This window comes from Blastococcus sp. CT_GayMR20, assembly GCF_004570345.1.
The window spans coordinates 1-41,925 of sequence record NZ_SPQM01000028.1; the positions used below are offsets into that span (position 1 = coordinate 1).

A 41,925-nucleotide genomic window follows, 5' to 3' on the forward strand; every position below is an offset into this window, starting at 1 on the left:
CGCCACGGGCCGTTGGGCAGCTGGAGCGCGGTGTCGCCCCAGCCGTCCTCGGCCAGCCCGACCGGCAGCCGCGTGGCGACGGCGACGACGCCGCCGCGGTCGAACGCGACCACGTGGTCGGCCGCCGTGCCCCTGACCTCCACCGGCTCGTAGCCGGCGAACCACTCCGGGTGGTCCCGCCGCGCCCGCAACGTGCGGGAGACGACGAGGAGCTTGGCCGCACCGGTCTCGTCGACGGCCGGGACCGCGCCGCCGTCGAGGTCGGCGAGGAGCTTCCGGCGCAGCGCGTAGTCGACCGGCCGGCGGTTGTCCGGGTCGACCAGCGAGAAGTCCCACAGCTCGGTGCCCTGATAGACGTCGGGGACGCCGGGCATGGTCAGCTGCAGCAGCTTCTGCGCCAGCGAGTTCGACCAGCCGAAGGGCGTGATCCGGGAGACGAAGGCCTCGATCGCGGCGTGCGTCGCCCCGTCGTCGAACGCGGCGTCGACCAGTGCGTGCAGCTGCCTCTCGAACTCCTCGTCCGGCGCCGTCCAGGTGGTGGAGGTGCCTGCCTCGCGGGCGGCCTTCTCGACGTAGGCGTGCGCCCGCTCGCGCGACAGCGGCCACGCCCCGACCAGGTTCTGCCACACCAGGTGGGCCAGCGGCCGGTCGGCGAGCGGGTGCGCGTCGAGGAGCCGGCGCACCAGCTGCGCCCACTCGTCGGGCATCTCGGCCAGCACGGCCAGGCGGGCCCGCACGTCCTCGCTGCGCTTGGTGTCGTGCGTCGACAGCGTCGTCATCGACTCGGGGTAGCGCTCCACGCGGCGCTGCTGGGCCTCGTGGAACTCGGCGATCGAGCTGCCGAAGCGCGACGGGTCGCCGCCGACCTCGTTCAGCGCGACGAACCGCGCCCACCGGTAGTAGGCGCTGTCCTCGACGCCCTTCGCCATGACCGGGCCGCTGGTCTGCTCGAAGCGGGTCGCGGCCTCGGTGCCGGCCTGAGCCAGCACGGGGTGCAGCGCGTCGACGGCGGCGACGAGGTCGGGACGGCGCTCGCGGACGGCGGCCACCGTGGCGTCGAGGTGCTCGCGCCCGTCGGGCAGGTAGCTGCGGTAGACCGGGAAGGTCGCGAGCAGCTCGGCCAGGGCGTCGGTCTGCTGCGCGGGCTCGATGCCCGGGAGCTCGCCGATCACCCGGACCAGCCGGGCGACCTCCGAGCCGAGCATGCCGTCGGTGACCTCGCGCTTGCTCATCCGCACGAGCGCCTCGTAGTCGACCGCCCGGCCGGACAGCTCGGTGTCCAGCGCCGTCAGCGCGGCCTCGCCGGCGGGGTCCACCAGCACCTCGTCGACCTCGCTCAGCGCGTCGTAGCCCGTCGTCCCCGCCGTCTTCCAGGACGCCGGGAGGTCCTCGCCGGGCTCCAGGATCTTCTCGACCACGGTCCAGCGGTTGCCGGAGGCCTCGGCGAGCCGGTCGAGGTAGCCCTTGGGGTCGGCGAGGCCGTCCGGGTGGTCGATCCGCAGACCGTCGACGGCACCCTCGCGCACGAGCTGCAGCACCAGCCCGTGGGTCGCGTCGAAGATCGCCGGGTCCTCCACCCGAAGGCCGGCGAGCGTGTTGATCGCGAAGAACCGGCGGTAGTTGAGGTCGGAGTCCGCGCGCCGCCAGTCGACGAGCTCGTAGTTCTGCCGGCTGTGGATCTCCTGCGGCGTCCCGCTCTCGGTGCCGGGCGCGATCGGGAACCGGTTCTCGTAGTAGTGCAGCTCCCCGGCTCTGCCGTCCCCACCCTCCCGACCGACGACCTTGAGCTCGGCGACGTCGTCCGCCGACCCGAGCACCGGGATGCGCACCTTGCCGCCGCCGAACTCCCAGTCGATGTCGAACGCGGCCGCGTGCGGACTGGCCTGGCCGTTCCGGAGGACGTCCCACCACCACGGGGCAGCCGCGGCGTCCGCGACGCCCATGTGGTTGGGCACCAGGTCGAGCACCAGGCCGAGGCCGTGCTGGTGCAGGGACGCGACGAACCGGTCGAAGCCCTCCCGGCCGCCGCGCGCCTCGTCGATGTGTGCGTGGTCGACCGTGTCGTACCCGTGGTTGCTGCCCTCCGCGGAACGCAGCAGGGGGGAGGAGTAGGCGTGGGACACCCCGAGGTCGGCCAGGTAGCCGGCCACCTCGGCGGCGTCCTCCAGGCGGAACCCCGCATGGACCTGCAGGCGGTAGGTGGCCGCCGGAACGCCGTGCGTCACTGCGCGCCCGCTTCGACCGCGGGACCCTGCAGCACGATGACGGCCCGGCCCTGGACGGTCACGGTGCCGCCGGGCTTGATCTCGACCGGCTCGACCTCGTCCATCTCCGCGGTGTCGAGCACCGTCGTCCAGGTCGGGGCGTAGTCGTCGCTGGGCACGGTGAACTCGATCGGCTGGTGCGAGGCGTTGAACGCCATGTAGAAGTGGTCGTCGACGACCTCCTCGCCGCGCTCGTCGGTGCTGCGGATGCCGTGCCCGTTGAGGTAGACGGCCAGCGACTTCGCAAAGCCGGCGTCCCAGTCCTCGTCGGCCATCTGGTCACCGGCAGGGGTGAGCCAGTCGATGTCCGGCACCGGGTCGCCCTGCCCCCGGCGGATGGGCCGGCCGTGGAAGAACCGGCGCCGGCGGAACGTCGGGTGGTCGGTCCGCAGCTTGGTGACCTTCTTGGTGAACTCGAGCAGGCCCTCGTCGATGTGGTCCCAGTCGATCCAGGTGAGCTCGGAGTCCTGGCAGTACCCGTTGTTGTTGCCGTTCTGGGTGCGGCCGAGCTCGTCCCCGTGCAGCAGCATCGGCACGCCCTGGCTGAGCATGAGCGTGGCGATGAAGTTCCGCTGCTGCCGGGCCCGGCAGGCGAGCACGTCGTGGTCGTCGCTCGGGCCCTCGACGCCGCAGTTCCAGCTGCGGTTGTGGCTCTCGCCGTCGTTGTTGCCCTCGCCGTTGGCCTCGTTGTGCTTCTCGTTGTAGGAGACGAGGTCCCTGAGCGTGAAGCCGTCGTGCGCGGTGACGAAGTTGATGCTGGCGAACGGGCGCCGTCCCGAGTGCTGGTAGAGGTCGGCCGAGCCGGTGATCCGGCTGGCGAACTCGCCCACGGTATCGCCCTCGCCCCGCCAGAAGTCGCGGACGGTGTCCCGGTACTTGCCGTTCCACTCGGTCCAGAGGGCGGGGAAGTTGCCGACCTGGTAGCCGCCCTCGCCGACGTCCCAGGGTTCGGCGATGAGCTTGACCTGGCTGACGATCGGGTCCTGGTGGACCAGGTCGAAGAAGGCAGCCAGGCGGTCGACGGCGTGCAGCTCGCGGGCCAGGGTCGAGGCGAGGTCGAAGCGGAAACCGTCGACGTGCATCTCGGTGACCCAGTAGCGCAGCGAGTCCATGATCAACTGCAGCGACTGCGGCGTCCGGACGTTCAGGGTGTTCCCGGTGCCGGTGTAGTCCATGTAGTACTGCTTGTCGTCCTCGACCAGGCGGTAGTACGTCCGGTTGTCGATCCCCTTGAACGACAGCGTCGGGCCGTTGTGGTTGCCCTCGGCGGTGTGGTTGTAGACCACGTCGAGGATGACCTCGATGCCGGCCTCGTGGAGCGCCCGCACCATGCCCTTGAACTCCTGGACGTGCTGACCGGCCGTCGTGTTGCTGGCGTACTCGTTGTGCGGCGCGAAGAAGCCGATCGTGTTGTAGCCCCAGTAGTTGCGCAGGCCCTTCTGCTGCAGGGTGTCGTCCTGCACGAACTGGTGCACCGGCATGAGCTCGATGGCGGTGATCCCGAGCTCGGTGAGGTACTCGATCGTCGCCGGGTGCGCGATCCCGGCGTAGGTGCCGCGGAGCTCCTCGGGCAGCCGCGGGTTGGTCATCGTCAGGCCCTTGACGTGGGCCTCGTAGATGACGGTCTTGTGGTACGGCGTCCGCGGCGGGCGGTCCACGCCCCAGTCGAAGTAGGGGTTGACGACGACGGACTTCGGCATGTGCGGCGCCGAGTCGTCGTCGTTGCGCTCCTTGGTCTTGAAGTCGTAGCCGAAGACCGACTGGTCCCAGTCGATCTGGCCGTCGACGGCCTTGGCGTACGGGTCGAGGAGGAGCTTGTTCGGGTTGCAGCGGTGGCCCCGCGCGGGGTCGTACGGGCCGTGCACGCGGAAGCCGTACTTCTGGCCGGGGTGGATGCCGGGCAGGAAGGCGTGCCAGACGTACCCGTCCATCTCGGGGAGCCGGATGCGCTCCTCGTTGCCGTCGTCGTCGAAGAGGCACAGCTCGACCGTCTCGGCCACCTCGCTGAAGATCGCGAAATTCGTGCCGGTGCCGTCGTACGTAGCCCCGAGGGGGTAGGCACTGCCGGGCCAGACCTGCGTCATCTGAGGGTTGTTCCTTCTGCTTGGCGCCCCCGGAGGACGGGGGCCGATGGCCCGCCGCGCAGGCTGCGCGGCGGGTCGATGGGCGTGCTGATTCTGGGGCTCGTGGGGGTGGCGGCTGTCGGGTGCCCCCCGGCAGCCCTCCGCACACCTGGGATCCGTGTGAGTCCCGCCGCTCCGGGGGCGATCACGGAACGACGACGCCCCCCGCGGCGGTGCCGTGGAGGGCGTCGTGCGCAGGACCGGCTGGGCGGCCGGTGGTCCGCTCACCGCGGACCGACCTCGCCCGGAGGTCCCGGGTGGCGCTGGTCCGTGGCTTGAACCGCCTGCGACCAGGCACGCTAGGGCGCCGCTCGACCCAGGACAAGTAGCAGGCCCCTCTCGGTTCCCGCAGGCACCAGATCTCGCTCGGAACCGTTCTGTCACACCTCCGACGTACCGTCTCTCCCGTGCGCACGACCACCGACCTCCGGCCCACGCAGGGGCGCTTCACCGTCGTCAGCGACTTCGAGCCGTCGGGTGACCAGCCCGCCGCGATCAAGGCGCTCGCCGAGCGGGTCAACAGCGGGGAGAAGGACGTCGTCCTGCTGGGGGCGACCGGTACGGGGAAGTCGGCCACCACCGCGTGGCTGATCGAGCAGGTGCAGCGCCCGACGCTGGTCATGGCGCCGAACAAGACCCTGGCCGCCCAGCTGGCCAACGAGTTCCGCGAGCTGCTGCCCAACAACGCCGTCGAGTACTTCGTCTCGTACTACGACTACTACCAGCCCGAGGCCTACGTCCCGCAGACGGACACCTACATCGAGAAGGACTCGTCGGTGAACGACGAGGTCGAGCGGCTGCGCCACTCGGCCACCCAGAGCCTGCTCACGCGGCGGGACGTCGTGGTCGTGGCGACCGTCTCGTGCATCTACGGCCTGGGGACGCCGCAGGAGTACGTCGAGCGCGCGCTGAAGATCAAGCTGGGGGAGTCCCGCGACCGCGACGACCTGCTCCGCACGCTGGTCACCGAGCAGTACACCCGCAACGACCTCTCCTTCACCCGCGGCACCTTCCGGGTGCGCGGCGACACGATCGAGGTCTTCCCGGTCTACGAGGAGCTCGCGGTCCGGATCGAGATGTTCGGCGACGAGGTCGAGCGGCTGTACTACCTGCACCCGCTCACCGGCGAGGTCGTCCGCGAGGTCGAGGAGCTGTTCGTCTTCCCGGCCACCCACTACGTGGCGGGGCCGGACCGCATGGAGCGGGCGATCCGCGGCATCGAGGCCGAGCTGGAGCAGCGGCTGGCGGAGCTGGAGCGGCAGGGCAAGCTGCTGGAGGCGCAGCGGCTGCGCATGCGCACGACCTACGACATCGAGATGATGCGCCAGGTCGGCTTCTGCTCCGGCATCGAGAACTACTCGCGGCACATCGACGGCCGTGCGCCCGGCAGCGCCGGCAGCTGTCTCATCGACTACTTCCCCGACGACTTCCTGCTGGTCATCGACGAGTCGCACGTGACCGTGCCGCAGATCGGCGGCATGTACGAGGGCGACATGAGCCGCAAGCGGACCCTGGTCGAGCACGGCTTCCGGCTGCCCTCGGCGATGGACAACCGGCCGCTGAAGTGGGAGGAGTTCACCGACCGGATCGGCCAGACGGTCTACCTGTCGGCCACCCCCGGCCACTACGAGCTCGGGCGCACCGGCGGGGAGTTCGTCGAGCAGGTCATCCGCCCGACCGGCCTCATCGACCCGGAGGTCGTGGTCAAGCCGACCAAGGGCCAGATCGACGACCTGGTGCACGAGATCCGCGTCCGCACCGAGAAGGACGAGCGGATCCTCGTCACCACCCTCACCAAGAAGATGGCCGAGGACCTCACCGACTACCTCCTCGAGCTGGGCATCAAGGTGCGGTACCTGCACTCCGAGGTAGACACCCTGCGCCGGGTGGAGCTGCTCCGCGAGCTCCGGCAGGGCGAGTACGACGTCCTCGTCGGGATCAACCTGCTGCGCGAGGGCCTCGACCTGCCGGAGGTCTCCCTCGTCGCGATCCTGGACGCCGACAAGGAGGGCTTCCTCCGCTCGGGCACGTCGCTCATCCAGACCATCGGCCGGGCGGCGCGCAACGTCTCCGGGCAGGTCCACATGTACGCGGACAAGATCACCCCGTCGATGGCGCAGGCGATCGAGGAGACCAACCGGCGACGCGAGAAGCAGATCGCCTACAACACCGAGCGCGGGGTGGACCCCCAGCCGCTGCGGAAGAAGATCGTCGACATCCTCGACGGCATCTACCGCGAGGCGGAGGACTCCGAGTCCGCCGAGCTCATCGGCGGCTCCGGGCGGCAGCAGTCCCGCGGCAAGGCGCCGGTGCCGGGCCTCTCGTCGAAGAAGAAGCCGGGGAAGGCCGGCGCCATCGACGTCCAGGGACTGCCGCGCAACGAGCTCGCCGACCTGATCACGCAGATGAACGAGCAGATGCTCGCTGCCGCTCGGGAGCTGCAGTTCGAGGTGGCCGCCCGGCTGCGCGACGAGCTCCAGGAGCTGAAGAAGGAGCTCCGCCAGTTCGACGCCGCGCACGCCTGAAAGTAGAAGGACCTCCTCCCGCCCACCCTTGGCGAGCTCAGGGCGGGACCCTGGACGAGGCCGCGACCACCCCTCGCAGGCTCGGGGCGGTGCCCTGAAGGGGGCCGGAAGGGAGATCTTTGGAGCGCGACGAGCTGATCGCCTACTGCCTGGGGAAGCCCGGGGCGGAGGAGACGTACCCCTGGGGCGACGGCGAGCTGGTGGCGAAGGTCGGCGGCAAGGGCTTCGCCTTCATCGGGCTCGAAGGCGGCACCGTCAGCGTGAAGTGCGGCCGGGACGCCGCCGAGGCGGCCGAGTGGCGGGAGCGGTATCCCGGCGCGGTGACGATGAGCCACTACGTCGGCCGCTACGGCTGGAACTCCGTCGACTGGACCGGCGCCCTCCCCGACGACGACGTCCGGGAGCTGGTGGACGCGTCGTACGACGCCGCCGTCGCCGCCCTGCCGAAGAGCCGCCGGCCCTCAGGCGGCTGATCGGGGGGCGATGTGCGCGCCCCGCGACGAGGATCACTCGTCGGCTCGATGCCCCAGATGGGGAATCCGTGCGTCGGCCGGTAGGTTGTGCGAGACGGATCCCATGACGCATCGCAGGCGATGACGCCTGTGCGGAGCGGGATCCGACGTGGAGGGGAGTATCCCGACACGGCAGCGTCGTCATCACGAGGTCCGATGACCTCCGGTGCTGCCGGTCGCCGGCTTCGGGTCGGCGGCGGGAGAGACCTCCGGTACTGACGACTGCCAGTTGCCGGAGGAACCTGCTCTATGGACGTCCCGTTCTGGGTCTGGGCTGTCACGATCGCCGCGATCGTCGGCATGCTCCTGTTCGACTTCGTCGGTCACGTGCGGACACCGCACGCTCCGACGCTGCGTGAGTCCTCGATCTGGTCAGCGGTCTACGTCGGCATCGCCGTCGTGTTCGGACTGCTGATCGTCGCCTTCTACGGCGCGGACTTCGGCGGCCAGTACTTCGCCGGCTACATCACCGAGAAGAGCCTGTCGGTCGACAACCTCTTCGTCTTCGTGCTGATCATGGCCAGCTTCGGGGTCCCCCGCGAGCTGCAGCAGAAGGTGCTGCTGTTCGGGATCACGTTCGCGCTCGTGCTGCGGACGGTCTTCATCATCGTCGGCGCGGCTGCCATCGAGAACTTCAGCTGGGTCTTCTACCTCTTCGGCGCGATCCTCATCTACACCGCCTACGTGCAGGCCCGCAGCGGCGGGCACGGCGGCGAGGAGGACTACAAGGAGAACGCCGTCCTCCGGGCCGCCCGCAAGGTCTTCCCGACGACGGAGGAGTACCACTCCGACAAGATGACGGTGCGGCTCGACGGCAAGCGGTTCATCACCCCGCTCGCGATCGCGCTCATCGCCATCGGCAGCGCCGACATCATCTTCGCCGTCGACTCGATCCCGGCGATCTTCGGCCTGACGCAGGAGACGTTCCTGGTCTTCACCGCCAACGCGTTCTCGCTGCTCGGCCTGCGCCAGCTGTTCTTCCTCATCGACGGCCTGCTCGACCGCCTGGTCTACCTCGCGTACGGCCTCGCGGTGATCCTCGGCTTCATCGGCGCCAAGCTCGTCATCCACGCCCTGCACACCAACGAGCTGCCCTTCATCAACGGCGGCGAGCACGTGACTGCCATCCCGGAGATCCCGACCTGGCTGTCGCTCGTCGTGATCCTTGCGACCCTGGTGGTCACCACCGTGGCCAGCCTCGCCCGGAACCGGCACGTCCGGGCCCAGCGGGTCGAGGCCGGGGAACGGGTGGCGGCCGATGGAGCCGCATCGCTCGAGGACGACGGCAGCCGCCCCGTCGGGGCCGGCGGTGCGGCGCAGCGCAGCGGCTGACCCCCGCCGTCAGAACCCCGTGGCGGGGGCCCGGGAGCGGGGCCCCGCCGTGATCCATCCGACCCGTCCGATACCTCTTCCGCCGTCGGCGGCGGCAGAGGCACCCCCGTAGAGTGAGGCCCCGTGGAGCTCCCCGTCTGGTTCGAGATCGCGACGTTCGTGGGGCTCACAGTCCTGCTGCTCGCCGACCTGGCCATCGTCGCCCGTCGCCCGCACGAACCCTCCTTCAAGGAGGCCGGGCTGTGGGTGAGCTTCTACGTGGCGCTGGCGCTGATCTTCGGCGTCCTGCTGCTGGCCTTCACGAACGGCCAGTTCGCGACGGAGTTCTACGCGGGCTGGTTGACCGAGTACAGCCTGTCGGTCGACAACCTGTTCGTCTTCGTGATCATCATGGCCCGGTTCCGGGTGCCTCGGCACCTGCAGCAGGAGGCCCTGATGGTGGGCATCATCATCGCGCTGGTCCTGCGCGGGATCTTCATCCTTCTGGGCGCCGCCCTCATCGCCCGCTTCACCTGGGTCTTCTACTTCTTCGGCGCCTTCCTCGTCTACACCGCGATCAACCTCGTCCGGCACCGGGGCGAGGACGAGGGGTACGAGGAGAACGCCTTCATCCGCCGGATGCGGAAGGTCCTGCCCATCACCCAGGACTTCCATGGCGCCAAGGTCCGCGTCACGGAGAACGGCAAGAAGTTCTGGACGCCGATGATCATCGTGTTCCTCGCGCTGGGGACGACGGACCTGGTCTTCGCGCTGGACAGCATCCCGGCGATCTTCGGCCTCACCCGTGAGCCGTTCATCGTCTTCACGGCCAACGTCTTCGCGCTGATGGGGCTGCGTCAGCTGTACTTCCTGCTGGGCGGCCTGCTCAAGCGGCTGGTGTACCTGTCACTGGGTCTGGCGGTGATCCTGGCCTTCATCGGCGTGAAGCTCGTCATGGAGGCGCTGCACGAGAACAGCCTGCCGTTCATCAACGGCGGCGAGCACATCGACGCGGTGCCGACCATCCCGATCTGGCTGTCGCTGACCATCATCCTGGGTGTACTCGTGGTCGCCACGGTGGCAAGCCTCGTGAAGACACGAGGTCAGATGATCGAGCCCGACGAGCCGGTGGTCACCCCCGAGACCGCCGAGTCGGTCCCCACCGGCGGCCCGGAAGCGGCGGCCGCGGCGGAGGCTCGGATCGCCGACGAGTCCGACGAGGAGCGCGCCCGCCGCTGAGGGGTGTCGGCGGGTCCCGCTAGCGTCGCCGGTCATGCGGCCGACCGACCTCGCACTCCTGCGCACCCCGGGCGTCCCGACCGTCTCGCCGGACGGACGGATGGCCGTCGTGGCAGTGACGCGGCCGGACCTCGACGCGGACGAGTACCGCAGCCAGCTGTGGGCGGTACCCACGGACGGTTCGGCGCCGGCCCGTCCGGTGACCTCCGGGCACCGGGACACCGCGCCGGCGTTCTCGCCGGACGGCCGGTGGCTGGCCTACCTCAGCGCCGAGCCGGGCGGAAAGCCGCAGATCCACCTGGTGCCGACGGCCGGTGGCACCGCGCGCCGGCTCACCGACCACCACCTGGGGGCCGGTGCGCCGGTGTGGGCGCCGGACTCCCGGCGCCTCGCCTACACCGCGCGGGTTCCGGAGCAGGGCCGCTACGGCACCACCGAGGGAGTCGGTCCCGAGGCGGAGCCGCCGCGGCTGATCACCACCCTGCAGTACCGGCTCGACGACGTGGGCTTCCTGGTCGACCGGCGCAGCCAGGTCTTCGTGCTCGACCTCCCGGAGGACTTCGCCGACGACACCCGGGCCGTGCCCGAGCCGGTCCAGGTCACCACCGGCGACGCCGACTGCGCCGACGTCACCTGGCGCCCGGACGGCGACGAGCTCGCCTTCGTGTCCGCCCGCCACCCGGGTGCCGACCGCGACCTGGTCCGTGACGTCCACGCCGTCCGGCCGGACGGGTCGGGTCTGCGCCGCGTCACCGAATCGAACGGCGAGTGCTCGCTGCCTGCCTACGACCCCGTCGGCCGCACGATCTACCTCACCGCCGTCCCCGACCTGGGTCCGGACGGGCTGGACTTCGTCGCCCGGCAGGCCGTGCCGTGCCGGGTGGCGGCGGACGGAGGGCCGCTGGAGCCGCTGCTCGACCCGGAGGAGCACCACCGCGGCGACGAGACCCCGGCGACCGTGCTGCACGGCGACGCCGTCCTCGTGGGGGTCGAGCGGCGGGGGGCGGTCGAGCTGCTGCGGGTCCCCGTGGACGGTGGTCCGCCCGAGGTGCTGGTCGAGGGGCCGTTCACCGTCCGCAGCGTGGCGGCCGCCGGCGGGGTGGTGGTCGCGGTCGTCGCCCACGACCGGTCGGTGGGCGAGCTCATCGCGCTCACGCCCGGTGGCCGTCGGCTGCTGACCGGCTTCGGCCGCCCGTTGGGCGAGACCGGCCGCCTGCACCGCATGACGGAGCGGACGGCGACCGCGCCCGACGGGTACCCGGTGCACGGCTGGGTCACCACGCCACCCGGGCCGGGACCGCACCCGGTGCTGCTCACGATCCACGGCGGCCCGTTCGCCCAGTACGGCTGGACGCTCTTCGACGAGACCCAGACCTACGTCACGGCCGGGTACGCGGTCGTGCAGTGCAATCCCCGGGGGTCGTCGGGCTACGGCTCCGCGCACGGCCGGGCCATCCGTGGCGGGTTCGGCGGGCTCGACGCCGCCGACGTCCTGGCGTTCCTCGACGCCGCGCTCGAGGACCCGCAGCTCGACGCCGACCGGGTCGGGATCATGGGCGGCTCCTACGGCGGCTACCTGACCACCCTGGTGATCGGGCGCACGAACCGGTTCGCCGCCGCGATCAGCGAGCGTGCGTTCCTGGACCCGGTGAGCTTCGTCGGATCGTCGGACATCGGCTGGGCCTTTCCCGACCAGTACCTCGGCACCGACCCCGAGCAGGTGGCGGCGCAGAGCGCGATGGCCGGCGCGCGCGGGATCACCACCCCGACGATGGTCATCCACTCCGAGGAGGACTGGCGCTGCCCCGTCGAGCAGGGGGCCCGGCTCTTCGTCGAGCTCAAGCGCCGCGGGGTGCCGGCGGAGCTGCTGCTGTTCCCGGGGGAGGGTCACGAGCTGTCCCGCACGGGGCGGCCCCGGCACCGGCTCGCCCGCCTGGAGCACGTGCTGCGCTGGTGGGCCCGCTGGCTGCCGGCGCCGGAGAACCGGGAGGAGCCGGCCGCGGTCGAGCCGGTCCGGGATGCCGCACCGCCCCTCGAGGAGCCGGCGGGCGCAGAGCCGCTGGCCGTGCGGGCCACCCGAGTGGACTGACCCCGCCCCACGCTCGACCCTCCTCGGCAGGGTGGCGGTCATCTGCCCATGGGAAGAGGGAGCGCCGGTTGTCGTGATGGTCCGACATGCGGCAGCTGTGCGGAGGACCTGCGCGAGGCCGCCCGGCGACGCGTGCCGTGTGCGGTCGTTGACCACACCGACGTTCACCTGGCTGATGCAGACCGAGAGGGACCGCGGTGGCATGCGTTGCCGGGCGGGCCCCATCCCGCACTCGCTGTCGGCCAGGGCACCACGTCGCTGGAGGCTCTGGGCCCTGACCGTCGACACCCCGGTCGCCGGACCGCCGCTGCGACGTGCGCAACGGCTTCACGATCGCGCCGGCACTGACCGTACGGACGTTGGCGAACGCGGCGCTGCTTCCACGGTCGTGGGTACATGCTGACGACGCCGCCCAACCGGTGGCCGCCGACGAGCCGCCGGCAGCTGAACCCGTCGCTACGCCAGTGGAGCAGCTGCCCGGGATCGCGGCCGCCGTCCCTTCGGCCCCCGCGTCTGCCTGGTCGGTCCGGGGGGGTACCTGTACGGGCTGATGGCCGGCGGTGACCGGGGCATGCAGCGTGTGCTCGACATCCTGGCCCGCGAGATCAGCCGCCCCAAGCAGGTTGTCGGGTCACCTCCGGCGGAACCAAGCGGAGAGGGTCCGGCTGCGCCGCTGAGCGGACCCGCGCCCAGGGCATCAGGCCTGCGGAACCGTTGACATCTGAACGTTCAGTCGTCCAAGCTGGCGCCCCCGCAGTCTCAACGAGGCACTAGGTGGTCAGTCGATATGAACCGGCGCTCGAAGTCGATTCTCCCGAGCATCATGTCGTTGGCATTGGTGGCACTTGCTGCCTGCGGTGGCGGTGGCGGTGGCGATGGCGATGCCGGTGACGCCGCAGCGACGGACGACGGGGAGTTCGAGAGCGGCACGTTGGTGGTGCTCGGGAGCTCCCCCGACATCAACGCCGCATGGCAGGCGAATGTCGACCAGCAGTTCACCGAACTCACCGGCGCGCAGATCGAATGGCTCCCCGGGGCAGCGCCCACCAACCTGACCAAGCTGCTGCAGTCGAAGGGCGGGGCCGCCCCGGCCGATGTCGTCTTCCTGGACACTCCGACCCAGACTCAGGCCATCGCGGCGGATGTGCTCCAGGAACTGGACCGCGACAAGCTGGCGGAGTCGGGCGAGTACCTGTCCGACGAGGTCTTCCCCAACGAGGGGTACGGGCCTGCCAACATCGTGATCCGCCTCGGCACCTGCGTGAACACAGCCGAACTCCAGAAGGCCGGCATCGAGTTGGAGGGCTCCATCGAGGACTGGTTCAACCCCGCGCTCCAGGGTCACTTCTCGATGCCCGACATCTCGACCTTCTACACCCAGGCCACGCTCCCGGCCCTCGCGGCGCACTTCGACGTCGAGCCCGACGATCCTTCCGGACTCCTCGACAGGATCGAGCAGGCGGCCCCCGTGTCCTTCTGGACCAGCACCGCCGACGTGCAGCAGAGCCTGCAGTCGGGTGAGGTCTGGGTGACGCCGATCCTGGACGGCCGCTGCCTCAACCTGGCACTCCAGGGGCAACCCATCGAGTTCCAGCCCCTGAACCTGGAGATCGAGGGCGAGGACTACCGCTACATCGGCCTCTATGACACGTGGGACCTCGTGAAGGGCACCGAGAAGCCCAACCTGGCGCACGCTTTCATCGACATCTCACTGAACGAGCAGTCCATGTCGAAGATCCAGGCGGACTACGGCTACCTTCCTGCGCGCTCCGACCTCCTCGAGAAGGCCAAGCAGGATCCCGAACTCGCCGACATGGTGGGCGACTACAACCCGGAGGACCTCTACGTTCCCGACTACCAGGAGTGGTTCTCGAACCATGCCTCGACGTGGGTGGACGCCTGGAATCAGCGCTTCAAGGACTGACTCCGTCCAGCGGTACCGCCCAGTCGAGGAGGATCGGTGACGTTCGCGGCCAACGCTCGCGTGGGTGTCAAGGATCTGACCGTCAAGTACGGACACGTCGTCGCCGTCGACGACGTCTCGCTCGAGATCGAACCGGGTGAGTTCGTCTCGCTGCTGGGCCCTTCGGGGTCCGGCAAGACGACGATCCTGAAGACGGTGGCGGGGTTCGAGTCGCCGACGCTCGGCCAGGTCACCGTCGACGGAGCGGTGATCAATGACCAGGCGCCGCGCTTCCGCAACTTCGGCATGGTGTTCCAGAACTACGCACTGTTCCCCCACATGAGCATCGAACGCAACGTCGCCTTCGGGCTCCGGGCGCGGAAGATGGACAAGCGGGAGGTGACCGAGGCGGTCGGCGAGATCCTGGACCTCGTGGGCCTGACCGAGTACGCGAGGCGATACCCCGCCCAGCTCAGCGGTGGTCAGCAGCAACGGGTGGCGCTGGCCCGCGCGATCGTGATCCGGCCGCGGCTCCTCCTGATGGACGAACCCCTGGCCGCCCTGGACCTCAAGCTGCGCCAGCAGCTGCAGCTCGACATCCGGAGAATCCAGCAGCAGCTGGGTATCAGCACGCTCTACGTCACTCACGACCAGGAGGAGGCGCTCACCCTCTCGGACAAGGTCGTGGTGATGAGCCAGGGGCGCATCTCGAGCCTCGGCCGGCCCCATGACATCTACCACGAGCCGTCCACGCACTTCGTCGCCAGTTTCGTCGGCAACAAGACGGTGATGGAGGTGGATGCCGATGCGGCGGCTTCGGGCCGGGTCTCCGGTCTGCCCGGTCAGCTCGGAGCCGTCGAGCTGGGGCAGGGCTTCCGCGGGGGCCGCACCTACGTCGTCCTCCAGCCCGAGGACATCGCCTGCTTCCGGCAGGAGGTTCCGGGATCGGTCACGGGGATCGTCACCGGACGCCGCTTCCTCGGGAAGATGGGCCTGATCACGGTGCAGGCGGCCGCCCAGGTGTTCCACGTCAACGACCGCGAGCTCGATGCCCAGCAGGGGGAGACGGTCCACCTCACCTGGAGGTCCGAACGCGCCCACGTGATCCACGAGGAGCGTTGAGTGTCCGGTGAGCAGAGTGGCACCGACGTTGCCGACCGGGTGGCCGACGTCAGCCCGAAACCGCGGCGGGGGAGTGCCGCGCTCCGCCGGGTGGGGTCCTGGCGTATCGGTGGGGTCAAGGTCGCGCCACTGCTCGTCCTGTACGTAGCGTTCTTCGTCATCCCGCAGATCTACTTCTTCCGGCTGGCCTTCTACCGGCCGGCCCTGTTCGGCGAGGTGACCGGTCCCCCCGGCTTCGGAACCTTCGCCGACGTGCTCGGGAGCGAGTTCTACCTGTCCGCGATCTGGCAGACGATCGTGCTGTGCTCCCTGGTGACGATCTTCGTGCTCCCTCTCGCCTATCCCATCGCCTATCTCATCGTCCGGTTCCGGCGCGTGGGTGGCTTCCTCTTCATGGCGACCGCCGCCACCATGTTCAGCAGCACGGTCGCCATGATCCTCGGATGGCGGGTTCTCCTCGCGAGGAACGGCCCCATCAACGATGTGCTGATCGGTTCGGGCCTCATCGACGAACCGCTCGACATCAGCAACAACTTCACCGCGGTCGTCATCGGTACGGTCCACGCGGTTCTTCCGATCGTGATCATCGGATTGATGCCCGTCATGCAGCAGGTGCCGCCGACCCAGGTGATGGCGGCGCGCAGTCTCGGCGCCAGTGAATGGTCCATCTTCTCCCGGATCTTCCTGCCGCAGACCATCACCGGGTGCGTGGCCGTGGGGATGCTCGCGTTCGCGACCACGGCCGGGGCCTTCACCACGCCCGTGCTGCTGGGTGGTGGCCGCGTCGGCGTGCTCTCGATCCTCATGTACTCGGATGCCACGACTGCGCTCAACTATCCGCGTGCCGCGGTGCTGGCCGTGATCCTGTTCGTGATCGTTCTCCTCACCGTCGCGATCTCGCTCGGCTACTCCCGGTTCAGGATCGGGAGAAGGGGGACCTCCTCGTGACGGTGACGGGCATGGGCGCGGACGTCCGCGACGCGCCGACGGGCGGATCGTCCGGGTTGGGCAGGAACGTCGGTGAACTCCGGCAGGGCCGGGTCCAGCGGGTCATGGACCGCCTGTCCCACGGCGCACTCTGGGTCGCCGGAACGGTCTCGATGGTGTTCCTGCTCGCGCCCGTGGTCGTGGTCGTGCTCGCGTCCTTCAACCGGGTGCCGGCTCTCGACGTGCCTCCGCGCCGCTGGAGTCTGTCCTCGTACGGAGCCATCTCGCCGGCCCTGTACGAGGCGTTCTTCCTGAGCCTCCAACTGGCGGCGATGGCGGCTGCCCTGAGTGTCGCACTCGCGGTGCCGGCAAGTTTCTGGCTGGCGCGGACCCGCGGTGTGCTGCCACGGACCGTGGACACCTTCTTCCGGAGTCCGCTGCAGGTGCCGCGGATCGTGCTCGGCATGAGCCTGTACCAGGCGTACGTCCTGTACCAGCTGATGAGTGGGGTCTCGCTCCGGGGAACGTTCACGGGTCTGCTGGCCGCCCACGTCGTTCTGGTGACGCCCTACGTCATCGCGACCTGTGTGGCGAGCATCGAAGGGCGCGGTCAGGATCTCGAGCTCGCCGCAGCCAGTCTGGGCGCTTCACCTCTCCGCGTCTTCGTCCAGGTGAGTCTGCCCGTGATCCGTCAGGCGCTGATCGCGTCGGCGGTGCTGGCTACGCTGATCAGTTTCGACGACGTGCCGTTGTCGCTGTTCCTGTCCGGCGCCGGCACGACGCCCCTCCCGGTGCAGTTGTTCGCACTGAGCGAGCAGAACCTGACGCCGTCGCTCTACGCCGCCGCCACGTTGACGCTGGCCTTCTCGATAGTCATCACCGTCCTCCTGGAGAAGTTCGTCGGGCTGCGTCAAGCCCTCCAGCGCTAGCCGTATCGGCTGATCCCGATCCGCGAGGAGTCGCTCGTGCGTCCGAACCTCACCATCGCCTCGTCGCCTGATCCACTCGGGGGACACCCCTCGGGCGGCGACTCGACGGGCGGGCTCCAGGAAGCGATCGCACGCGGCGAGGCGGATGCGGACACCATCGCTGCGCGCGCCGATGCGCTCCTGGGCGAGCAGCGCCGGCTGCTCATCGGTGGCGAGCTGGTGGAAGCGAGCGGGGGACGCACCTTCCCGAGCATCAGCCCCTGGACGGAGGAGGAGATCGCGCGCGTACCGGACGCCGATGCCGGCGATGCGCTCCGGGTCGTCGACGCCGCGTGCGCCGCCGCGCCGGCCTGGGCGGCCGTTCCGCTGCCGGACCGGGTACGGCTGGTCCAGCGGGCGGCCGACGTGCTGGAGGAGCGTCTGGACGACTTCGCGGTCCTCGACACCGCCGATGCCGGGTCGCCGATCAGGCTGACCCTGCAGGACGGGCGCGCGGCGGTGGAGGCCGTCCGGCGGCTGGCGGGCATAGCGCCGGAGCTACGTGGCTCGACCATTCCGGCGACGGACAACCTGCACCTCACGGTTCGCGAGCCCTACGGGGTGGCCCTCCGGATCGTGGCCTACAACCATCCCTTCATGTTCGCCGCCACCAAGATCGCGGCACCGCTCCTGACGGGCAACACCGTCATCATCAAGCCATCGGAACTGGCCCCGCTCTCCGCCCTCCTGATGGGCGAGGTGCTCCAGGACGTCTTTCCCCCCGGTGTGCTCTCCGTCGTCACGGGCCGCGATGCCGCACTGCCACGGGCGCTGGTCCGTGATCCGCGCGTGCGGCGGATCGGCTTCATCGGGAGCGCACCGACCGGGCGGTCCATCCAGCGGGACGCCGCCGAGGGTGCGGTCAAGCACGTCACGCTGGAACTGGGCGGCAAGAACGCCCTGATCGCCTATCCCGACGTGGACCCCGCCGAGGTCGCCCGCGCCGCGGTCGAGGGCATGAACTTCACGTGGTCCGGTCAATCCTGCATGTCCACTTCGAGGCTGCTCGTCCACGAGGCCATCGCCGACGAGGTGGTCGCCCATGCCGTGGAGATCATCGAGGCGCGGCGGTTGGGCTCGCCGTTCGATCCCCGCAGCGAGCAGGGGACGATCGTCTCCCGGGGTCAGCACGACAGGATCCTCGGCCTGATCGACCGCGCGGTCGCCGAGGGCGCCCGGATCCGCACGGGCGGCCGGCGCCCGGACGGTGGTGACCGGGGCCTGGTCATCCCGCCGACCGTGCTCGACATGGTTCGGCCCGGCCAGACCGTCGAGCAGACCGAGGTGTTCGGGCCCGTCCTGTCGGTCATCCGGTGGGGGGACCAGGACGATCCGGTGGCCATCGCCAACGGCGTCCAGTACGGCCTGACGGCGAACATCTGGACCAACGACGTCACTCGTGCACTCACCGTCGCGCGCCGGCTCGAGGTCGGGTACGTCTGGGTGAACGGTTGGCCGCGGCTCTACGCCGGCGTCCCGTTCGGTGGCGTGAAGAACTCCGGCGTCGGGGTGGAGGACGCACTGGAGGAGCTCGAGAGCTACACGACCTCGAAGTCCGTGAACGTCATCTTCAGGCGAGGATGAGCACTTGAGCGGACAGGTCGAGTGGGGCAGCGACGCCATCGCCGGGGCCCTGCGGCAGTCGGGCGTCCCCTACGTGGCGCTCAATCCGGGAGCGAGCTTCCGCGGCCTGCACGACAGCCTCGTGAACTTCCTGGGCAACGAGGACCCGGAGATGCTGGTCTGCCTCCACGAGGAGCATGCCGTGGCCATCGCGCACGGTTACGCGAAGGTCACCGGCGAGCCACTCGGGGTTCTGCTCCACAGCAACGTGGGACTGATGCACGCCTCGATGGCCATCTTCAACGGCTTCTGCGACCGGGTGCCGATGCTGGTGATCGGCGCAACCGGACCCCTCGCCGCCGACAGCCGGCGTCCCTGGATCGACTGGATCCATACCGCGTCCGACATGCCGGCCCTCGTCCGGGACTTCGTGAAGTGGGACGACCAGCCGACCACCGTCAGGGCGTCGGTCGACTCGATCCTGCGCGCCAACCAGCTGACCAGGGCCTATCCGCACGCTCCCACTTACGTCTGTGTCGACGCCGCCGTGCAGGAGCAGCGGGTCGTCTCCTGGAGGTCGCGCGAGGCCGGTCGGTATCGAGCGCCCTCGCGGTCGGCACCGGACGCCGACGCGGTGGTCCGGGCGGCGGAGCTCCTGGCCGCCGCCAGGAATCCCGTCGTCCTGGCCGGGCGGGTCAGCCGCGACCCCGAGGCGTGGCGGCGCCGGATCGAGCTCGCCGAGCGCGTCGGCGCCCGTGTCGTCACCGACCTGAAGACGGCTGCAGCGTTCCCGACGGACCACCCCCTGCACGGCGACGCCCCGGGCAACGTTCTCACCGCATCGGATCGGGCGATGCTCACCGCGGCGGACGTGCTCCTCGCCCTGGAATGGGAGGACCTCGGCGGGACGCTCGCTGCGGCGTTCGGTGACCGGGAGCCGGGAGCCACCGTGATCGCGGCCGGCAGCGAGCACGAACTGTTCAACGGGTGGACGAAGAACGACTACGCGCTCGCCCCGGTCGACATCTCGCTCAACTGCCATCCCGACGACGCGGTGCGCGCCCTGGTGGCCGCGTTGCCCGCCGGGGACTGCCCGCGGGAGACGGCTGCCGACGCGTCGGTCGCGGTGCTACCGGCGCCGGAGCCGCCACCGGCCGTGGACGGCGCACCCCGGGTCACGGTCGGCCTCCTGGGGCAGCGGCTCCGGGCCGCGGTGGGCCCCCGACCGACGGCACTGGCCCGCGTGCCGACGTCCTGGGAGGCGCAGCACTGGCCGCTGAGCGACCCCCTCTCCTACCTGGGCTCCGACGGTGGCGGCGGGGTCGGCTCCGGACCCGGGATCGCCGTCGGTGCGGCGCTGGCGCTGAAGGGCAGTGGCCGCATGCCGATCGCGGTGATGGGGGACGGCGACGCCCTCATGGGCATCACCGCGCTCTGGACCGCCGCGCGATACGAGATCCCGCTGCTGGTGGTGGTGGCCAACAACGGCTCCTACTTCAACGACGAGTTGCACCAGACGCGGATGGCCGATCTGCGGGGCCGGCCGCGGGAGAACGCGCACATCGGTATGCGCACCGAGGGGCCGCGACCCGACATCGCGCACATGGCCGAAGACATGGGGCTGGTGGGCATCGGCCCTGTCCACTCCCTCGAGCAGCTCGACCAGGCGCTGGCCCGTGCGGTGGAGCACGTGGAGGGTGGCCGACCCACCGTGGTGGACGTGATCGTGGAGCGCGGATATCCGCCGCGCGCCGAGGCCGGTGTGCTCAACGACCGTCGGGGAGTGACCGCGTGATACGGCGCCACACGACGAGCAAGAGGAGCGACGAACGAGCAGCCCTGGCCGGTGGTGGGCCTCGCAGACGTCTCGGGCGTCGTCGAGGGGACCGCCCGCGGGGCCGGAGCTGTCCGGGGCAGACGTCGCACGCATGGGCTGCGGGATCCGGTGGCTAAGCTGGATCGCTGTGCGAACATCGACGACCTCCGGTCGATAGCGAAAGCGCGCCTGCCACGGGGCATCTTCGAGTTCCTCGACCGCGGAGCCGAGGACGAGATCGCTCTCCGCGAGAACCGGCTCGCGTTCGAGCGGGTCCGCCTGACGCCGCGCTATCTCGTGGATCTGACCGACCGGGACCTGAGCACGCGGATCTTCGGTGCACCAGTGGCGGCCCCGTTCGGCGTCGGTCCCACGGGCGCCGCCGGACTGCTCTGGCCTCAGGGCGAGGTCGCCTTGGCGCAAGCCGCCGCTGCCGCTGGTATCCCGTTCACCCTGGCCACCCCCTCGATGACGCCGATGGAGACCATCGCTGCGGTGGGCGGGCGCCTGTGGTATCAGCTCTATCTCTGGGAAGAGGCGAGGCATTCATACGAACTCGTCGCCCGCGCGCGTGACCTCGGTTTCGAGGCGCTGGTGGTCACGATCGATCACGGCCTGGGTCATCTACGCGAACACAATGTCCGGAACGGCTACCAGTTTCCCTTTCGGCCGAACCTCGTGGCCCTGCGAGACATGGCCTGCCATCCCCGCTGGCTCTACAACGTCATCCTCCGTACCGGCCTGACGTCGGGGCTGCCGACGAATGTCAACTATCCCCGGGAGTATCGCCGCATCGTTGCGTTCGGTGCGGCGACGCCGCCGACCCCGCCGATGAAGACCTCGATGACCTGGGGCGATCTGGCGTACATACGGGAGTTGTGGCCGAGGAAGCTTGTGGTCAAGGGCGTCATGAGTCTGGCCGACGCCCGATGTGCTGTGGCGCACGGAGCCGACGCGATCGTCATCTCGAACCATGGCGGCCGGGCCTTGGACAGCTCGCGCGCCCCCATCGACGTCCTGCGTGACGTTGCGCCCGAACTGGACGGGTCGGTGACGATCATGCTGGATGGCGGTGTTCGTCGCGGGAGCGACGTGCTCAAGGCGCTGGCGCTCGGCGCCGACTTCGTGCTGCTCGGACGGGCGACGTTGTACGGGTTGGCGGCCGCCGGCCGGTCGGGCGTCGAGAAGGCGATCGAGCTGGTGCGCGATCAGTTCGAGAAGACCATGAGCTACGTGGGCTGTTGCCGGCCGGACGAGCTCGGCAGGCATGTCATCGCAGAGTCGAGCACGCAGCGGTGACGTGAACGCTCGTCGAGGCCGGCTCCGTGGATCAGTGGTTCGTGACCTGCTTGATCGGCGCAGGGGGGGACTGCGGCACGGTCCCGAGGCAGTCGAGTGCCTCGGCCAACGTGATGACATCGCCGTACTTCTGGTCGATCTCGAAGAGGCTCACGCGATGGCTCGTCGCGGCCCGATCGAAGACACACTCCTCGACGACGGCCACACCGAAGCCGTGCGAGAAGCCGTCGACGACGCTGGCGCGAACACAACCGCTCGTGCTCGTCCCTGCTATCAGCAGATCCCGCACACCAGCGGCCTTCAGCCGTTCGGCAAGGTCTCCCTCGAAGAAGACACTGGGCGCGGACTTCTCGACGACCTCGTCTCCGGGAAGGGGGGCGATGTCGTCGACGATTCGGCCGTCGTCGGGTAGCCGCCCATCCAGCCGGCCGTGCTTGTGCTGCCACACGCCGCCGGTGAGCGACTCGACAGAGCTGTCCCGCGAGTAGATCACCGGTCGACCGGCAGCGCGGGCCGCAGCCGTCAGGGTGCCAATCGCGTCGACGGCCGCCCAAGCAGTCTCGCCACAAGAGTTGGGATAGGCGGACCTTGACTCCTCAGGAGTGCTCTGCCGGTGCCCCGTGAAGCCATAGGTGACATCGATGACCAGCACAGCCACGTCGCGGCTGACCTTCTGTCGTTGACCGAAACCTGCACTGGCGTAGATGGCTCGCTCCGCCTCGGGCAGAGCCTCACGCCAGGGCACCGGTGAATCTCCCATGCCTGTGCCTCCAGTCCGAACGCCATCCCGTCCGTGGCCGAAACCGCGGCGGCCTTCGTCGTGCCCGGCGGAGTGGTAGACGCGGTCGCACGACCCAACCGAGGGTGGCGAATGAACGTTCAGATGTCAACGTGCCGCGGAAGGTGAAATTCGTCAACCGCAGACACCGGCTGCTGCCGATGTGCCCATGAGCCGTCTTGGCGGGCGGCCTCCGTCAGTGGCCTGAGGCGGGCCGACCCGCCTCCGGGACGTGGTGGACCCGTTCGGTCGCGAGTCCGGCGGTTCCTGCCGCCGGAGATCCGGAGCTGTTCGACGTCCTCGGCGGTCCTCTAGGTGTAGTGCCCACGGACCCTGTTGTGGCGTGGCTGGATGTACGAGTCGGAGGTCGTCGAGGAGGGAGGTCGACTGCTTAGCCGTCTGGACCGCCCGCGACCACGACGTCCGCCTCAGGGGGCCCGACGCCGCCATGCAATAGCGTCCTCGCATGGCGCTCATCTATCCCGTCCTGGCCGACGCCCCCGAGCCCGAGGAGGGGACCGCGCCCGACGTCGCCGAGCTCGCCTCCGACCTCTCCGACCAGTGGCTGGTCGAGGTGGCGGTGGGGGAGGACGGGGACGACGCGTGCTTCGGACCACTCGCGTCGGGCATGGCGTGGGACCTGGCGGTGGAGCTCAACGACAAGCGGCCCGACTGGACGGTCTCGGTCGTGCCCCTCTACGTGGCCGAGCCGGCCGACCAGATCATCGCGCTGTTCGAGGAGGACTAGGCACCGGGCGTCGCGACGTCGACCAGGGTCGCGATGCCCGGGGCGACCTCGCTGAACGGCACGGCCAGGGTGAACACCGCCACGGTGCCCGTCGGGAAACCGGCCTCGAGGTCGCGTAGCGCCGCCTGGCTGCCCCCGCCGCCGTCGAGGACGCTCGCCAGCAGCCCGATCGACGGGTTGTGGCCCACGACGGCCACCGTCTGCACGTCGTCCGGCGCCTCCCGGACGATCGCCAACAACGCCTCGACGGTGTTGTCGTAGATCCGGAGGTCGACGACCGGCGACGGATCCGGGCCGACCCGGGCGGCGGCCCGCTCCCAGGTCTGGACCGCGCGTCGGGCCGGGGAGACCACGACGTGGTCGGGCCCGAGGCCGGCGCGCGTCAGCCAGCCGCCGACGGCCGCGGCCTGCCGCGTCCCGCGCTCGGTGAGCGGCCGGTCGGCGTCGACGGCGCCGTGGGCCGCCTCGGCATGCCGGACCAGCAGGAGTCGGCGCGGCTGCATCGCGCAAGTCTGGCAGTCCGCCGGTCCCGCGATCGGCCGGGATCACCAGCCGCGGGCGCGCCATTCGGCGAGATGCGGGCGCTCGGCGCCGAGCGTCGTGTCCTTGCCGTGGCCGGGATAGACCCAGGTCTCGTCCGGCAGCGTCCCGAACAGCCGCTGCTCCACGTCGTCGATCAGGCTGGCGAACCGCGCCGCGTCCTTCTGCGTGTTGCCGACGCCGCCCGGGAAGAGGCTGTCGCCGGTGAAGACGTGGACTCCGCCGTCCCCCTCCGCCCGGTAGACCAGGGCGATGCTGCCCGGGGTGTGGCCGCGCAGGTGCACGACCTCGAGGGTGTGCCCGCCGACGGTCACCGTGTCGCCGTGGTCGACCGTTCGCTGCACGTCGACCGGCAGGTCGTCCGCGTCGGCGGCGTGGGCGACCGTCACCGCGCCGGTCTCCCGGACGACGTCCGCCAGCGCGCGGTGGTGGTCCCAGTGGCCGTGCGTGGTGACGACGGTGCGCAGGGCGGCGTCGCCGACCAGCTCGCGCAGCTTCGCCGGCTCGGCCGCGGCGTCGACGAGGAGGGCCTCGCCGGTCGCGGTGTCGCGCAGCAGGTAGGCGTTGTTGGCCATCTCGCTGACCGCCAGCTTGCTGATCGTCAGGCCGGGCAGTTCACGCACGTCGGCCGGCCCGCCCACCTCGACGTCGCCGGTGTAGGTCGGCTGCGGGGCGCTCATCCAGGACTCCGATCGGAAAGTGTCAGGGGCGGAAGTTACGGTCCAGTCATGGACGCTAGCGGAGCTGTCACGCGCCCTCATGGCGTTGCCCAGGTCGTCGGTCTGCCGGCGCTGGAGATCGCGGCACTCGTCAAGTCCGGCGAGATGACGGCCGTGGACGTCGTCCACGCGCACCTGGCGCACATCGACGAGGTGGACGCCCGCGTGGGTGCCTTCCGGGTGGTCCGGCGGGAGGCGGCGCTGGCCGAGGCGCACGCGATCGACACCGCGCTCGCCCGCTTCGCCCTGCCGCTGGCGGGCGTGCCGATCGCGGTCAAGGACAACGTGGCCGTCGCCGGCGAGGTCTGCACCGATGGCTCGCCCGCCTGCCCGGAGCGCGTGGAGACGAAGGACCACCCGGTCGTCGCCCGGCTGCGCAAGGCGGGCGCCGTCGTCGTCGGCATCACCCGGGCTCCGGAGCTGTGCCTCTACGGGGCCACGGACGGCCCGGGCACCGTGACCCGCAACCCCTGGGACACCGCGCGGTCGGCGGCCGGCAGCTCCGGCGGCAGCGCCGCCGCGGTCGCCTCGGGCTGCGTCCCGCTCGCCCACGGCAACGACGGCATGGGCTCGCTCCGGCTCCCCGCGGCCGCCTGCGGTCTGGTGACCCTGAAGCCCGGTCTCGGGACGGTGCCGGCCGAGATCGGCGCCGACAGCTGGTCGGGCATGGCGGTGAACGGGGCGCTGGCGACGACCGTGGCCGACCTCGCCGTGGCGCACGCGGTGATGGCGGGAGAGCAGCCGGGTGAGCTGCCGGCCCCGGGCCGGCCGCTCCGGATCGCGCTCTCCACCCGGTCGCTCGTCCCGGGCGCCCGTGCGGACGGGCCCGCCCGCGCCGCGGTGGACGCGATGGTGGCCCTGCTGATCGAGGCCGGGCACACCGTCGTCCGCAAGGACCCACCGATCACGCCGGGGGCAGCGGCGGGGGCCATGACCCGCTGGATGGCCGGCGCCGATAACGACGCGGAGCACCTCGGGATCGACCGGGCGGCACTGCAGCCGCGCAGCCGGACGCACGCCCGGATCGGCCGGGTGGTCTCCCGCCTGGGCCTGGTCCGTCCGGCGACCGCCGAACGGTTCCGGGCGCAGATGGTCGACTTCTTCGAGGACGTCGATCTGCTGCTGAGCCCCGTCTCGGCCGGACCGCCGCTGCCCGCGCGGCCGTGGCACGAGCGGTCGTTCCTGGCCAACATCGCCGCCAACGCCCGGTGGGCACCGTGGACGGCCGCCTGGAACCTGGCCGGCCTGCCGGCGCTCGTGCTGCCCACCGGGGTCCGCCCCGAGGGGCAGCCGCTGGCGGTCCAGTTCGTCGGCCCCCCGGACGCCGAAGGACGACTACTCTGGCTGGCCGGAGAACTGGAGCGCCGCCAGCCCTGGCGCCGCTACGCACCCGTGTTCGACCCCACCACCCCGTCGTCGACGGCGCCCGTCTGAGCCCTCGGCGGCGCGCCGTCCCGCGCGCGTGACGGGCGCGACACCGGGGCACGCCGGGGGGAGGGGAACAGCTCCGCGACAGCGGGCCTTGCCCTCAGTGATGATGCATCTGGCCACAGCGACTGACAGGGAACACATGGACCGCCTCGTCGTGCGCGGCGCCCGCGAGCACAACCTCAAGGACGTCCACCTCGACCTGCCCCGTGACGCACTGATCGTGTTCACGGGTCTCTCGGGCTCCGGCAAGTCGAGCCTCGCCTTCGACACGATCTTCGCCGAGGGCCAGCGCCGGTACGTCGAGTCGCTGTCGGCCTACGCCCGTCAGTTCCTCGGCCAGATGGACAAGCCCGACGTCGACTTCATCGAGGGCCTCTCCCCGGCCGTCTCGATCGACCAGAAGTCGACCAACCGCAACCCGAGGTCGACGGTCGGCACGATCACCGAGGTCTACGACTACCTCCGCCTGCTCTACGCGCGGGCCGGCCAGCCGCACTGCCCCAACTGCGGCAAGCCGATCTCCCGGCAGACGCCGCAGCAGATCGTCGACCAGGTGCTCGGCATGGAGGAGGGCACCAAGTTCCAGGTGCTCGCCCCGGTCGTGCGGGCCCGCAAGGGCGAGTACGTGGACCTGTTCAGCTCGCTGCAGACGCAGGGTTTCTCCCGGGTCCGGGTGGACGGCGTGGTGCACCCGCTCACCGAGCCGCCGAAGCTCAAGAAGCAGGAGAAGCACACGATCGAGGTGATCGTGGACCGGCTGACGGTCAAGGAGAGCGCCAAGCGCCGCCTCACCGACTCGGTCGAGACGGCCCTCGGCCTGGCCGGCGGGCTCGTCGTCCTCGACTTCGTGGACCTCCCCGAGGACGACCCGTACCGCGAGCGGACCTTCTCCGAGCACCTCGCCTGCGTCGACGACGGCCTGTCCTTCGAAGCCCTCGAGCCGCGCTCCTTCTCCTTCAACTCGCCGTTCGGCGCCTGCCCGGAGTGCACCGGCATCGGAACGCGCAAGGAGGTCGACCCCGACCTCGTCGTGCCCGATCCCGAGAAGACCCTCGGGCAGGGGGCCATCGCCCCGTGGGCGAGCTCGATGACGAACGAGTACTTCCTCCGCCTGCTCACCGGCCTGGGATCGCAGCTCGGTTTCTCGATGGACACCCCGTGGGAGCGGCTGCCCGCCAAGGTGCAGAAGGCCGTCCTGCACGGTTCGCCGGACCAGGTGCACGTCCGCTACAAGAACCGCTACGGCCGCGAGCGCAGCTACTACGCCGCGTTCGAGGGCGTCGTCCCCTTCCTCGAGCGCCGGCACGAGGACACCGACAGCGACTACGCGCGGGACAAGTACGAGGGCTACATGCGCGACGTGCCCTGCCCCGTCTGCCACGGCACCCGCCTCAAGCCCGAGATCCTGGCGGTCAAGCTCAACGGCCGCTCGATCGCCGAGGTCACCAACCTCTCGATCGGCGACGCCTCCGACTGGCTCAGCGGCCTCGAGCTCGGCGAGCGGGAGCGGGCGATCGCCGACCGGGTGCTCAAGGAGATCCAGGCGCGGCTGTCGTTCCTGGTCGACGTGGGTCTGGACTACCTCTCGCTCGACCGGCCCGCGGCGACCCTCGCCGGAGGGGAGGCGCAGCGCATCCGGCTGGCCACGCAGATCGGCTCCGGGCTGGTCGGCGTCCTCTACGTCCTGGACGAGCCCTCGATCGGGCTGCACCAGCGCGACAACACCCGCCTGATCGAGACGTTGGTCCGGCTCCGCGACATGGGCAACACGCTCATCGTCGTCGAGCACGACGAGGACACGATCAAGGTCGCCGACTGGATCGTGGACATCGGCCCCGGGGCGGGCGAGCACGGCGGTGAGATCGTCGTCAGCGGCCAGCTCGAGGACCTGATGAAGAGCGAGCGCTCGCTGACCGGCGCCTATCTGTCGGGTCGGATGGCGATCGAGATCCCGCGGAAGCGCCGCGAGCCGACGCCCGGCCGCGAGCTCGTCGTCAAGGGCGCCCGCGAGCACAACCTCAAGGGCGTCGACGTCACGTTCCCGCTGGGCTGCTTCGTGGGTGTCACGGGCGTGTCCGGGTCGGGCAAGTCCAGCCTGGTCAACGACATCCTGTACACGACACTGGCCAACCAGCTGAACCGCGCGCGGATGGTCCCGGGCCGGCACCGGACGGTCACCGGGCTCGAGCACCTCGACAAGGTCGTGCACGTCGACCAGTCGCCGATCGGCCGAACCCCCCGGTCCAACCCGGCGACGTACACGGGGGTCTGGGACCACGTCCGCAAGCTGTTCGCCAGCACCACCGAGGCGAAGATGCGGGGGTACCTACCCGGCCGCTTCTCGTTCAACGTCAAGGGCGGCCGCTGCGAGGCGTGCTCCGGTGACGGGACGCTCAAGATCGAGATGAACTTCCTGCCCGACGTCTACGTCCCCTGCGAGGTCTGCAAGGGCGCCCGGTTCAACCGGGAGACCCTCGAGGTGCACTACAAGGGCAAGACGGTCGCCGAGGTCCTCGACATGCCGATCGAGGAAGGGGCGGAGTTCTTCGCTGCCATCCCGGCGATCTCCCGCTATCTGCGCACGCTCACCGAGGTCGGGCTGGGCTACGTCCGGCTCGGCCAGCCGGCGACGACACTGTCCGGCGGTGAGGCACAGCGGGTGAAGCTGGCCAGCGAGCTGCAGAAGCGCTCGAACGGCCGGAGCATCTACGTCCTCGACGAGCCGACGACCGGTCTGCACTTCGAGGACATCCGCAAGCTGCTGCTGGTCCTTCAGGGCCTGGTGGACAAGGGCAACTCGGTCATCGTCATCGAGCACAACCTCGACGTGATCAAGAGCGCCGACTGGCTCATCGACATGGGGCCCGAGGGCGGGTTCCGCGGCGGCACCGTCGTGGCCGAGGGGCCGCCGGAGTTCCTGGCGACGGTCCCGGAGAGCCACACCGGCCGGTACCTCGCCAAGATCCTCGACCCGGACGCCGTCGCCGCGGCAGGGGCGCCGAAGAAGCGGGTGCGCAAGAAGGCCAGCTGATGGGCGTCCAAAAGTGCCGCGGAGACTCGCAGCCGAGCTCTTCACGGCGTCTGGGACCTGCTGGGCAAGGACGACCGCATGCTCCACATGGCGCACGCCTCGCGGCACCACGGGGAAGCGTCGGCGCCCCGGCCAACCTGGCCCGGGGCGAGTGGCTGTGCCCCAGGTCTACGCCGCTCTCGGGCGGGCTGAGCCGTCCCTGCACCACGCGCGGCGCGTGCTGCAGATCTGCGAGCGGCACGGGATCGGCGACTGGGACCTCGCCTTCGCCCACGGGGCGATCGCCCGGGCGCAGAGCCTGGCCGGCGGCGGCGAGGCGGCGCGCGAAGCCGTCCGGGCCGCACGGGCCGTCGTCATCGCCGGCGACGAGGAACGGGAACTGCTGGAGGCCGACCCCGCGACCCTCCCCGCCTGACCGCGGCGGGCCGGATCCACTCGACCACCCACGTGTCGCCCGGGGCCAGGGACGCCCACCGGCGCTCGGCCACGGCAAGCTCGGCTGAGGCGGCAGTCAGCGCGTCGGGGGAGTGCCCGGCGGCCTCGACCTGACCGGGCAGCACTGGCTCCTTCCGCGCGAGCCGGCCGACCAGTTCGGCGAGGGCCTCCGCCGCCTGGATGCTCGCCGCGCGCTCCTTCTTGAGCCGCTGGGACCGCTCCCCGGCGTGCGGCGGTTGCCGGCCCGTGACATGGCGCATGCTGCCCCAGACCACGCCGTCGGCCACGCACCCCCAGATCCCGTCGGGCACCCCCAGGCTCTGCTCGACCAGGGCGTGCACCAGGTCGTGCGGCAGCGCATCGCCGCCGCCCGCGCCCCGCATGCAGAAGACGACGCCGTCGTCACGCTCCACGAGCGTCTCGACCGGACGGCGGTCGGCCATGCGCTGGAAGGTGATCCGCACGGCCCCACTGGCCGGGCGGCGTCAACCGGATAGCTGTGACTCCCGTGGCGGGGGAGCCGGGGGTTCCGGCGCCCTGTCGGAGCACCGACCTAATCTGGACCCATGGCCGACCCGTCGACGTACCGCCCGGCGGTCGGCAGCATCCCCGAATCGCCCGGGGTGTACCGATTCCGCGACCCCAACGGCCGGGTCATCTACGTCGGCAAGGCCAAGAGCCTCCGGCAGCGCCTGAACAGCTACTTCGCCGACGTGGCCGGTCTCCACCCGCGCACCCGCCAGATGGTGACGACCGCGGCGGGCGTCGAGTGGACGGTCGTCGGCACCGAGGTCGAGGCGCTCCAGCTCGAGTACAACTGGATCAAGGAGTTCGATCCGCGGTTCAACGTCCGCTACCGCGACGACAAGAGCTATCCGAGCCTCGCGGTCACCCTGAACGAGGAGTACCCGCGCCTCCAGGTGATGCGTGGGCCGAAGCGCAAGGGCGTCCGCTACTTCGGTCCCTACGCCCACGCCTGGGCGATCCGCGAGACCCTCGACACCCTCACCCGCGTCTTCCCGGCGCGCACCTGTTCCAACGGTGTCTTCAAGCGGGCCGGCCAGATCGGCCGCCCCTGCCTGCTGGGCTACATCGGCAAGTGCGCCGCCCCCTGCGTGGGCCGGGTCGACGCCGACGAGCACCGCCGGATCGTCGAGGACTTCTGCGACTTCATGGCCGGCAGGACCGAGTCGATGGTGAAGCGCCTCGAGCGGGAGATGGCCGCGGCGTCCGAGGCCCTGGAGTTCGAGAAGGCCGCCCGCCTCCGCGACGACCTCGGCGCCCTCAAGCGGGCGATGGAGAAGCAGGCCGTCGTCCTCGGGGACGGCACGGACGCCGACGTCGTCGCCTTCGCGCAGGACGAGCTCGAGGCCGCGGTCCAGGTCTTCCACGTCCGCGGTGGGCGGGTCCGCGGGCAGCGCGGCTGGATCGTCGACAAGGTCGAGGCGGTCACCACCGGCGAGCTCGTCGAGCAGTTCCTGCTGCAGGTCTACGGCGGCGTCGACGAGCAGACCGGCGTGGGCGAGGCGGGGGAGACCGTGCCGCGCGAGGTGCTCGTCCCCGAGCTGCCGGAGGACGCCGACGTCTACACCGAACTGCTGGAGGAGCTGCGCGGCGGCCGGGTGTCGCTGCGGGTGCCCCAGCGCGGCGACAAGCGCAGCCTGCTGGAGACCGTGGAGCGCAACGCGAAGGAGGCGTTCGCGCGGCACCGGGTGAAGCGGTCCAGCGACCTCACCGCCCGCTCGCTCGCCCTCGCCGAGCTCCAGGAGGCGCTGGAGCTGCCGGACGCCCCGCTGCGGATCGAGTGCATCGACGTCTCGCACGTCCAGGGCACGAACGTCGTGGCCAGCATGGTGGTGTTCGAGGACGGGCTCGCGAAGAAGTCCGACTACCGCCGGTTCTCCGTCACCCACGGAACCGACGACACCGCCGCGATGGCCGAGGTCGTCCGCCGCCGGTTCGCCCGCCACCTGCAGGAGGAGGCCGACCGGCGCGACGAGCAGGGCGTCGCCGCCGAGGACGGCCGGCCCCGGCGGTTCGCCTACCCGCCGAACCTGCTCGTGGTGGACGGCGGTGCGCCGCAGGTTGCGGCCGCGAGCAGGTCCCTCACCGAGCTGGGGATCACCGACGTCGCCGTGTGCGGCCTCGCCAAGCGCATGGAGGAGGTGTGGCTCCCGGGGGACTCCGACCCGGTGATCCTGCCACGCACCTCCGAGGCGCTCTACCTGCTCCAGCGGGTGCGCGACGAGGCGCACCGCTTCGCCATCACGTATCACCGGCAGAAGCGCTCGACCAGCATGCTGGTGTCGCTCCTGGACGACGTCCCCGGCCTCGGGGACACGCGGCGGAAGGCCCTCATGAAGCAGTTCGGCTCGCTGAAGCGGCTCCGTGCCGCCTCGATCGAGGAGCTCATGCAGGTGCCCGGGATCGGGCGCCGGACGGCGGAGGCCGTACAGGCCGCCATCGCCGAGCCGGCCGACCCCGCCGGGGCGGCGGCGGACTCCTCACCCGCCACGGAGTCGACGACGGCGCCCCAGGGTCCGGCCGAGCGGGGCACTCCCCGCGACGGTGCCGGTGAGACCGCCGAGGTCGGCCGGGTGGCTTCGTGACCGTCGGCACCGGGGACGGGCCGGCCGGTCCGCAGAGCGACGTCGCGCCCGGGCTCGACCCGACGACGACCGAGACCGCCCCGCTGGAGGTCGTGGTCGTCACCGGCCTCTCGGGGGCCGGCAAGAACAGCGCCGGCCGGGTGCTCGAGGACCTCGGCTGGTTCGTCGTCGACAACCTGCCTCCGGCGCTGCTGCTGCCGATGGTGCGGCTCGGCGCCCGCGGGGATCTCCGCCGGTTCGCCGCCGTGGTCGACGTCCGCAGCCGGGCCTTCTCCAGCGATCTCCAGGAGGCGATCCGGGTGCTCGCCGAGGCCGGGCACCGCCCGCGCGTCGTCTACGTGCACGCCCGCGACGAGGTCCTGGTGCGACGGTACGAGTCCAACCGGCGGGAACACCCGCTGCAGGGCTCCGGGACCCTCACCGACGGCATCGCGGCCGAGCGGGGGCTGCTCACCGGGATCGCCGGCGACGCCGATCTGTGGGTGGACACCAGCGACCTCAACATCCACCAGTTGCGCGCCACGCTGGAGAACGCCTTCGCCCGCGACGGGCAGACCCCGCCGCTCACCGCGACGGTCATGAGCTTCGGGTTCAAGTACGGCCTCCCGCTGGACGCCGACCTCGTCGTCGACGCCCGGTTCCTGCCGAATCCGCACTGGATCCCCGAGCTCCGGCCGCACACCGGGCGGGACGCGGACGTGCGCGACTACGTCCTCGGGCAGCCGGACGCCGCGGCGTTCCTCGACCGCTACGTCGACGTCCTCCGGCTGCTGGTCCCCGGCTACCAGCGCGAGGGCAAGCGGTACCTGACCCTCGCCGTCGGCTGCACGGGCGGCAAGCACCGCAGCGTGGCGATCGCGGAGGAGTTCGCCCGCCGCCTCAAGGCCGAGGGCGTGGCCGCGGCCGCCCGTCATCGCGACCTGGGTCGCGAGTAGTGGGCGTGCAGGCACCGCGGGTCGTCGCCTTCGGCGGCGGCCACGGCCTCGCCGCCGCCCTGGCGGCGTGGCGCCGCCTGACGACCGAGCTGACGGCGGTGGTGACCGTCGCCGACGACGGCGGCAGCTCCGGCCGGATCCGGCGGGAGATGCCGGTCCTGCCACCGGGCGACCTCCGCATGGCCCTGGCCGCCCTGGCCGGCGACGGCGCCCAGGGGCAGGAGCTCGCGGCCCTGCTGCAGCACCGGCTGGGCGGCACCGGCGTCCTCGCCGGCCACCCGGTCGGCAACCTGATGCTCACCGGCCTGGCCGAGATGCACGGCGGCGACACCGTCCGGGCGCTCGGCGAGCTCGGGCAGCTGCTGGGCTGCAGCGGCCGCGTGCTGCCGATGGCCGACGTCCCGCTCGACCTGGTCGCCCGTGTGGAGACCACCGACCCGGACGACCCCGCGCGGACCCGCACGATCCGCGGTCAGGTCGCCATCGCCGCGACGCCCGGTCACGTCAGGGAGATCCTCGTCTCCCCGCACGATCCGCCGGTCCATCAGGCGGTGCTCGACGCCATCGCGACGGCGGACGTGGTCTCGCTCGGCCCGGGATCCTGGTACACCTCTGTACTGCCGCATCTGCTCGTGCCGAAGTTGCGGGCCGCACTGGCCGCGACGCAGGCCCGGGTGGTCGTGGTGCTCAATCTGGAACCGCAGCCAGGCGAGACGGACGGGTTCTCGCCGGAGGAGCATCTCAGCGTCTTGCAGGCACATCTGGGCGGAGTGGCGTTGCACACGGTGATCGCCGATGCTGATTCGGTGGTTGACCGCCGTGGTCTCCTTTCTGCGGTACGTGAACTCGGCGCTGAGCTCGTGCTCGCTCCGGTCGCGGAGCCGGACGGTTCGCCACGGCACGATCCCGAGCGACTGGCTGCCGCGCTGGCCTCCGTGGCCGGCGCGCGGTGAAGGAGTACGGGTGTCCGATCGGGTATCGGAACTGATGGCAACCGTCGTCGTTCCGTGGCCGTCGGTACGAGGGGGAAGGGGACGCCGCACATGGCGATGACCGCAATGGTCAAGGACGAGCTCTCACGGGTCGAGTGCACCAAGACCTCCGAGCGCAAGGCGGAGGTCACCGCGCTGCTGCGCTTCTCGGGTGGCCTGCACATCGTGGGTGGCCGGGTGGTCATCGAGGCCGAGCTCGACACCGGTTCGGTGGCCCGACGTCTGCGCCGCGACATCAGCGAGGTCTACGGCTACACCAGCGGCGTCAGCGTGCTCGCCGGCGGCAACATCCGCCGCGGGGTGCGCTACCTGGTCCGCATCGCCAAGCACGGTGAAGGCCTGGCCCGTCAGACCGGCCTGGTCGACCAGCGCGGCCGCCCCGTCCGCGGTCTGCCACCCGCGGTCGTCTCCGGCGGCATCAACGACGCCGAGGCCGCCTGGCGCGGCGCCTTCCTCGCCCACGGCTCGCTCACCGAGCCCGGCCGGTCCTCCTCCCTCGAGGTCACCTGCCCCGGCCCGGAGGCGGCGATGGCGCTCGTCGGCGCCGCCCGCCGGCTCGGCATCCCCGCCAAGGCCCGCGAGGTCCGCGGCGCCGATCGGGTCGTCATCCGGGACGGCGATGCCATCAGCGCCCTCCTCACCCGCATGGGCGCGCACGACGCCGTCCTCGCGTGGGAGGAGCGGCGGATGCGCCGCGAGGTCCGGGCCACCGCCAACCGCCTGGCCAACTTCGACGACGCCAACCTCCGCCGCTCGGCCCGGGCCGCCGTCGCGGCGAGCGCCCGCGTCGAGCGGGCGCTGGAGATCCTGGCCAACGACGCCCCCGAGCACCTGCTGGTGGCCGGCCGGCTGCGCCTGGAGTTCGGTCAGGCGTCGCTGGAGGAGCTCGGCCAGCGCGCCGACCCCCCGATGACCAAGGACGCCGTCGCCGGTCGCATACGGCGTCTCCTAGCGATGGCCGACAAGCGCGCCAAGGACCTCGGCATCCCCGACACGGAATCCGTCGTCACCGACGACATGCTGGCTCAGTAACCCGTAGGCGCAGGTCGGTTTCGAGGGCTGCCGACGTCCTGGCTCACCTCCAGGGGTCCTGGCTCACGGTCGACACTGAGGCAGGACCACTGACGATCAGGTCACCTGATCATCGTCGAGCCCGACGGGCCTGTCGGCCGCCGACCGTCGGAAGCCGCGGTCTCCCGAGACCGATAGGGTTTCCCGCGAGCGAGGCCGCATCCCCCTACGCGCGGCCCCTGATCCACGTGGAGGCTGCTGTGACGGTCCGGGTAGGCATCAACGGCTTCGGCCGCATCGGCCGCAACTTCTGGCGGGCGGCCGCCGCCAGCGGCCAGGACATCGAGATCGTGGCCGTCAACGACCTCACCAGCAACGAGGTGCTCGCCCACCTGCTCAAGTACGACAGCATCCTGGGCGTCCTCAAGGAGGACGTGGCCGCCGACGGCGAGGGCATCAAGATCGGTGGCAACACCATGAAGGTGCTGTCGGAACGGGACCCCGCCGCCCTGCCGTGGGGCGACCTGGGCGTCGACGTCGTCATCGAGTCGACCGGCTTCTTCACCAAGGCCGCCGACGCCCGCAAGCACGTCGACGCCGGTGGGGCCAAGAAGGTCATCATCTCCGCGCCGGCCAGCGACGACGACATCACGATCGTCATGGGCGTCAACGACAACCTGTACGACGGCTCGCAGACGATCATCAGCAACGCGTCCTGCACCACGAACTGCCTGGCCCCGCTCGCCAAGGTCCTCAACGACGCCTTCGGCATCGAGCGCGGCCTGATGACGACGATCCACGCCTACACCGCGGACCAGAACCTGCAGGACGGGCCGCACAAGGACCTCCGCCGCGCCCGTGCCGCCGCCCTCAACATGGTGCCGACCTCCACCGGTGCCGCGAAGGCGATCGGCCTCGTGCTCCCGGAGCTCAAGGGCAAGCTCGACGGCTACGCCATCCGTGTGCCCGTCCCGACCGGCTCGGCGACCGACCTCACCGTCCAGGTCTCGCGCGAGGCCTCGGCCGACGAGATCGACGCCGCCTACCGGGAGGCCGCCGCCGGTCCGCTGGGCAAGTACCTCACCTACACCGACGCCCCGATCGTCTCCTCCGACATCGTCACCGACCCGTCGTCCTGCATCTACGACGCGAAGCTGACCAAGGTCTTCGGCCCGATGGTCAAGGTCCTCGGCTGGTACGACAACGAGTGGGGCTACTCGAACCGCCTCGTCGACTGCGTCTCGATGGTCGGCAAGTCGCTCTGATGCGCTCCGTCGACGACCTCATCTCCGAGGGCGTCTCCGGCCGGCGCGTCCTGCTGCGCACCGACCTGAACGTCCCCCTGGACAAGGGCACCGGCGGGATCACCGACGACGGGCGGATCCGGGCCAGCCTGCCGACGCTGCAGGCCCTCCGCGACGCCGGCGCACGGGTGGTCGTCGCCGCGCACCTCGGCCGGCCCAAGGGCGCGCCCGACCCGCAGTTCTCGCTGGCCCCGGTCGCGGCGCGCCTGGGCGAGCTGCTCGGCACGGACGTGCCGCTCGCCGCCGACGTCGCGGGCGACGACGCCCGCGCCAAGGCCGAGGCACTCGGCGACGGCGACGTCCTCCTGCTGGAGAACGTCCGCTTCGAGGCCGCCGAGACGGCCAAGGACGACGCCGCGCGGGGCGAGCTGGCCGACCGGCTGGCCGCCCTCGCCGACGTGTTCGTGGACGACGCGTTCGGCGCCGTGCACCGCAAGCACGCGTCGGTGTTCGACGTGGCCGAGCGGCTGCCGCACTACGCCGGCCGGCTGGTGGCCCGCGAGCTCGAGGTGCTCACCCGCCTGACCACCGACCCGGACCGGCCCTACGTGGTCGTCCTCGGCGGTTCCAAGGTCAGCGACAAGCTGGCGGTCATCGAGGCACTGCTGCCGAAGGTCGACCGGCTGCTGGTCGGCGGCGGCATGTGCTTCACGTTCCTCGCCGCACAGGGGCACGGGGTCGGGAAGTCGCTGCTGGAGGCCGACCAGGTCGACACCTGCCGCCGGCTGCTGGCCGAGGCCGGCGACCGCATCGTGCTGCCGGTCGACGTCGTCTGCGCGCCGGAGTTCAGCGCCGACGTGGAGACCACGATCGTGCCGGTCGAGCAGATCCCGGACGGCCAGATGGGCCTCGACGTCGGGCCCCGCACCGTCGAGCTGTTCGGCACCGAGCTCGGGAACGCCCGCACGGTCTTCTGGAACGGGCCGATGGGCGTCTTCGAGCTCGCCCCCTTCCAGGAGGGCACCCGCGGCGTCGCCGCCGCGGTCGCCGCCGTCGACGGGCTCTCCGTGGTGGGCGGTGGGGACTCCGCCGCCGCGGTCCGGCAGCTGGGGCTCGACGAGGCCAGCTACGGGCACATCAGCACCGGCGGCGGCGCGTCGCTGGAGTACCTCGAGGGCCGGGAACTCCCGGGCCTCGCCGTGCTGGCCGGCTGAGAGGTTGAGGTTCATGGCTCGCAAGGACCGCGCCGAGCCGCGGCGGGGCGCCTTCCAGGGCGGGGACCGGCGCACGCTGATCGCCGGCAACTGGAAGATGAACATGACGCACCTGGAGGCCATCGGCCTGGTGCAGAAGCTTGCCTTCACCATCCCGGAGACGGTGCTCGACACCGCGGACGTCGTCGTCCTCCCGCCGTTCACGGCGCTGCGGAGCGTCCAGACGCTGGTGACCGGTGACAAGCTCTCCGTCGGCTACGGCGCGCAGGACCTGTCCGCGCAGGACTCCGGTGCCTACACCGGTGACGTGAGCGGCGCGATGCTCGCCGCCCTGGCCTGCCAGTACGTCACCGTCGGCCACTCCGAGCGGCGCGCGATCCACGGCGAGGACGACGCGTTGGTGGCGGCGAAGGCCCAGGCGGCGCTGCGGCACGGGATCACGCCGATCGTGTGCGTGGGGGAGGGGCTTGACGTCCGCCAGGCCGGCGAGCACGTGTCCTACTGCACCACCCAGCTCGACGCGTCGCTGGAGGGACTGACCACCGAGCAGATGGTGTCGGTGGTGATCGCCTACGAGCCCGTCTGGGCGATCGGCACCGGCGAGGTGGCCACCCCGGAGGACGCGCAAGAGGTGTGCGGTGCACTGCGGGCGCGGCTCGCCGAGCGTCACGGTCCGGAGTCGGCCGCTTCCGTACGTATCCTTTACGGCGGGTCGGTGAAGGCCTCGAGCACGGCCGGCATCCTGGCCGGGCCGGACGTCGACGGCGCGCTCGTCGGTGGTGCCAGCCTGGACGCCGACGAGTTCGCAGAGATCTGTCGGATCGCCGCCGACGGCAGCTGACCGCCGCTGACCGTCGCCGGCCGCACAACCGGGGGCGGAACAGCAGGCTGTGGAGAACACGCTCGAACGGCTGAACCGGCGTCTTCCCGCCTGGGCGCGGGACCGGCCGCGCCGGCGGATGCTCGCCGCCGCGGCGGTCGTGGTCCTGGTGGTGGTCATCGCCGTCAGCTGCGCCGGCGGTTCCGGCGGCCGGGCGGACGTCCCCGTCGTCGAGGGGGAGCCCGGCGCCGCGGTCAGCGGGATCCGGGCGCCGTCCTCGGAATCCGGGGGCACCCTGCGAGTGGTCTCCGCCGACATCGACAGCCTCGACCCGCAGCGCTCCTACCTGCCGGGCGTCTGGAACCTGATGCGGCTCTACACCCGCACGCTGGTCACCTACAGCACCGAGCCGGGGAAGACCGACCAGCTGGTGCCGGACCTGGCGACCGACCTCGGGACGCCCTCCGACGACGGCCTCAGCTGGACGTTCACCCTCCGCGAGGGCGTCCGCTTCGAGAACGGCCGGCCGATCACGGCGCAGGACGTCAAGTACGGCATCCAGCGCTCCTTCGCCTCCGACGTCGTCGTCGGCGGGCCCACCTACGTCGTCGACCTGCTGGACGACCCGGCCAATCCCTACCCCGGGCCGTACTCCACCGAGGAGGACGACCCGGACCTCACCGCGATCGAGACCCCCGACGAGCGCACGATCGTCTTCCGGCTGCGGGCTCCGCAGTCGGACCTCCGGTACGTCCTGGCACTGCCGTCCAGCAGCCCGGTGCCGCCGGAGGCCGACACGCGCGGGGACTACGGCGCCGACCCCGTCGCCTCCGGTCCGTACGCGATCACCTCGGTGGATCCCGTCACGGGGATCCTGCTGGACCGCAACCCCGAGTGGGACCCGGCTACCGACGACGTCCGCACCGCGCTGCCCGACCAGGTCGTCGTCCGGACCGGGCTGAGCGGCGTGGAGCGCGACCAGGCCCTGCTGGCCGGCTCCGCCGACGTCGACATGTCCGGCACCGGCGTGCAGGCCCCGACGACGGCCCGGCTCGCCGTCGACGAGGACCATCCCGTCCGGGACCGGGTGGACGACGTCACCACCGGAGCGCTCCGCCTGCTCGCGCTGCCGACCGTGGTGGCGCCGATGGACAACGCGGACTGCCGGGCGGCCGTCGCCGCGGCGATCGACAGGCGTGCGGTGCAGGAGGTCCTCGGCGGCCCGGAGGACGTCGTGCGCCGCTCCCAGCTCTGGCCGCGCGGCCTCGACGGCGGCCCGGACGAGACCGACCCGGAGCCCGACCGCGACGGCGCGCGGGCCTCGCTGGAGGCGTGCGGGCAGCCCGACGGCTTCTCGACCGTGCTGGCGGTCGCCGACACGCCGAGCAGCGTCCAGGTCGCTGACGAGATCGCCGCCCAGCTCGGGGAGATCGGCGTCGAGGTGGAGGTCCGTCCGCTGGGGGCGACCACCTTCTACGCCACGGACGTCGGCAACCCGGACAACGTCGCCGCCAACGGCTACGGGATGGTGCTGGCCACCTGGACGGCGGACTTCCCGACCCCCGGCTCCTTCCTCGCCCCGCTGGTCGACAGCCGCAGCGTCCGGCAGGTGGGCAACACGAACTACGCCCGGCTGGCCGATCCGGCGGTGGACGCGCTGGTCGACCAGGCGCGCGCCTCCGGGGACGTCGGAGTCTGGCGGGAGATCGCCACGACGGTGGGGGCGTCGTCGGTCTACGTGCCGCTGGCCGAGAACCGCGCGCAGCTGGTCGCAGGGCAGCGCCTGCACAACGGCGTGGTGATGCAGCCCTTCAGCGGCTACGACCTCGCCACCGCCGGCGTGCGGTGAGCGTCGGTTAGTCTCGATGGAGAGAACCGGTGCCCGTCGCCGGTCTGCGAGCCTGGAGAAGTCATGGTCGAGCTGGTCCTCAACGTGCTGCTGGTGATCACCAGCACGCTCCTCGTGGTGCTGATCCTCCTGCACCGCGGCAAGGGCGGCGGTCTGTCCTCGATGTTCGGCGGCGCCACCTCGTCCTCGCTGAGCGGCTCCGCCGTGGTCGAGAAGAACCTGAACCGCCTCACGGTGTTCACCGCGGCCATCTGGACCGTCTGCATCATCGGCCTGGGCATCCTGCTGAAGGTCTGAAGCACTCGGGATGCGGGCGCGAAACCCCGCGAAATCGTGACCGAATATCGCCTGCCCAGGCCCTAGACTGCCCGCGCGGCGGTCGTCAGCCGCACATCCCGTACCCGATGCAGGGGGCGCTCGTGGCTGGTGGCAACGCGATCCGGGGCACCCGGGTCGGCGCAGGACCGATGGGTGAGGCCGAGCGCGGAGAGGCCGCTCCGCGGAACCGGATCCCGTTCTGGTGCGCCAACCGGCACGAGACCCGTGTCGCCTTCGCCAGCGACGCCGACGTCCCCGAACTGTGGGACTGCCCCCGCTGCGGCCTGCCGGCCGGGCAGGACGAGCAGAACCCGCCGCCGGCGCCGCGGACCGAGCCCTACAAGACCCACCTCGCCTACGTGCGGGAGCGGCGCAGCGACGCCGACGGGGACGCCCTCCTGGAGGAGGCGCTCACCCGGCTGCACCGCCGCCGCGGCGCCTGACCCGTCAGCTGCCCGACCGGGGGGCCGGAATCGCCCGCCGCGAGGTCCAGCGCGCGTTCTCGACGTCCCAGTACTCCGAGCGCGGACGGGCGCTGCGCGACCAGAGCCACGGCTCGACCCAGGCAGCGTCGCCGGTCGCGGACCGCGGGGAGGGGACGACGTCGGTGCGGGTGTCCTGGACGGTCATGGCGCGCTCCTGAGTGCGTCGGCTGTGCGGCAGCATGCCGCGTGCTGACAGGTTGAGCGCCGGCCGGGCCGGGCGGATACAGCGGGCGGGCACGCCGGCGCGGCTGGTCGTCACGCCCCGTGGCAGGGGAGCACGACCTCCGCGAGGTGGTCGGTGGCGAGAAACGCCCGGCGCAGGCCCTCGCTGAGCCCGTCGAACGGCGAGGTCTGCGACCGGTGCTCGGCGATGGCCGCTTCCCGCCGGGCGAGCACGTCGGTGGTGTCGATGACGTGGGTGATCTCGTCGTCCCTGCGGCCGAGCCTCGCCGGGTCGAGGGTGTGGTAGGCCGCGTCCGGCCGCACCGATCTCATCTCGTCCAGCCACCGGCGCAGCAGGCTGTTGGGGAGGCAGGACTCGTAGAGCGCAGGCCCTACGGGCGTGGCCGCGAGCGCGGCGAGCACAGCGCCCCGCACCTGCAGGTGGTCGCGGTGACCGTCGCTGCCGTCGAGGACGACGACGACCGCGGGGTCGATCTCCCCGACCAGGCGGGCGAGGACCTCGGCGACCTCGGCGACCGGGGCGGCGCACAGCGATCCGGGTGCCTGCCCGCCGTCGAACCCGGAGTCCCGGTAGCCCAGGAGCTCCACGCGTGCGACACCGAGAATCGCGGCGGCGCGGCGCAGTTCCGCCTCCCGGACCGTCCCGAGGTCGGCGTCGGCCGGGAAGTCCGGCTCGACCTCGCCCGCCTCGCCTCGCGTCGCGCAGGCCACGGTCACCTCGGCGCCGTGCCCGGCGGCCCGGGCGATGGTCGACCGCAGCCGAACGTCTCGTCGTCCGGGTGGGCGACGGCGACCAGCCACCGGTCGCCGGGACGCACGTCCCGGAGCCGGTCGCGGGCCGCAGGGTTCACCGCTCGCCCGCCGCCGCCCGGTCCAGCAGCCAGCGCGTCGCCCGGCGGCCGTGCACGCCGGCCGCCGGGAC

The 41,925-nt window shown here is 71.3% G+C and carries 35 protein-coding genes; 26 read left to right on the top strand and 9 right to left on the bottom strand.

Annotated features, from left to right (window positions below; all coding sequences use genetic code 11):
- Together treY and glgX are read right to left on the bottom strand one after the other, a co-directional pair.
- On the bottom strand, window positions 1-2,225 hold a 2,225-nt coding region (gene treY, locus E4P40_RS09185; RefSeq protein ID WP_135158372.1), incomplete at its 3' end, for a malto-oligosyltrehalose synthase.
- Window positions 2,222-4,348 (bottom strand): glycogen debranching protein GlgX, encoded by a 2,127-nt coding sequence (gene glgX / locus E4P40_RS09190; RefSeq protein WP_135158373.1) that lies wholly within the window; start codon window positions 4,346-4,348, stop codon window positions 2,222-2,224. The genes glgX and treY, both read right to left, overlap by 4 nt.
- 446 nt (window positions 4,349-4,794) lie before the next feature.
- On the opposite strand from glgX, the gene uvrB reads away from it, so the two are divergent.
- The 12 genes from uvrB to E4P40_RS09250 all read left to right on the top strand — a co-directional run bounded on the left by uvrB (window position 4,795) and on the right by E4P40_RS09250 (window position 21,661).
- Complete coding sequence (gene uvrB / locus E4P40_RS09195) at window positions 4,795-6,912, top strand: excinuclease ABC subunit UvrB (protein WP_135158374.1); 2,118 nt, start codon at window positions 4,795-4,797, stop codon at window positions 6,910-6,912.
- Window positions 6,913-7,031: 119 nt separating this feature from the next.
- On the top strand, window positions 7,032-7,385 hold the full coding sequence (locus E4P40_RS09200) for an MmcQ/YjbR family DNA-binding protein (RefSeq protein WP_135158375.1): 354 nt from the start codon (window positions 7,032-7,034) through the stop codon (window positions 7,383-7,385).
- Between the two features lie 288 nt (window positions 7,386-7,673).
- Entirely contained in the window at window positions 7,674-8,756 is a 1,083-nt protein-coding gene (locus E4P40_RS09205; protein ID WP_135158376.1) for a TerC family protein, read from the top strand.
- A gap of 123 nt (window positions 8,757-8,879) precedes the next feature.
- Complete coding sequence (locus E4P40_RS09210) at window positions 8,880-9,974, top strand: TerC family protein (protein WP_135158377.1); 1,095 nt, start codon at window positions 8,880-8,882, stop codon at window positions 9,972-9,974.
- Between the two features lie 34 nt (window positions 9,975-10,008).
- Entirely contained in the window at window positions 10,009-12,063 is a 2,055-nt protein-coding gene (locus E4P40_RS09215; protein WP_135158378.1) for a S9 family peptidase, read from the top strand.
- Between the two features lie 787 nt (window positions 12,064-12,850).
- Entirely contained in the window at window positions 12,851-13,987 is a 1,137-nt protein-coding gene (locus E4P40_RS09220) for an extracellular solute-binding protein (RefSeq protein WP_135158379.1), read from the top strand.
- A 36-nt stretch (window positions 13,988-14,023) separates the two neighbouring features.
- Window positions 14,024-15,088 carry an ABC transporter ATP-binding protein gene (locus E4P40_RS09225; protein WP_135158380.1) on the top strand — a complete coding sequence of 355 codons (1,065 nt, stop codon included), beginning with the start codon at window positions 14,024-14,026 and terminating at the stop codon, window positions 15,086-15,088.
- Complete coding sequence (locus E4P40_RS09230; protein ID WP_135158381.1) at window positions 15,089-16,036, top strand: ABC transporter permease; 948 nt, start codon at window positions 15,089-15,091, stop codon at window positions 16,034-16,036. It begins immediately after the preceding gene.
- Window positions 16,033-16,944 carry an ABC transporter permease subunit gene (locus E4P40_RS09235; protein WP_135158382.1) on the top strand — a complete coding sequence of 304 codons (912 nt, stop codon included), beginning with the start codon at window positions 16,033-16,035 and terminating at the stop codon, window positions 16,942-16,944. Before E4P40_RS09230 ends, E4P40_RS09235 begins: the two co-directional genes overlap by 4 nt.
- A gap of 36 nt (window positions 16,945-16,980) precedes the next feature.
- Window positions 16,981-18,567: an aldehyde dehydrogenase family protein gene (locus E4P40_RS09240; RefSeq protein ID WP_245160225.1), complete on the top strand. Its 1,587-nt coding sequence runs from the start codon at window positions 16,981-16,983 to the stop codon at window positions 18,565-18,567.
- Window positions 18,568-18,571: 4 nt separating this feature from the next.
- A complete protein-coding gene (locus E4P40_RS09245; protein ID WP_135158383.1) occupies window positions 18,572-20,341 on the top strand; it encodes a thiamine pyrophosphate-dependent enzyme in 1,770 nt (589 codons plus the stop codon).
- A gap of 150 nt (window positions 20,342-20,491) precedes the next feature.
- Window positions 20,492-21,661, top strand: a complete 1,170-nt coding sequence (locus tag E4P40_RS09250) for an alpha-hydroxy acid oxidase (RefSeq protein ID WP_167762165.1) — start codon at window positions 20,492-20,494, stop codon at window positions 21,659-21,661.
- Between the two features lie 31 nt (window positions 21,662-21,692).
- On the opposite strand, the gene E4P40_RS09255 is transcribed toward E4P40_RS09250, so the two are convergent.
- Complete coding sequence (locus tag E4P40_RS09255) at window positions 21,693-22,421, bottom strand: isochorismatase family protein (protein ID WP_135158385.1); 729 nt, start codon at window positions 22,419-22,421, stop codon at window positions 21,693-21,695.
- Window positions 22,422-22,905: 484 nt separating this feature from the next.
- Between E4P40_RS09255 and E4P40_RS09260 the strand changes: the two genes are divergently transcribed.
- Complete coding sequence (locus E4P40_RS09260) at window positions 22,906-23,187, top strand: hypothetical protein (protein ID WP_135158386.1); 282 nt, start codon at window positions 22,906-22,908, stop codon at window positions 23,185-23,187.
- Here the strand turns inward: E4P40_RS09260 and E4P40_RS09265 are convergent.
- Window positions 23,184-23,690, bottom strand: coding sequence for a histidine phosphatase family protein (locus tag E4P40_RS09265; RefSeq protein WP_135158387.1), 507 nt, complete (start codon window positions 23,688-23,690; stop codon window positions 23,184-23,186). The two genes, E4P40_RS09260 and E4P40_RS09265, sit on opposite strands and share 4 nt — an antisense overlap.
- A gap of 42 nt (window positions 23,691-23,732) precedes the next feature.
- The gene (locus E4P40_RS09270; RefSeq protein ID WP_135158388.1) at window positions 23,733-24,407 is read right to left on the bottom strand and encodes an MBL fold metallo-hydrolase; all 675 of its coding nucleotides are present in this window, start codon (window positions 24,405-24,407) and stop codon (window positions 23,733-23,735) included.
- 48 nt (window positions 24,408-24,455) lie between these two features.
- Here E4P40_RS09270 and E4P40_RS09275 point away from each other — a divergent pair, with 48 nt between their 5' ends.
- From E4P40_RS09275 to E4P40_RS09285, 3 genes are all read left to right on the top strand, one after another.
- Entirely contained in the window at window positions 24,456-25,880 is a 1,425-nt protein-coding gene (locus tag E4P40_RS09275) for an amidase (protein WP_135158389.1), read from the top strand.
- 136 nt (window positions 25,881-26,016) lie between these two features.
- Window positions 26,017-28,908, top strand: a complete 2,892-nt coding sequence (gene uvrA / locus E4P40_RS09280; protein ID WP_135158390.1) for an excinuclease ABC subunit UvrA — start codon at window positions 26,017-26,019, stop codon at window positions 28,906-28,908.
- A gap of 151 nt (window positions 28,909-29,059) precedes the next feature.
- A complete protein-coding gene (locus tag E4P40_RS09285; protein WP_167762166.1) occupies window positions 29,060-29,323 on the top strand; it encodes a hypothetical protein in 264 nt (87 codons plus the stop codon).
- On the opposite strand, the gene E4P40_RS09290 is transcribed toward E4P40_RS09285, so the two are convergent.
- Window positions 29,262-29,786 carry a hypothetical protein gene (locus E4P40_RS09290; RefSeq protein WP_135158392.1) on the bottom strand — a complete coding sequence of 175 codons (525 nt, stop codon included), beginning with the start codon at window positions 29,784-29,786 and terminating at the stop codon, window positions 29,262-29,264. The two genes, E4P40_RS09285 and E4P40_RS09290, sit on opposite strands and share 62 nt — an antisense overlap.
- A gap of 123 nt (window positions 29,787-29,909) precedes the next feature.
- Here E4P40_RS09290 and uvrC point away from each other — a divergent pair, with 123 nt between their 5' ends.
- From uvrC to E4P40_RS09340, 10 genes are all read left to right on the top strand, one after another.
- Complete coding sequence (gene uvrC / locus E4P40_RS09295) at window positions 29,910-31,952, top strand: excinuclease ABC subunit UvrC (RefSeq protein WP_135158393.1); 2,043 nt, start codon at window positions 29,910-29,912, stop codon at window positions 31,950-31,952.
- Window positions 31,949-32,887 (top strand): RNase adapter RapZ, encoded by a 939-nt coding sequence (rapZ, locus tag E4P40_RS09300; RefSeq protein WP_135158394.1) that lies wholly within the window; start codon window positions 31,949-31,951, stop codon window positions 32,885-32,887. The genes uvrC and rapZ overlap by 4 nt, the downstream gene beginning before the upstream one ends.
- Before the next feature lie 5 nt (window positions 32,888-32,892).
- Window positions 32,893-33,840, top strand: a complete 948-nt coding sequence (gene yvcK / locus E4P40_RS09305; protein ID WP_245160226.1) for a uridine diphosphate-N-acetylglucosamine-binding protein YvcK — start codon at window positions 32,893-32,895, stop codon at window positions 33,838-33,840.
- A gap of 90 nt (window positions 33,841-33,930) precedes the next feature.
- Window positions 33,931-34,911 carry a DNA-binding protein WhiA gene (gene whiA, locus E4P40_RS09310; RefSeq protein WP_092201032.1) on the top strand — a complete coding sequence of 327 codons (981 nt, stop codon included), beginning with the start codon at window positions 33,931-33,933 and terminating at the stop codon, window positions 34,909-34,911.
- A 239-nt stretch (window positions 34,912-35,150) separates the two neighbouring features.
- Window positions 35,151-36,155, top strand: coding sequence for a type I glyceraldehyde-3-phosphate dehydrogenase (gap, locus tag E4P40_RS09315; protein ID WP_135158395.1), 1,005 nt, complete (start codon window positions 35,151-35,153; stop codon window positions 36,153-36,155).
- A complete protein-coding gene (locus E4P40_RS09320; protein WP_135158396.1) occupies window positions 36,155-37,348 on the top strand; it encodes a phosphoglycerate kinase in 1,194 nt (397 codons plus the stop codon). The genes gap and E4P40_RS09320 overlap by 1 nt, the downstream gene beginning before the upstream one ends.
- A gap of 13 nt (window positions 37,349-37,361) precedes the next feature.
- On the top strand, window positions 37,362-38,189 hold the full coding sequence (tpiA, locus tag E4P40_RS09325) for a triose-phosphate isomerase (protein WP_135158397.1): 828 nt from the start codon (window positions 37,362-37,364) through the stop codon (window positions 38,187-38,189).
- A gap of 49 nt (window positions 38,190-38,238) precedes the next feature.
- Entirely contained in the window at window positions 38,239-40,017 is a 1,779-nt protein-coding gene (locus E4P40_RS09330) for an ABC transporter substrate-binding protein (protein ID WP_245160227.1), read from the top strand.
- A 63-nt stretch (window positions 40,018-40,080) separates the two neighbouring features.
- On the top strand, window positions 40,081-40,314 hold the full coding sequence (gene secG, locus E4P40_RS09335) for a preprotein translocase subunit SecG (protein WP_135158398.1): 234 nt from the start codon (window positions 40,081-40,083) through the stop codon (window positions 40,312-40,314).
- A 122-nt stretch (window positions 40,315-40,436) separates the two neighbouring features.
- Window positions 40,437-40,778: an RNA polymerase-binding protein RbpA gene (locus E4P40_RS09340; protein ID WP_135158399.1), complete on the top strand. Its 342-nt coding sequence runs from the start codon at window positions 40,437-40,439 to the stop codon at window positions 40,776-40,778.
- 4 nt (window positions 40,779-40,782) lie between these two features.
- Here the strand turns inward: E4P40_RS09340 and E4P40_RS09345 are convergent, their stop codons facing one another.
- The 3 genes from E4P40_RS09345 to E4P40_RS28515 all read right to left on the bottom strand — a co-directional run.
- Complete coding sequence (locus tag E4P40_RS09345; protein ID WP_135158400.1) at window positions 40,783-40,965, bottom strand: hypothetical protein; 183 nt, start codon at window positions 40,963-40,965, stop codon at window positions 40,783-40,785.
- Between the two features lie 110 nt (window positions 40,966-41,075).
- Entirely contained in the window at window positions 41,076-41,714 is a 639-nt protein-coding gene (locus E4P40_RS09350) for a PIG-L family deacetylase (protein WP_245160228.1), read from the bottom strand.
- 2 nt (window positions 41,715-41,716) lie between these two features.
- On the bottom strand, window positions 41,717-41,925 hold a 209-nt coding region (locus E4P40_RS28515; protein ID WP_209305238.1), incomplete at its 5' end, for a hypothetical protein.

Excerpts from the sequence above, each read along its gene's own strand:
- E4P40_RS09215 (WP_135158378.1), top strand. The coding sequence starts at position 10,009 with ATGCGGCCGACCGACCTCGCACTCCTGCGCACCCCGGGCGTCCCGACC.
- tpiA (WP_135158397.1), top strand. The coding sequence starts at position 37,362 with ATGGCTCGCAAGGACCGCGCCGAGCCGCGGCGGGGCGCCTTCCAGGGC.
- whiA (WP_092201032.1), top strand. The coding sequence starts at position 33,931 with ATGGCGATGACCGCAATGGTCAAGGACGAGCTCTCACGGGTCGAGTGC.
- secG (WP_135158398.1), top strand. The coding sequence starts at position 40,081 with ATGGTCGAGCTGGTCCTCAACGTGCTGCTGGTGATCACCAGCACGCTC.
- E4P40_RS09265 (WP_135158387.1), bottom strand. The coding sequence starts at position 23,690 with ATGCAGCCGCGCCGACTCCTGCTGGTCCGGCATGCCGAGGCGGCCCAC.
- E4P40_RS09260 (WP_135158386.1), top strand. The coding sequence starts at position 22,906 with ATGGCGCTCATCTATCCCGTCCTGGCCGACGCCCCCGAGCCCGAGGAG.
- E4P40_RS09220 (WP_135158379.1), top strand. The coding sequence starts at position 12,851 with ATGAACCGGCGCTCGAAGTCGATTCTCCCGAGCATCATGTCGTTGGCA.
- E4P40_RS09290 (WP_135158392.1), bottom strand. The coding sequence starts at position 29,786 with ATGGCCGACCGCCGTCCGGTCGAGACGCTCGTGGAGCGTGACGACGGC.
- E4P40_RS09270 (WP_135158388.1), bottom strand. The coding sequence starts at position 24,407 with ATGAGCGCCCCGCAGCCGACCTACACCGGCGACGTCGAGGTGGGCGGG.
- E4P40_RS09255 (WP_135158385.1), bottom strand. The coding sequence starts at position 22,421 with ATGGGAGATTCACCGGTGCCCTGGCGTGAGGCTCTGCCCGAGGCGGAG.
- E4P40_RS09345 (WP_135158400.1), bottom strand. The coding sequence starts at position 40,965 with ATGACCGTCCAGGACACCCGCACCGACGTCGTCCCCTCCCCGCGGTCC.
- E4P40_RS09320 (WP_135158396.1), top strand. The coding sequence starts at position 36,155 with ATGCGCTCCGTCGACGACCTCATCTCCGAGGGCGTCTCCGGCCGGCGC.
- uvrA (WP_135158390.1), top strand. The coding sequence starts at position 26,017 with ATGGACCGCCTCGTCGTGCGCGGCGCCCGCGAGCACAACCTCAAGGAC.
- E4P40_RS09205 (WP_135158376.1), top strand. The coding sequence starts at position 7,674 with ATGGACGTCCCGTTCTGGGTCTGGGCTGTCACGATCGCCGCGATCGTC.
- uvrC (WP_135158393.1), top strand. The coding sequence starts at position 29,910 with ATGGCCGACCCGTCGACGTACCGCCCGGCGGTCGGCAGCATCCCCGAA.
- glgX (WP_135158373.1), bottom strand. The coding sequence starts at position 4,348 with ATGACGCAGGTCTGGCCCGGCAGTGCCTACCCCCTCGGGGCTACGTAC.
- E4P40_RS09275 (WP_135158389.1), top strand. The coding sequence starts at position 24,456 with ATGGACGCTAGCGGAGCTGTCACGCGCCCTCATGGCGTTGCCCAGGTC.